Annotated in this window: 52 protein-coding genes and 7 pseudogenes (1 of these 59 cut by a window edge); 26 read left to right on the plus strand and 33 right to left on the minus strand. The window is 49.0% G+C overall.

Features of this window, described 5'->3' with window-relative positions:
• The first annotated feature begins 109 nt into the window (after positions 1-109).
• Complete coding sequence (locus BWI93_RS20865) at positions 110-1,621, plus strand: glycoside hydrolase family 10 protein (RefSeq protein WP_094815054.1); 1,512 nt, start codon at positions 110-112, stop codon at positions 1,619-1,621.
• Positions 1,622-1,679: 58 nt separating this feature from the next.
• On the opposite strand, the gene BWI93_RS20870 is transcribed toward BWI93_RS20865, so the two are convergent.
• Positions 1,680-2,114 carry a MarR family winged helix-turn-helix transcriptional regulator gene (locus tag BWI93_RS20870; RefSeq protein ID WP_094814886.1) on the minus strand — a complete coding sequence of 145 codons (435 nt, stop codon included), beginning with the start codon at positions 2,112-2,114 and terminating at the stop codon, positions 1,680-1,682.
• 363 nt (positions 2,115-2,477) lie between these two features.
• Here BWI93_RS20870 and BWI93_RS20875 point away from each other — a divergent pair, with 363 nt between their 5' ends.
• Genes BWI93_RS20875 through BWI93_RS29045 form a run of 3 tightly spaced genes read left to right on the plus strand, consistent with a single transcriptional unit; the run spans position 2,478 to position 5,245 of the window.
• Positions 2,478-2,933: an RDD family protein gene (locus tag BWI93_RS20875; protein ID WP_141217553.1), complete on the plus strand. Its 456-nt coding sequence runs from the start codon at positions 2,478-2,480 to the stop codon at positions 2,931-2,933.
• A 21-nt stretch (positions 2,934-2,954) separates the two neighbouring features.
• A complete protein-coding gene (locus BWI93_RS29040; RefSeq protein ID WP_255157980.1) occupies positions 2,955-3,887 on the plus strand; it encodes a transglycosylase domain-containing protein in 933 nt (310 codons plus the stop codon).
• A gap of 38 nt (positions 3,888-3,925) precedes the next feature.
• A complete protein-coding gene (locus BWI93_RS29045) occupies positions 3,926-5,245 on the plus strand; it encodes a penicillin-binding transpeptidase domain-containing protein (protein WP_255157981.1) in 1,320 nt (439 codons plus the stop codon).
• A gap of 193 nt (positions 5,246-5,438) precedes the next feature.
• On the opposite strand, the gene BWI93_RS20885 is transcribed toward BWI93_RS29045, so the two are convergent.
• The 7 genes and pseudogenes from BWI93_RS20885 to BWI93_RS20915 all read right to left on the minus strand — a co-directional run bounded on the left by BWI93_RS20885 (position 5,439) and on the right by BWI93_RS20915 (position 10,324).
• Entirely contained in the window at positions 5,439-5,777 is a 339-nt protein-coding gene (locus tag BWI93_RS20885) for a phage holin family protein (protein ID WP_094814890.1), read from the minus strand.
• Between the two features lie 69 nt (positions 5,778-5,846).
• Positions 5,847-6,514: pseudogene (hisIE, locus tag BWI93_RS20890) on the minus strand (bifunctional phosphoribosyl-AMP cyclohydrolase/phosphoribosyl-ATP diphosphatase HisIE).
• A 9-nt stretch (positions 6,515-6,523) separates the two neighbouring features.
• Entirely contained in the window at positions 6,524-7,366 is an 843-nt protein-coding gene (gene hisF / locus BWI93_RS20895; protein WP_094814892.1) for an imidazole glycerol phosphate synthase subunit HisF, read from the minus strand.
• A gap of 6 nt (positions 7,367-7,372) precedes the next feature.
• A pseudogene (gene hisA, locus BWI93_RS20900) lies at positions 7,373-8,094 on the minus strand (1-(5-phosphoribosyl)-5-[(5-phosphoribosylamino)methylideneamino]imidazole-4-carboxamide isomerase).
• A 6-nt stretch (positions 8,095-8,100) separates the two neighbouring features.
• The gene (gene hisH / locus BWI93_RS20905; RefSeq protein ID WP_094814894.1) at positions 8,101-8,685 is read right to left on the minus strand and encodes an imidazole glycerol phosphate synthase subunit HisH; all 585 of its coding nucleotides are present in this window, start codon (positions 8,683-8,685) and stop codon (positions 8,101-8,103) included.
• Positions 8,686-8,910: 225 nt separating this feature from the next.
• A pseudogene (locus BWI93_RS20910) lies at positions 8,911-9,824 on the minus strand (DUF72 domain-containing protein).
• 47 nt (positions 9,825-9,871) lie between these two features.
• Complete coding sequence (locus tag BWI93_RS20915; RefSeq protein WP_094814896.1) at positions 9,872-10,324, minus strand: regulatory protein RecX; 453 nt, start codon at positions 10,322-10,324, stop codon at positions 9,872-9,874.
• A 142-nt stretch (positions 10,325-10,466) separates the two neighbouring features.
• On the opposite strand from BWI93_RS20915, the gene BWI93_RS20920 reads away from it, so the two are divergent.
• Positions 10,467-11,657, plus strand: a complete 1,191-nt coding sequence (locus tag BWI93_RS20920; protein WP_094814898.1) for an MFS transporter — start codon at positions 10,467-10,469, stop codon at positions 11,655-11,657.
• Positions 11,658-11,802: 145 nt separating this feature from the next.
• On the opposite strand, the gene BWI93_RS20925 is transcribed toward BWI93_RS20920, so the two are convergent.
• Positions 11,803-12,273 carry a PA2169 family four-helix-bundle protein gene (locus tag BWI93_RS20925; protein ID WP_094814900.1) on the minus strand — a complete coding sequence of 157 codons (471 nt, stop codon included), beginning with the start codon at positions 12,271-12,273 and terminating at the stop codon, positions 11,803-11,805.
• Between the two features lie 199 nt (positions 12,274-12,472).
• Between BWI93_RS20925 and BWI93_RS20930 the strand changes: the two genes are divergently transcribed.
• On the plus strand, positions 12,473-13,282 hold the full coding sequence (locus tag BWI93_RS20930) for a transglutaminase family protein (protein WP_094815057.1): 810 nt from the start codon (positions 12,473-12,475) through the stop codon (positions 13,280-13,282).
• A gap of 205 nt (positions 13,283-13,487) precedes the next feature.
• Entirely contained in the window at positions 13,488-13,979 is a 492-nt protein-coding gene (locus BWI93_RS20935) for a hypothetical protein (RefSeq protein ID WP_094814902.1), read from the plus strand.
• A gap of 221 nt (positions 13,980-14,200) precedes the next feature.
• Here BWI93_RS20935 and BWI93_RS20940 read toward each other — a convergent pair whose 3' ends face one another.
• Complete coding sequence (locus BWI93_RS20940; RefSeq protein WP_233207910.1) at positions 14,201-14,536, minus strand: response regulator; 336 nt, start codon at positions 14,534-14,536, stop codon at positions 14,201-14,203.
• Positions 14,537-14,980: 444 nt separating this feature from the next.
• Between BWI93_RS20940 and BWI93_RS20945 the strand changes: the two genes are divergently transcribed.
• The 3 genes from BWI93_RS20945 (at position 14,981) to BWI93_RS20955 (ending at position 16,392) form a co-directional block, all read left to right on the plus strand.
• Positions 14,981-15,295: a YtxH domain-containing protein gene (locus tag BWI93_RS20945; RefSeq protein ID WP_176454291.1), complete on the plus strand. Its 315-nt coding sequence runs from the start codon at positions 14,981-14,983 to the stop codon at positions 15,293-15,295.
• Between the two features lie 152 nt (positions 15,296-15,447).
• Positions 15,448-15,819, plus strand: coding sequence for a phage holin family protein (locus tag BWI93_RS20950; RefSeq protein WP_094814908.1), 372 nt, complete (start codon positions 15,448-15,450; stop codon positions 15,817-15,819).
• Between the two features lie 30 nt (positions 15,820-15,849).
• Positions 15,850-16,392 (plus strand): hypothetical protein, encoded by a 543-nt coding sequence (locus BWI93_RS20955; protein WP_141217554.1) that lies wholly within the window; start codon positions 15,850-15,852, stop codon positions 16,390-16,392.
• A 66-nt stretch (positions 16,393-16,458) separates the two neighbouring features.
• On the opposite strand, the gene BWI93_RS20960 is transcribed toward BWI93_RS20955, so the two are convergent.
• Together BWI93_RS20960 and BWI93_RS20965 are read right to left on the minus strand one after the other, a co-directional pair.
• Positions 16,459-16,899: a response regulator gene (locus BWI93_RS20960; protein WP_094814912.1), complete on the minus strand. Its 441-nt coding sequence runs from the start codon at positions 16,897-16,899 to the stop codon at positions 16,459-16,461.
• 66 nt (positions 16,900-16,965) lie between these two features.
• Positions 16,966-18,387 (minus strand): CHASE3 domain-containing protein, encoded by a 1,422-nt coding sequence (locus BWI93_RS20965; RefSeq protein WP_094814914.1) that lies wholly within the window; start codon positions 18,385-18,387, stop codon positions 16,966-16,968.
• 286 nt (positions 18,388-18,673) lie between these two features.
• Here BWI93_RS20965 and BWI93_RS20970 point away from each other — a divergent pair, with 286 nt between their 5' ends.
• From BWI93_RS20970 to BWI93_RS20995, 6 genes are all read left to right on the plus strand, one after another.
• Complete coding sequence (locus tag BWI93_RS20970; RefSeq protein WP_176454292.1) at positions 18,674-19,810, plus strand: RNA polymerase sigma-54 factor; 1,137 nt, start codon at positions 18,674-18,676, stop codon at positions 19,808-19,810.
• A complete protein-coding gene (locus tag BWI93_RS20975) occupies positions 19,807-20,145 on the plus strand; it encodes a hypothetical protein (RefSeq protein WP_094814919.1) in 339 nt (112 codons plus the stop codon). Before BWI93_RS20970 ends, BWI93_RS20975 begins: the two co-directional genes overlap by 4 nt.
• Positions 20,146-20,237: 92 nt before the next feature.
• Entirely contained in the window at positions 20,238-21,725 is a 1,488-nt protein-coding gene (locus tag BWI93_RS20980; RefSeq protein WP_094814921.1) for a sigma-54 dependent transcriptional regulator, read from the plus strand.
• 75 nt (positions 21,726-21,800) lie between these two features.
• Entirely contained in the window at positions 21,801-22,952 is a 1,152-nt protein-coding gene (locus BWI93_RS20985; RefSeq protein WP_094814923.1) for an ATP-binding protein, read from the plus strand.
• A 65-nt stretch (positions 22,953-23,017) separates the two neighbouring features.
• Complete coding sequence (locus tag BWI93_RS20990; protein ID WP_094814925.1) at positions 23,018-23,470, plus strand: response regulator; 453 nt, start codon at positions 23,018-23,020, stop codon at positions 23,468-23,470.
• A gap of 57 nt (positions 23,471-23,527) precedes the next feature.
• Positions 23,528-24,979, plus strand: coding sequence for an ATP-binding protein (locus BWI93_RS20995; protein ID WP_094815059.1), 1,452 nt, complete (start codon positions 23,528-23,530; stop codon positions 24,977-24,979).
• 57 nt (positions 24,980-25,036) lie between these two features.
• Here BWI93_RS20995 and BWI93_RS21000 read toward each other — a convergent pair whose 3' ends face one another.
• Positions 25,037-25,411, minus strand: coding sequence for a helix-turn-helix domain-containing protein (locus BWI93_RS21000; RefSeq protein WP_094814927.1), 375 nt, complete (start codon positions 25,409-25,411; stop codon positions 25,037-25,039).
• 110 nt (positions 25,412-25,521) lie between these two features.
• On the opposite strand from BWI93_RS21000, the gene BWI93_RS21005 reads away from it, so the two are divergent.
• A complete protein-coding gene (locus BWI93_RS21005; RefSeq protein ID WP_094814929.1) occupies positions 25,522-25,917 on the plus strand; it encodes a DoxX family protein in 396 nt (131 codons plus the stop codon).
• Between the two features lie 66 nt (positions 25,918-25,983).
• Here BWI93_RS21005 and BWI93_RS21010 read toward each other — a convergent pair.
• A pseudogene (locus BWI93_RS21010) lies at positions 25,984-27,191 on the minus strand (nucleoside permease).
• Between the two features lie 288 nt (positions 27,192-27,479).
• Between BWI93_RS21010 and BWI93_RS21015 the strand changes: the two are divergent.
• Complete coding sequence (locus BWI93_RS21015) at positions 27,480-29,291, plus strand: glycosyltransferase family 39 protein (RefSeq protein ID WP_094814931.1); 1,812 nt, start codon at positions 27,480-27,482, stop codon at positions 29,289-29,291.
• Between the two features lie 61 nt (positions 29,292-29,352).
• Here BWI93_RS21015 and rpmH read toward each other — a convergent pair whose 3' ends face one another.
• Positions 29,353-29,511 (minus strand): 50S ribosomal protein L34, encoded by a 159-nt coding sequence (gene rpmH, locus BWI93_RS21020; RefSeq protein ID WP_093208143.1) that lies wholly within the window; start codon positions 29,509-29,511, stop codon positions 29,353-29,355.
• Positions 29,512-30,011: 500 nt separating this feature from the next.
• Here rpmH and BWI93_RS21025 point away from each other — a divergent pair, with 500 nt between their 5' ends.
• Entirely contained in the window at positions 30,012-30,470 is a 459-nt protein-coding gene (locus BWI93_RS21025) for an Rrf2 family transcriptional regulator (RefSeq protein WP_094814933.1), read from the plus strand.
• A 33-nt stretch (positions 30,471-30,503) separates the two neighbouring features.
• Here BWI93_RS21025 and BWI93_RS21030 read toward each other — a convergent pair whose 3' ends face one another.
• The 6 genes and pseudogenes from BWI93_RS21030 to BWI93_RS21060 all read right to left on the minus strand — a co-directional run bounded on the left by BWI93_RS21030 (position 30,504) and on the right by BWI93_RS21060 (position 38,752).
• Entirely contained in the window at positions 30,504-31,349 is an 846-nt protein-coding gene (locus BWI93_RS21030; protein WP_094814935.1) for an N-acetylglucosamine kinase, read from the minus strand.
• Between the two features lie 36 nt (positions 31,350-31,385).
• Positions 31,386-32,564 (minus strand): VWA domain-containing protein, encoded by a 1,179-nt coding sequence (locus BWI93_RS21035; RefSeq protein WP_094814937.1) that lies wholly within the window; start codon positions 32,562-32,564, stop codon positions 31,386-31,388.
• Positions 32,565-32,570: 6 nt separating this feature from the next.
• A pseudogene (locus BWI93_RS21040) lies at positions 32,571-34,795 on the minus strand (DUF5682 family protein).
• Complete coding sequence (locus BWI93_RS21050; protein WP_094814943.1) at positions 34,792-35,871, minus strand: AAA family ATPase; 1,080 nt, start codon at positions 35,869-35,871, stop codon at positions 34,792-34,794. Before BWI93_RS21050 ends, BWI93_RS21040 begins: the two are co-directional and overlap by 4 nt.
• Positions 35,872-35,900: 29 nt before the next feature.
• The gene (locus tag BWI93_RS21055; RefSeq protein WP_094814945.1) at positions 35,901-37,406 is read right to left on the minus strand and encodes a DUF5691 domain-containing protein; all 1,506 of its coding nucleotides are present in this window, start codon (positions 37,404-37,406) and stop codon (positions 35,901-35,903) included.
• A gap of 5 nt (positions 37,407-37,411) precedes the next feature.
• Positions 37,412-38,752 carry an SWIM zinc finger domain-containing protein gene (locus BWI93_RS21060; RefSeq protein ID WP_094814947.1) on the minus strand — a complete coding sequence of 447 codons (1,341 nt, stop codon included), beginning with the start codon at positions 38,750-38,752 and terminating at the stop codon, positions 37,412-37,414.
• Positions 38,753-38,996: 244 nt separating this feature from the next.
• On the opposite strand from BWI93_RS21060, the gene BWI93_RS27945 reads away from it, so the two are divergent.
• The 5 genes from BWI93_RS27945 (at position 38,997) to BWI93_RS21085 (ending at position 43,960) form a co-directional block, all read left to right on the plus strand.
• On the plus strand, positions 38,997-39,167 hold the full coding sequence (locus tag BWI93_RS27945) for a hypothetical protein (RefSeq protein WP_158242744.1): 171 nt from the start codon (positions 38,997-38,999) through the stop codon (positions 39,165-39,167).
• Between the two features lie 74 nt (positions 39,168-39,241).
• Positions 39,242-40,480 (plus strand): ornithine--oxo-acid transaminase, encoded by a 1,239-nt coding sequence (gene rocD / locus BWI93_RS21070; RefSeq protein ID WP_094814951.1) that lies wholly within the window; start codon positions 39,242-39,244, stop codon positions 40,478-40,480.
• 189 nt (positions 40,481-40,669) lie between these two features.
• Positions 40,670-42,649, plus strand: coding sequence for a sialate O-acetylesterase (locus BWI93_RS21075; protein WP_094814953.1), 1,980 nt, complete (start codon positions 40,670-40,672; stop codon positions 42,647-42,649).
• A 100-nt stretch (positions 42,650-42,749) separates the two neighbouring features.
• On the plus strand, positions 42,750-43,400 hold the full coding sequence (locus tag BWI93_RS21080; protein ID WP_094814955.1) for a hypothetical protein: 651 nt from the start codon (positions 42,750-42,752) through the stop codon (positions 43,398-43,400).
• Complete coding sequence (locus BWI93_RS21085; RefSeq protein WP_094814957.1) at positions 43,388-43,960, plus strand: hypothetical protein; 573 nt, start codon at positions 43,388-43,390, stop codon at positions 43,958-43,960. The genes BWI93_RS21080 and BWI93_RS21085 overlap by 13 nt, the downstream gene beginning before the upstream one ends.
• A gap of 89 nt (positions 43,961-44,049) precedes the next feature.
• On the opposite strand, the pseudogene BWI93_RS21090 reads toward BWI93_RS21085, so the two are convergent.
• From BWI93_RS21090 to BWI93_RS21135, 10 genes and pseudogenes are all read right to left on the minus strand, one after another.
• Positions 44,050-44,758: pseudogene (locus tag BWI93_RS21090) on the minus strand (glycosyltransferase family 2 protein).
• 287 nt (positions 44,759-45,045) lie between these two features.
• On the minus strand, positions 45,046-46,485 hold the full coding sequence (locus BWI93_RS21095; RefSeq protein WP_094814959.1) for an amino acid permease: 1,440 nt from the start codon (positions 46,483-46,485) through the stop codon (positions 45,046-45,048).
• Between the two features lie 177 nt (positions 46,486-46,662).
• A pseudogene (accC, locus tag BWI93_RS21100) lies at positions 46,663-48,002 on the minus strand (acetyl-CoA carboxylase biotin carboxylase subunit).
• Positions 48,003-48,092: 90 nt separating this feature from the next.
• Positions 48,093-48,566, minus strand: coding sequence for an acetyl-CoA carboxylase biotin carboxyl carrier protein (accB, locus tag BWI93_RS21105; protein ID WP_094814961.1), 474 nt, complete (start codon positions 48,564-48,566; stop codon positions 48,093-48,095).
• Between the two features lie 54 nt (positions 48,567-48,620).
• Entirely contained in the window at positions 48,621-49,184 is a 564-nt protein-coding gene (gene efp / locus BWI93_RS21110; protein ID WP_094814963.1) for an elongation factor P, read from the minus strand.
• A gap of 157 nt (positions 49,185-49,341) precedes the next feature.
• Positions 49,342-50,328, minus strand: coding sequence for a beta-ketoacyl-ACP synthase III (locus BWI93_RS21115; RefSeq protein ID WP_094814965.1), 987 nt, complete (start codon positions 50,326-50,328; stop codon positions 49,342-49,344).
• A gap of 66 nt (positions 50,329-50,394) precedes the next feature.
• Positions 50,395-51,330 carry a phosphate acyltransferase PlsX gene (plsX, locus tag BWI93_RS21120; RefSeq protein ID WP_094814967.1) on the minus strand — a complete coding sequence of 312 codons (936 nt, stop codon included), beginning with the start codon at positions 51,328-51,330 and terminating at the stop codon, positions 50,395-50,397.
• A gap of 155 nt (positions 51,331-51,485) precedes the next feature.
• Positions 51,486-51,680: a 50S ribosomal protein L32 gene (rpmF, locus tag BWI93_RS21125; protein WP_094814969.1), complete on the minus strand. Its 195-nt coding sequence runs from the start codon at positions 51,678-51,680 to the stop codon at positions 51,486-51,488.
• 81 nt (positions 51,681-51,761) lie between these two features.
• A complete protein-coding gene (locus BWI93_RS21130; RefSeq protein WP_094814971.1) occupies positions 51,762-52,325 on the minus strand; it encodes a DUF177 domain-containing protein in 564 nt (187 codons plus the stop codon).
• Between the two features lie 226 nt (positions 52,326-52,551).
• The gene (locus BWI93_RS21135; protein ID WP_141217555.1) at positions 52,552-53,619 is read right to left on the minus strand and encodes a toxin-antitoxin system YwqK family antitoxin; all 1,068 of its coding nucleotides are present in this window, start codon (positions 53,617-53,619) and stop codon (positions 52,552-52,554) included.
• Positions 53,620-53,777: 158 nt separating this feature from the next.
• Between BWI93_RS21135 and BWI93_RS21140 the strand changes: the two genes are divergently transcribed.
• Positions 53,778-54,719: a GDP-L-fucose synthase gene (locus BWI93_RS21140; RefSeq protein ID WP_094815061.1), complete on the plus strand. Its 942-nt coding sequence runs from the start codon at positions 53,778-53,780 to the stop codon at positions 54,717-54,719.
• Between the two features lie 255 nt (positions 54,720-54,974).
• A complete protein-coding gene (locus BWI93_RS21145; RefSeq protein ID WP_094814975.1) occupies positions 54,975-55,610 on the plus strand; it encodes a porin family protein in 636 nt (211 codons plus the stop codon).
• A 109-nt stretch (positions 55,611-55,719) separates the two neighbouring features.
• On the opposite strand, the gene BWI93_RS21150 is transcribed toward BWI93_RS21145, so the two are convergent.
• Together BWI93_RS21150 and BWI93_RS21155 are read right to left on the minus strand one after the other, a co-directional pair.
• The gene (locus BWI93_RS21150) at positions 55,720-57,051 is read right to left on the minus strand and encodes a S41 family peptidase (protein ID WP_094814977.1); all 1,332 of its coding nucleotides are present in this window, start codon (positions 57,049-57,051) and stop codon (positions 55,720-55,722) included.
• 151 nt (positions 57,052-57,202) lie between these two features.
• Positions 57,203-57,671: the end of a DUF349 domain-containing protein gene (locus BWI93_RS21155; RefSeq protein WP_094814979.1), read on the minus strand. Its footprint extends 833 nt past the window's final position; 469 of the gene's 1,302 nt are visible here — the last part of the coding sequence; the start codon falls outside the window, past its right edge; it ends in the stop codon at positions 57,203-57,205.

Consider the following 57,671-nt stretch of genomic DNA (forward strand, 5'->3'; position numbering starts at 1 on the left):
GGGTAGCTTAGACGGTTTTGAGTGATAGACTACCGTTTTCAAACGGATTCTGGTTTCGAAGCCATAGAATCCGTTTATTTTGTGCTTTCAATCCGATGAACTGCCCGTAATGTGTACACGCTTCCTCTTTTTCGTTCTGGTTTTTTGTGGTTGTCAGGCGTTTGCTCAGCAGATTTCGCCCAAGCGGGAGCTTCGGGCCGTATGGATTGCTACCGTCGATAACATCGACTGGCCGCGTCCGGGTGATTACAACCCTGCTTCTCAGCAGCAATCGTTTCGACAAATACTTGATAATCACCGCCAGTCGGGAATGAATGCCATCTTTGTACAGGTTCGCGATGCAGCCGATGCGTACTACGCCAAAGGAGCCATCGAACCCTGGTCGGAATGGTTGACGGGTCGTCAGGGAAGGGCTCCCGAGCCTTTTTATGATCCCCTGGATTTTATGATTGCCGAATCGCACCAGCGGAATCTGGAATTTCACGCCTGGCTTAACTTGAACCGGGCCGTATTCAAAGGACATCCGAACGTAACGCCCGATCACGTAAGTCGCCAGCACCCGGACTGGATGTTAACGTATGACGGGACTAAATTTTTCAATGTCGGTGTCCCCGAAGTTCGGAATTACATTACCACCATCGTCACGAACCTGATCCGAAATTACGACGTAGATGGCATTCACTTTGACGACTATTTTTATCCGTACAAGGTGGTCGGGCAGATTCTGAATGATCAGGTTACGTTTTATAAATACGGAGCGGGTTACGCAAACATCCACGACTGGCGGCGGGACAATATTGACCAGCTCATACACCAGATTTCGGATTCGGTGAAAGCCGTTAAGCCTTACGTAAAATTTGGAATCAGTCCCTTTGGCATCTGGCGAAATCGCAGTTCGCTGGCCCCGGATGGCTCCGAAACCCGTGGTTTGAGTTCCTACGACGATCTGTACGCCGATACGCGGAAGTGGCTGCAAATGGGCTGGATCGATTACATTGCTCCGCAGGTTTATTTTCACCGGGGGCATAAACGGGTACCCTATCAGCCTCTGGTGGACTGGTGGCGGAAAAACTGCTTTGGACGACATCTGTACATCGGCCAGGGAGCCTATCGGATGAATGGCGAAAGTGGCTGGGATAGTCCCGATGAAATGCCCATTCAGATTCGTTTCAATCGGCAGCATCCGGAAATTCAGGGGAGTATCTACTTCAGTTCGCGGTCCTTACTGAACAACTACAAGGGGTTCCAGGATACGCTTCGCCGGGATTTATACCGACTGCCGGCTCTGGTACCCACGATGCCCTGGAAAGATCATACGCCGCCCCTCCCACCCCAGGAATTTGAACTCAAACGTACGCAGACGCAGGTATTGATGCGGTGGCAAATGCCCCCCGCCGCCGTAGATGGTGAAGTACCCCGTCGTTTTGTAGTGTACCGATTCCGGGAAAATGAGCCGATTGTGCTGAATAATACTTCTAAAATTCTGGCGATTCTTCCGGCTCCACAAACGTACTACGCCGATACCCCACCCACGCGGGGCAGTTACCGATACGTCGTCACGGCCCTGGATCGCCTACAGAATGAAAGTTACGGCGTAATGACCGATGTGGAGGTGCAATGAAGAAACGAATCAGATTCATTCGATTCTTCACTCATTCTATCATTCCTTCATTGAACTCCTAGCCCGTGATATTCAGGTAAATCGTATCCAGAATACGAACCAGATCGTCGAAATCCTGATCGGAGAGATTGGCCCAGCCGATTTTGCGTACTTCCGCTACTACCGGGAATGCTACGTGGTACTTGTCCGTACCCGCGGTCGTTAAGTGAAGATTAAACTTGCGACGGTCTTCTTCGGCCATCCGGCGTTCGATGAGTCCTTTTTTCACCAGGATATCTAGGATCCGCGTAACGGTAGGATTGTCTTTGGCCGTTTTCTCGGCCAGAGCATTCTGACTGATACCCGGAAAATGAAAAACGTGGTCGAGCAAAACCCACTGATCTACCGTTAGTTCCATTCCCGCTTCATCCAGGCGTTTCTGAAATACGTAACGGACCTTTTTAATGGTTGTATCAATTTTGAAGAAATAAGCCCGTTGATCAGAAGCCGTCATGTGTACTGGAATGTTAGGAGTCGAACTAATTTTCAAAGATAGACTTCAAACGATAGAATCCTGCTTTTACTAAATACGAGGGATGGAATCTGAACCCGTCACGGTTCCTGAATGCTGAAGAAGCGAGCGAAGCAGATCGTCCGGTAGGTACTGGGCCTACAACTTACCGGCCCAGTACGACCCGAACTAGTGTTGATGAAGTATAAGGAATAATTAGCAAAGCAATTATTCGTATACAAATAGAATACAAGAAAAAAGAAAAGTCAACTCTATACGTATAATTTTATTTCCGGCTGAAATCGTTTTTATACCGTTGACAAGCAAAAGAAGGCCTTACTTTTGCACGTTGATTTTCCTGTTTATATGCAAAAGACCGAAGAGTTGGTGCTGGCCAGTGTAGGGAATCGGTTCCTGGCCCATTTGATTGATTATCTGCTGATTAATATCGCAACCCTGTTGATTGCCTACCTGGTAGGTATACCGATTTTTAAGCTTGACTGGCAGTATCTGAATACCCATCCCGAAGCCTTGTCGGCTCTGTATACGCAGTTATTGATGGTCATTGTACCCACGAGTTTCTTCTACCGATTTTTTCAGGAAAGTTCTCGTTATCAGGCTACTTTCGGCAAGCGTATCCTGAAATTACGTGTTGTGAAAGTAACGGGAGAACCGCTCAGCTATAAGGATGCCTTTATCCGCAATGCCGCCAAGGAACTCAGCGGTTATTTTTATCTGGTGTACATTTTCGGGCTTTTCAGCCGTTTTCACCAGTGTTTACACGACCTGGCGGCTCGTACTTACGTAGTCGATAACGTGTAAGCCTACTGCATTTTGCTGGCTATGCGTGCACGATTCTGGATTTGGGGCGTCTGTATCAGTCTGGGGCTTGGGGTGCTCCTCGATTGCCTGTTTCCTTTCCGGGTACAACCCCGCTATTCTGCCCTGGTTGAAGCCGCAGACGGATCTATGTTGCACGCCTTTCTCAATGAAGAAGACAAGTGGCGACTTTATACCGAGCTGGATGAGATTAGTCCTACCCTCCGCAAAACACTGATTTTCAAAGAAGATCGCTGGTTTTACTGGCACCCCGGCGTAAATCCGGTGGCCGTCGTACGGGCTCTTTTCAACAATACGACTACTGGACGACGTACTTCCGGAGCATCGACCATTACCATGCAGGTGGTTCGTTTGCTGGAGCCCCGTCCGCGAACCTATGCCAATAAGGTAGTGGAGATTCTGCGGGCCTTTCAACTGGAAGCCCATTTTTCCAAGGATGAAATTTTGCAGTTGTACCTCAATCTCGTTCCCTACGGATCGAACATTGAAGGGATCAAGTCGGCTTCCTGGCTGTACTTTCAGAAACCGCCACAAATTCTGAGTCTGGCAGAAGTCACGGCCCTGACGATCATCCCCAACCGTCCGAACAGTTTACAACCTGGCCGTAGCAATGCCTATTTGATACAGGAACGCAACCGCTGGCTTCGGCGATTTCAGGAAGAACACTTGTTTGACCAAGCTATAGTAGCCGATGCCCTTAGCGAACCCCTACAGGCTCGTCGAAGTAACGCCCCGCAGGCGGCTCCGCATCTGGCCCTTCGTCTGAAGAAAGAATTCCCCGGCCAGCCCATTCTTCGAACAACGCTCGTACCGGCCCGACAATCGGCTCTGGAACGGCTGGTTAAAAATTACGTTAGCCGACTGAAAGTCAATCGCATTCAGAATGCCGCCGTATTGGTGATCAACAATCGAACGATGGCCGTAGAAGCTACGTAGGTTCAGCAGATTTTCGGGACGCTTCCGACGGTGGGCAGGTGGATGGCATTCGGGCCGTACGTTCACCGGGCAGTACGCTGAAACCGCTGTTGTACGCCACTGCTTTCGATCAGGGCCTGCTAACGCCCAAATCAGTGGTATATGACGTGCCGAGTAACTTCATGGGCTTTGAACCCGAAAACTTTGACCGTCAGTTTCACGGCAAAGTCACCATTGAATACGCCCTGGCCAATTCCCTGAACGTACCCGCCGTGCAGGTGTTGCAGCAGATGGGAGCTTCTGCGTTGGTTGAAAAACTTAAAAAGGCCCAGTTTCAAACCATTCAGAAACAATCCGGGAAATTAGGTTTATCGATGATTCTGGGCGGCTGTGGCGTTACGCTTGAGGAACTAACTACGCTATTTGCCAGCTTCGCCAATCAGGGGCAGTTTAACAAAGCCTACTTTCTGAAAAATCCGGATTTTCATAATGCCACGGAATTAGTTAGCGAAGAAGCCAGCTTTCTTATTACGCAGATTCTGACGCAGGTGGCCCGCCCGGATTTACCCAATAATTACGCTTATACGTATCGATTGCCGCGAATTGCCTGGAAAACAGGGACTTCCTTTGGGAAGAAAGATGCCTGGAGTATTGGGTACAACGCTCACTATACCGTCGGCGTCTGGGTGGGTAATTTCTCGGGTGAAGGCGTCCCCGAACTCAACGGAGCCAACACGGCTACGCCCCTGCTTTTCGAAATTTTCAATACGATTGATTACAACGCGGCGGCTCAATGGTTCAGTCCACCCGACGGGCTGGCTACGCGGCAGGTCTGTGCCGAAACGGGTCTGTTACCCGATGAATTCTGTACGCATACATTACCGGATTATTACCTGCCCGGCGTATCTTCAACCCGACGCTGTACGCACAAAAAACGCGTATGGCTGGACCTGAAACGGCAAATGAGTTACTGCCCCTACTGCAAGCCTGACGAAGGAAGCGTAGAAACCTGGGTAGCGAATGATCCGCCGGAACTGATTCACTGGTACGAAACCCGACACATTGCGTACGAACGCATCCCGCCGCATAATCCGGCCTGTACGCGGGTGGCGGGAACAACGCATCGGCTAAACATTACGTTTCCGGTGGATGGGGCAAGCTATCGCCTCAGTCGGCAGGAAAAGAACCAGCTATCGCTCAATGTTCAGGTGGGAAATGACGTAAAGAAGGTTTACTGGTATCTGAACGATCAGCTCATTCAAACAGCCGACCCGACGCAGGCCGTGTTCTGTCAGCCCCCCGCCGGAACTGTAAAAATTTCCTGTGTGGATGATCAGGGAAGGCATACGGACATCCGGGTGAAGGTGAGTTACGAGTAAGTCCGGCAGTTGGAACTGCTCTTACTGGTACAAGGTTTGGAAACCTGCACCAGTAAGGGCCAGGAAATCCCTCCCTTCTTCATGAAAAAACCGAGTCCCTCTGCATCAGGCACAGCAGGTACTGTACGAAAATGCGGAGGGACTCGGTTTTTCTTTCACTGGTACAAGCTTTCCAGCTTATCCCGGCGAGGTATTAGTCATCGCTGGCCGCTCCCAGAGCCCCGGAAACGAGCGAAACGATGAAGCTAAATATCAGGGCGATCAGCCAGTTATCAACGGCAAACCCGTCAACGAGGTAATCGGTCATTTTGATAATCAAAACGTTGATTACCAGCAGGAACAAGCCTAGCGTCAGAATCGTAATCGGAAGGCTGAGAATTTGTAAAATCGGCTTGACAAACGTGTTGAGTAAAGCCAGTACTACGGCTACGATCAGAGCCGTGGTGAAACCATCGACCGAAACCCCGGGCAGAAAACTGGCCACCAGGTACACGACAACGGCATTAATCAATAAACGGACAATAAGGCCCATAAGAAGAAGGTGTTAGTACAAGGGCTGAACATGCAAAATTTTGTACCAAAAACCTAAGTCTCCTAGTGATTATTGCCGCTCGCGGTGACGATCTTCGAGAATGGCAATGACCTCGTCAAGATCGATATTACGGTCTTCGAGCAGGATCAGGTAGTGAAACAGCAAATCTGCTGCTTCGTTTTTGAACAGCTGGTCGTCATTGGACATGGCTTCGATGACCAATTCAACGGCTTCTTCACCCACTTTCTGGGCAATTTTATGCGTACCACGGGCGAATAATTTAGCCGTATACGAACCTTCACTGGCGGATTGTTTCCGCTCCCGGATAATAGCTTTTAACTGATCTAAGAATTCAACGGCCATACAGAATGAGCAAGGTTGCCTTTAAAATGGGTAAAGTATGTCGGAAAGAGCCGATGCTCCTACCGGGGATTTTCTTCAAAAAAACAGGTATCCGCTCCCGTATGACACACGGGGCCCACGGGTTCTACCTTAATCAACAGCGTATCCTGATCGCAGTCGATACGGATTTCCCTGACGTGCAGAAAATGGCCGGAGGTTTCGCCCTTGGTCCACAGCCGATTTTTGGTACGGCTGAAAAAGGTTACTATCTGGTCGGACTCCGTTTTGGCGTAGGCTTCTTCGTTCATAAAGCCCAGCATGAGCACTTTATTCGTCTGAACGTCCTGGATGATCGCCGGAATCAGACCGCCGGCTTTTTCAAAATTCAGTTTCATAAGACTTGATTACAGTCGCATCGTGACGCCCTTTTCCTGGAGGTACATTTTCAAAGGCTGAATACCAATTTCCCGGAAGTGGAAAATACTGGCAGCCAGTCCGGCATCGGCTTTTCCGGTCGTGAATACTTCGTGGAAATGTTCCATTAACCCCGCTCCACCCGAAGCAATCACGGGAATACTGAGTTGTCCGGAAACCGCCGCCGTTAGCTCCAGAGCAAACCCGGCTTTGGTACCGTCGGCGTCCATGGAAGTCAGCAGTATTTCACCCGCCCCTCGTTCCTGAGCTTCTTTTGCCCAGGGCAAGGTACGCAGTTCGGTAGGCTTACGGCCCCCGTGCGTGTGTACGACGTGCTCGGTTGTCAGGCGAATTTCGTGGGTACTGACGCGTTCGTTACCAAAACGGCTGGTCGTGGTTTCCTGATGGCTCACCACGTCGCTGGGTACGGAAATCTCCCGCGTATCAATCGCTACGATGATACACTGCGAACCGAACTGCAAAGCCAGTTCGTCGATGAGTTCAGGCCGACGGACGGCCGAAGAATTGATTGAAATTTTATCGGCTCCGGCGTTAAGTAAGGCCGATACATCGGCTACGGAACTGATACCGCCGCCAACGGTAAAAGGAATATTCACGTGACGAGCTACATTACGAACCAGCTCTACGAGTGTTTTCCGATTATCGACGGTTGCCGTAATGTCGAGAAATACCAGTTCGTCGGCTCCCTGTTCGGCGTACAAAGCCCCCAGTTCTACCGGATCTCCGGCATCCCGCAGGTTCACGAAATTCGTTCCTTTGACCGTGCGTCCGTCCTTGATGTCCAGGCACGGAATGATGCGTTTGGTTAACATAGTGGCCTAGTTTTCAACGAAGGTACTTAAATCTTTCAGGGAAACCCGGCCTTCGTAAATGGCCTTCCCGACAATAACGCCATATACGTTCATTTCCGCCAGCTTCTCCAGATCAGCCATTGAACTTACGCCACCCGAGGCAATCACCCGCATGGCTGGCGATTGTTCCTGAAGTTTCTGGTACAGATCAAAGCTGGGGCCTTGTAACAAACCATCTTTGGCGACGTCGGTCGAAATGATGTACTGAATACCTTTTTCTTCCCACTGCTTCACGAAATCATACACCCACAGTTCCGTTCCTTCTTCCCAGCCGCTTACGGCAATGCGTTCGTTCTTGGCATCGGCTCCGAGAATCATTTTCTCACCGCCGTACTGACTCAGCCAGCTGGCAAACAAATCGGGATTTTTACGGCAATACTCCCGCCCGTCACCTGCGTTGCTCCGCTTTCGAAGACGATTTTCAGGTCTTCATCCGATTGCACGCCACCGCCAAAATCAACCTGCAAACGCGTCTGCGTAGTAATGGTTTCGAGTACTTTCCAGTTAATGACCTTCTTGGCTTTTGCTCCATCGAGGTCCACCAGATGCAGACGCGTCAGTCCGGCTCCTTCAAATTCCTTGGCTACTTCCAGCGGATGGGCGTTGTAGACGGTTTTCTGCGAATAATCGCCCTGCGTCAATCGAACGGCTTTGCCTTCAATCAAGTCGATGGCGGGAATAATAAACATAGCTACTTAGAGTTTCAGGAAATTTTCAAGAATGAGCTGCCCTTCTTTTCCGCTGATTTCAGCGTGAAACTGAGCGGCGTAGAAATTGTCTTTGTGCAGCATCGCCGAAAAGGGCACGACGTAATCGCAACTGGCTACCGTGTATTCACATACCGGAGCCGCGTAACTGTGGACAAAGTAAACGTACGGATTAGGCGTCATCCCCTCCATCAGCGGCGACTTCAAATCGTACAGATTATTCCAGCCCACGTGCGGTACCTTGAGTTCACCCGCCGGAAAACGTCTGACGTCCACCGGAAAAATGCCCAGTGCCTGCGTCTGGTTTTCTTCCGAATACTGGCACATCAGCTGCATACCCACGCAGGTGCCCAGTACGGGTTGCTGGAGCGTGGGAATGACACGGTCAAGGCCCTTTTCCCGCAGGTACGCCATCGCGGTTGAGGCTTCGCCAACGCCCGGAAAAATGACTTTATCGGCGGTACGGATCTCGGCCTCATCGTCCGTCCAGAGGTACGATGCCCCGATGCGTTCCAGAGCATATATGACGCTCTGTACATTGCCAGCGTTGTATTTGATAATGACGGTTTTCATAACCTTCAGCGATTACGTTCGATCATAAAAAAACGCCCGATTCGGTGAATCAGGCGTTTGTATCTGTTATTCGGTGTTTGCTAGACCATAAAACCGGAATCACATCAGCCTGTTCAGCGGAGCCATACATGGGAATGATGATGAAATACGGTGCAATTCATACGGCAAAAGTAGAAGAATTTTCCAGAAATCGCATTGCTACGAAAGGGATACATCCGCTTTTCTTTAAAACAGACTCATCTGATCGACTTTCGGTAAAAACTTAGGTAGCTTCAGTGACAAGCCCAGATGCGTATTCAATTCCTGAATCCAGTAGTTGGACAACTCGGGAGCACACTCGCTCTGTCCACAGTGAATAAACGCGTAGAGTTCCTCCAGCCCCTCCTGCTGCCATTTTTTAAGGCGTTGAATCCATTCGTCGGTACGGGTATAATCCGTAGGATGCAGCTCATTGCCTACGAAACGGATCACGGCTTTAGGAACCGTCAGCGTCTGATGCAACACATCCCGGCGACCCGACACATCGGTAATCACCGCCGCGTGCCCCGCCTCCCGCAGGATTTCACAGGTACGGGCCCAGATGCGGGGATTGGCAAACCAGTCCGGATGCCGGAATTCCACGGCAATCGTCATTCCTTCCGGAATGAGTTTCAGGAATTCCACCAAGCCTTTGCCTTTTTGCGGCGTATAAGCGGCCCCAGTTGCAGAAACGGAATGCCTAAATGATCGCCCAGTTTCAGTAACTGCCGACAGAAAAATTGCGTCGCGTCTTCTACACCAAGCAGTTCCTTTTCGTGACTGATGGCTTTAGGAAACTTGGGACAGTATTTGAAACCCGGCGTAGCCTCTTCCAGCCAACGCTCGATGGTTTCGTCGTTGGGCATCTGGTAATGGGTACCGTTGAGTTCGATGGTATTGAACTGTTGGGTGTAGTGAGCCAGTGCTTCTTTATCCTTCATGGCCGAAGGATAGATTTTGCCCAGCCAGCTTTTCTCCATCCAGACGGGGCAACCCACATACGCGGGCAAGGGATGAGCCACCGGCTGGCCCGACAATACCTGCGTATTCAGGGGCGAGTCGGCGGGAAGCGTAAAATTGATGGTATTGATTTGACCGGGTGAAACTTTACCAAAGTCCATGATACGTGCAAATTAGGTGGCATCCGTGATGAAAAAGTCAGGCCACCTTAGTCCCAGTCCTCGCCCAGTACTTTCCATACCAGGCCCGACTCGTAGCCTTTGCTCAGGGCGTACCGAACCAGTTTCTGTTTCCGTACCCGTGGGTCGGTATCTTTCAGGGAAGCGTCTTTCTTCGCCAGTAAGCTTTTCAGCGAGTCGTGGTATTCCGTCTGGTCAATTTCTTCCAGAGCGTTTTTGCGGTCGGTTTCGCCGAGGCCTTTCCGCCGCATTTCCATTTCGATTTTGATTTTTCCCCAGTGGCGGGTTCTGAATTTTCCCCGGGAAAAACTTTTGGCAAAGCGTTCTTCGCTGAGGTACCCGTCCTGAATTAATCGGGCCAGGATGGCTTCCGTATCTTCTTCGGATACATCCCAGGCGTTGAGTTTCTGACGGACTTCCTGCACCGTTCGTTCCTGGTAGGCACAAAACGAAGCGGCCTGTCGTAGGGCATCTGCATTCATGGCAAAAAGGGCTTAATTCTTAAAATTACGAATTTTTTAGCGAATTTGGAAGGCTTCATTCCTTTCTTTCTCGGGAGAAAACAGGGAATGCTTACCTTTGATTTTCTTACACTAGTTTATTCTTCTTCCCCCCACTCTACCCATGATTTTACAACTCTATCGATCCGCCTATAGCGGGCTTTCGCGATCTATATGGTTGCTGGCTCTGGTCATGTTTATCAATCGTTGTGGCACCATGGTCATTCCCTTTTTGGGCGTTTACCTGACGGAGTCGCTGCACCTGAGTATTGACCAGTCTGGCGTAATTATGGCTCTGTTTGGGGTTGGTTCCATTGGCGGCACCCTGCTCGGCGGACGACTTACCGACCGCCTCGGAGCCTACCGGGTTATGTGGGTCTGCCTGGGACTGGGTGGCCTAATGTTCCTGGTAGTAGGCCAGCTTAAAACGTTCGAAAGCTTATGCCTGGGCACCTTTGTACTGGGACTGGTTGCCGAGGGGTTCCGTCCCGCCGTTACGGCCGCAGTAGCCTTGTACAGCACACCCGAAAACCGAACCCGTTCGTACTCGCTGAACCGCCTGGCCCTGAATCTGGGCTGGTCGGTAGGGCCAGCGGTAGGTGGCTGGCTGGCATCCATTGATTACTCGCTACTGTTTTGGGCGGACGGCTGCACCTGTCTGGCCGCGACGCTTCTGCTGGTACTGATTCTACCTCAATCTTCCGTTTCACACGAAAGTCAAACCGTTCAGCAATCCCGTCAGGATTCGGCCTATCGGGATACGCATTTCATGATTTTCATGGTTTTTGTTACTCTATTTGCCATTACTTTTTTTCAGTTGTTCTCAACGGTTCCGCTCTACTACAAGCAGGTGTATCACCTACCCGAAAATCAGATTGGTACACTCATGGCCCTGAATGGCGTGCTGATTGTAGCCGTCGAAATGGTACTGGTACATCAACTGGAAAATCGTTTTGTCCATTTACGGCTCATGGCCATTGGAACCTTACTGGTGGCTATATCTTACCTCATTTTTAATGTATTCTTTGGTGTCATCTGGTTAGTAGTGGCCATGATCCTGGCTACGCTGGCCGAAATGTTAGCCATGCCTTTTATGAACTCGTACGCCATTGCCCGCTCGAAACCTCACAATCGGGGACAGTACACGGCAGCTTATACGGCCTCGTGGTCCATTGCTCAAATTTCAGCTCCCCTGCTCGGTACCCAGTTTATCAGTCGCGTCGGCTTTGCATCGGCCTGGTGGTTGATGATCAGCTTTTCACTAGTGGCTACCATCGGTTTTTTAAGCCTTTCGTACCGTTCTAAAAAAAGTTGAAGTTTTCATAAAAAACTATGAGACTATTTTTCAAGCCTGAAACTTTCAGATAGGGTTCGCCGTTTTACATACAATTGCGACTAAAACGAATAAAAGACCCGACTACTCAATTAGCCGGGTCTTTTGTTTTTCCTTCATTTGTAGCTTACAATTTCAGCTTTAGGTGACTCGCTTCATCCTGGGTCAGCGTCTTCAGTTTTTCAAGCGAGTGTTTTAGCTCGTCCCTATGATGGCTGATCAAGGCCTGCACCCGATCCTCCCCACTTTGGTTATTCTGCCACTCCTGTTGGTACTTCTCCAGATTTGCCTCTTCGGCACAGCACAACGCATCCAGAATAGCCTTGGAATCATGACCGGACAGTTTCGAGCGGAAGTCAATCCATAAATTGTGTAAATCTCCGGAAAGGGTACTTTGCTCTTCCCATTCCAGATTCAATTCCTGCAAGAGTGTTCGGATTTCTTCCATCATCTTTCTGCTTTCCCGTTCTCCATTACCAAACATCTCTTTTAAATGAGATTCGTTCGCTTCTTCCCGAGCGTTCTGGTACTGCTCATGGCGATCACTGCAGACCGCATACAGGAAATTTAATATTTGCCTTTGTTCACTTACATCCATAGCGATTGCTCTTCGAAAGAGTGGTTTATTGCTGAGAAAGAAAGGTCCATCGTTGTATTACCTCGAAAACAACATCCGCTTGAAACCGAAAATGTAGTGCCACTTCCCTAGTCCAGAGAATCTGGCTTATCTTTCGAAAAGTTACCTGATCTGGACTACCTTTTTATTGACTTTTACCGCCCCTTACTACTTTATTCCCATGCTTATTCAAGCCAGTTGTCAGATTGAACTAGAAGCTATAGGACACGTTCCTGCCGTTTTCATGCTTCGCCCCCGCAGTGGAGCCAGCCAGTTTATCGTTAAAGAAGAATACATTGTAGATCCCCTGGTCCAGATCACTGAATACACGGATTCGTACGGCAATCTTTGTCAACGGCTAATGATTCCCCCGGGTCCTTTCCGGCTGGAGTCACGTGTAACCGCTGATTGTGCCGATCAAATTGATGTCCATACGCAGGCAGACTGGGTACCCGTATCGAATGTACCCGATGAAGTCATGCAATTTTTGTTGCAGAGTCGCTATTGTGAAGCCGATAAACTGGGTGGACTCGCCGCAGAAATCATTCAGGGCTATCCTTTGGGATACGCTCAGGTAGAGGCCATTCGACAATGGATTTACAATAACATCCGGTACGAATACGGCGTGACAAATTCTTCTACGTCGGCGATGGACATCACGCTGAATCGCGTGGGCGTCTGTCGTGATTTTGCCCACCTGGGCATTGCCTTGTGTCGCAGTTGTAACATTCCGGCCCGTATGGTAGTTGGGTATCTGTATGAGCTTGATCCGATGGATCTACACGCCTGGTTTGAAGCCTACATTGGGGATCGCTGGTATACATTTGATCCGACCCAGCCACAACCCCGGGGGAACCGCATTGCCGTCGCTTATGGTCGCGATGCTGCTGACGTAGCTTTTGCTTCTTACTTTGGTGGCGTCAACTTCAAAAGTTTACACGTACAAGTAGAAGCTGCTCAACCGCTCCCTATTTCCCCCAGCTTTTCATAAAGTTTGAGAACGAAAACTTTTCTTTAAGGGTATTTTTTTCTACATATTTTCTGCAATTGCTCTACATAAGTAATCGTCTTCGCTACTTACTGTTGTATTACGCCAAGCCATTGGTGTGAAAAGAAGTGGTTTTAAAACTTAGGTACATTTCTTTAATTATTAGCTTGTCTTTAGTTACGTCTCAATACTTAAACAAAAACAAATTATGAAAAAACAAGCTATGTACTGGTTGGGGATGGGCCTGCTGAGTTGCTCACTTTTAATCAATTGTACTGCAAAGGATAAACATAAGGCTGCTGAAGATGCCCAGGAAGCTCAGGATAAGGTAGAGCGTGCAACCGACCGAGCGGCAGACAAGACCAAAAAAGCTTTCGACGATGTAGCTACGGATGTTAAAGACGCGGGTCAGGAAACGAAAGAAGACTGGCAACGCGAGCGTTCGGAATTATCCGTGAAAGTAGAAGACCAGAAACTAGCCTTGCAGAAAGAGATTGACCGGGTAGATGGTAAAATTAAAGTAGCGAAAGACAAAGAAAAGATTCGTTGGCAAGAGCGGAAAGCGAAGCTGGAAGTAAAACGTGATGAACTGGACGCATCCCTGAAAAAGATTCAAAACAACGCTAAAGAAGACTGGAAAGAATTCAAACGGGATCTTAATCGCAAGGTTGACGAAGCTCAAAAGAGTTTACAGGACTAAGTACAAATACCGTGTAGCCCGAAATCCCCCATATTCCTCAAGGTTCTGGACGTCTCCTTCCAGTCGGTTCCCTACTCTATACGTTAGAGGCAATTTGGATCAATCAGTCAAGTCTTCTCTGCTTTTTTAACAAATAATATATCTCCTGTAATTGCTAAAACTAATAAGGCTCCGATCAGTAATGACCGGAGCCTTATTAAGGCAATAAATAAGTTTTTCCCCTAATCCAGAACTGACTCTACCAATCTGAAGCTCAAAGGTTTTTCCAGGAAAGCATCGGCACCGCTGGCGAGAGCTCTTTCACGTAGATTGCTCATCGCACTAATCATTACAATGCGGCTCTCCGGATACAATTGTCGCCAGCTGGGTAAGGCCTCAAGACCAGTACCATCGGGTAAATTATTATCAAGAAAAACAACGTCTGGATTGACATGGTGCAACTGCTCCAAGCCGTTGCGAAGATTATTAGCGTAGCTCACTTCTGCCTTTTTTCTGCGAAGAAAACTTCCTAGCAGCATACATAAATCCTCTTCATCATCTACGATCAAAACCTTCATATTGTCTCCGTATATACTCGGAAGATACGTGGGCATATCTTATACATTTTATAGCCAAGACTTAACAAGTCTATCATAATCTTTTATGTATGAACCAATTAAGTTAAAAAAAGATTGGGCAATCCGGTGGACTTGCCCAATGCCGATCTTCCACCTACTAAACACCTGTACGGTGCGGTATCCAGGGTAATAGTTTTTAAAATAATATACCAAAGCGTTTTTGAGAGTTTTTTTCCCCACTTTGAGTCATCTGTTAATCTTTTCGAAAAAATGGATGATTTTTCATATTTCTTGTTTTTCCCCGAAATTTTAATACCATTTGATAACTTATACTTAATATCTACCAGTATGCGAAAAAATCCCTCTTATTTTTGATTTGCTGGCACGGCTGTTTTTTCAATGTTACCCGAATCAAAAGTTTCACTATTTAAACAGGAGGATGTCATGTCTAATAATGGAAAAATCTTTTTAGGAATTGTTACTGCAGCTGCTGCTGGAGCAGTAATCGGTCTGTTGTTCGCTCCCGACAAAGGAGAGGATACGCGTGGTAAGATGAAAAAGCAAGTGGGTGATCTGGCCGATGAAGTACTGAAAGCGATTCAGAAAGGTAAAATCTCTTTGGAAGATCTGAAGAGCCAGGCTGTATCGAAAGCCGGTGACTTAAAAGATAAAGCACGTTCGAAATTCGAAGACCTGCAGGATCAGGCTGACGAAGCTAAGCAAACTGCGAAGCAAAAAGTGAACGAGCAACTCGGTTAATTTTGATGACTGATTAGTCAAAGATTAGTCGATCATAAACGGGGGGCTCACGTTTGAGTTCCCCGTTTGTTATTAATTACAGGTTAGCATCCTCCAACTGATGTAATTCTTTTGATGTAAATCTACTTTTTTATTCATCGCTCTCAACCCTTATGGAATCAATAAAGGACCTTCGCGAATCAGCCGAAGATTTGTTTGCACGTGTTACCGACTATATAGAGGCCCGCTGGAATATGGCGGTGCTACAAACGGCCGACAAAACGGCTGATATCGTCTCGTCCGTTGTTGCCGCTTTGATTGTTAGTGTATTTGGTGGACTCGTTTTACTGTTTGGCAGTATTGCCCTGGCCTGGTGGATTGGTGAATCGGTTGGTAGTGTGGCGGCAGGATTTGGCTACGTAGCTCTTGGTTATGCCTTACTGACTCTGATTTTATTCCTGATTCGTGATAAATTTATTAAGATCCCGCTCCTTAATACCTTCATCAAACGCTTCTACTACGAAAAAGACGCACCGAAAAAGTAGTCTTTACTTTCGACTTATTTGATCATGACCATGAACAATAGAATAGAAAACTTATCCGATTTACAGGCTGAACGAGCCCGTTTGAAAAATCAGATTGAAACGTCAAGGGTAGGAATCCGGCGGCAGTTTGATGACATCAAAGAAGATATAAATCCCGCCCGGCAGATTGTTCAGACCTTTACTCATTTGATGAGTAAGCCTAAAAATAACGCCCTGCAAATGGGGGTGGTACGAGGCATCGACATGGCGATCTCCTACTCGCCCATTGGTCGAATGGCTTGGCCTTTGCGGTTCATCATTCGTTTTCTTCTGAAACGGGCTACGGCTAATTACTTATCGTCCAATCAAAATCATTTGCTTCAGAAATCGCTAAACTGGGTAAAAGACGTATCCGACGACGACCCACAACCGAAGCTGATTCATATTACGGATGTGAAGCCGAAGAAAAACTGGAAGGAAAAATTCTTCCGCTGGTTGAAAGACGCTACTGCCGAAGATGATATTCCGAGAGCTCATGTCGTAGAGTCGTTACCCCTGGTGCAACCGGAACGACCCATTCGAACACCTCTATAAATTTGTGTATTCAACAAAAAAGCGATTTCTTACGAGAATCGGCTTTTTTGTTGAATACTGGTTATCTTATTTCCAGGGGATGGAAGCAATGCTAAGCCAGAACTGACCAAAACTTTTGACAATCTGTAAAAGCTGATCGAAAGAAATTGGCTTAGTGATGTAACAATTGGCCCCCGACTCGTAAGTACGTAGAATATCCCGTTCGGAATTCGAAGTAGTCAGGACCACTACCGGGATTGCTTTTAATTCAGGGTTTTGCTTGATTTCTGATAAGGCCTCCCAGCCGTCTTTCCGGGGCATATTCAGGTCCAGAAAAATGATACCGGGACGCGGATACTTTTCTGCATCAGCATACGGACCCTGATGGTGAAGAAACTGCATTAGCTCTACTCCATCGGCTACAAAAAATATATCGTTGGTTAATTGGCTGTCCCGAAAAGCGGTTCGGATTAAAAAACGATCATCTTCATCATCATCAGCCACCAAAATGGGAATCTGTGTATTCATACCTGCACCAGGCTCAGGGCCATACGCTATTGCTGTCTAATCGCCCTTAAAGATACGGCTATTTTTTTATTCTGCTGTACTGGCTAAAGTCTGCCTACCGGTTTCAATCGGCAGGTAGATCGTAAAAACCGCTCCTTCCCCCGGTTTACCTTCCGCAAGGATATAACCTTCGTGGTTAGTCACCACACGCCGACAAATGGCCAGTCCAATTCCAGTACCTCCGTAGGCCGACTTAGCGTGTAACCGTTGAAAAATTACAAAAATTTTCTCTGCGTATTCGGGTTCGAACCCGATCCCGTTGTCAATGATCTGTATCCGATGATACGATTGTTCTTTCTTTAGATCCGAATCCAATGTTACAATTTCAGAACCTTCCACTTTCTGGTAGGTGATTTGAATAACTGGAAGGACGTCAGCCCTGGTAAATTTCAGGGCATTACTGAGTAAGTTCAAAAAAAGCTGCCGTATCTGTGAGGGATAGCCCTGAAGAGTAGGCAGGGATTGTACGTCAATCGAAACCTGCCGATCAGCAATCACTTCTGAGAGATCGGATTTTACTTCGTCCACTACTTCATTCAGGCTAACGGTTTGCAGCTTATCAGTACGACTTACCATTCGCGAAAATGTCAACAGGTCATTAATCAGCCCCTGCATGCGTTCAGCCGCGTTGGCGATTTTGTCCAGCATGGCCTGCCCATCTTCCGTCAGTTGCTCACGTTGCCGCATGAGCAGACGGTCTGCAAACGCTCTGATCTTCCGCAAAGGTTCCTGTAAATCGTGGGAAGCGACGTAAGCAAACTGTTCCAATTCAGCATTCGAACGGTTAAGGGCTTCAACTTTCTTCTCCAGATCAATCTGGGTCAGCCGCCGCCGGCGAAGTTCAATGTTGAGTAACGTCGCGGAAATAATCAGCAATCCTCCCGCCAGCAGAGCTAACGTTAGTAAATAGGTGGGAGCCAGATTAAACTCCCGCTGGCGAGCCTTCAACCGACTCGTTAGCAACTTGCTTTCTTCTTTTTTAATTTCATCAATCTGCTTTTGCATGGCATCCATGATGGCTTTGCTCTTGAGAATGGTAGCATCCTGATTCTGCATCTTGTCAATGCCCTTGAGCTGCGTATCCATACTTTCCCATTTATCACGAGCCAGACTTTTGAAGACTGCCAGCCGTCGCAACTGAGGTACATTATCGTTGAGCAGGATCTGCATGCGTTGAGCAGAAGCTTCGTACTCGCTTCGCATCTGTTCATACGATTTGACAAATAGTTTATTGGACGTAAGCAAATACCCACGAATGCCAGATTCCGCTTCTTTGACGTACGAAATCAGTCGTTCACTCTCATTAATAGTTCTATACGTATGCTCGACCCGCTCGCTAAACCATTCCGTAGAGCGTACCTGATCTAAACATAGATAAGTCAGCAATACCAGTATGGCAATGGCGGAGGCAGCAGCGATATTGAGTAGCCAGACGTTCGAAGACTTCATTTACTAATTGGATACCAGACGAGTGGTTATATTTCTACAATTTGGGGAAATAAGAGGAGGCAAAAAAAGGCAGTTTTCCGCCAAAAGAAAAGAGAAGAGGAAAGCAAAAAAATAAACTCGTCGGTATCATTCGTTCAAAAGTGGCTTGATTATCAACAAAAAAACGTGCTAGGTGATCGAAATCATCCTCAATTAGGGAGGATTTGTCTGGATAAGTCTCGCGTGGCTTGACTTTATGAATAGGTACAGTACTTCAGTTACCGCCTTAAATTATCCAAACCACAATATGAGCACTTCAGTTAACCTCTCGCAAACTCAGAAACAAACCCTGCGGGTTGCTCCCCAGCAGATACAGTTTTTAAATTTCTTGCAACTTTCTACCTTAGAGCTTGAGCAGCACTTACGGAATGAATTAGAGGAAAACCCTCTGCTGGAAGAAGGTGCCACTGAAAAGGAGTCGAACGATGAGGGCGAAATGGAAATGTCGTCGGACGAAAGGGATGACCATACGGCCGATTACGAAACGCCAACTAACGTCGAAGACTACCGGGACTGGGACGAATTTTCGAATGATGATATTCCTGAATATAAAACGCGACTAAGTCAGGATCCCAACGCAGAAGATGATTTATACTCTTCTCCGATCGTTGAACAGGAAACCTGGCGGGAAGCAATTAAGGAACAAATTCGCTGGATGAATCTAAAGGATCGTCAGCGGGCTCTGGCCGAATTTATTATTGATTCTCTCGACGATGATGGCTTCCTACGCAGCGATGCGGATGCCCTAGCCGATGATTATTCGTTCGGGCATGGAATTTTTGTAGATGGTTCGGAAGTCGAAGAGGTTATTGCAGCCATTCACGATGAGCTTGAACCCGCCGGTTTGGCAGCTCGTGATTTACGCGAATGTCTGCTCCTCCAGCTTGAAAGTCGCCGGGCTACCGCAGCAACACTGCGAGCCATGGATATTGTCAGCGAATGCTTTACTGAACTTTCCAATCGTAACTTTGAAAAGATCTGTAAGCATTTGAGTATTGATCAGGATGAATTACGAGTGGCTATTGCCGAAATTGGTAAACTCAATCCTAAACCCATCGTTGGAGGTAACAACGATTCAGTAGTCGTAAAACGTGGAATTATTCCCGACTATGTTTTGCACTACGACGATTACGGACGGATTGAAGTAGCACTGAACCGAGGCAACTGGCCTGATATTCGGGTGAATAGCTCGATTATTGGTCTAGTAGATACCAGTCGTGAACGCGGAGCCGCTACGTACCTGAAAAATAAGCTGCAATCGGCTCAATGGTTGGTTGATGCGATTCGTCAGCGGGAAAATACGATGCACCGTGCCATGCGAATGCTGGTGGAATTGCAGCGTGGCTTTTTGAAACAGGTGACGTACGGAATCTCAGACCGATGATTCTCAAAGATGTAGCCGATCGAATTGGTATGGATATTTCCACCATTTCACGGGTTACCTCGGGGAAATACGTACAAACACCGTTTGGCCTGATTCACCTGAAAGACCTGTTTACCGAAGGGATTCGGACGGAAGACGGTCACGAAGTTTCGAACAAAGCGATTCAGCAGGCACTCGTGGAACATATTTCCTGCGAAGATAAACGCAATCCGTTCAATGACTTCGATCTGATGCGATTACTCGCTACGCAAGGATACAAGATTTCACGTCGGACCGTCGCCAAATACCGTGATCAATTAGGTATTCAGTCTGCCCAGTTCCGACGGGGCGTATAACCTTTGAGCAGATAATAATCGTTTGTTGTTAATAAAAGAGCATTTCACACCCATAAGGCTCTGATTCAAGTGAGGGTAATGGTAGATTTTCTATGCAGAAAATATTAGTAATTGACGACGATACGGACATTTGTCTGCTTCTACGGCGATTCTTGGGGCGTAATGGCTTCGAGGTCGCCATTGCTCATAATGGAACTTCAGGTCTTGAAATCCTTACTGATTTCAAGCCCGATTTAGTCATGACAGATTTCCGCCTGGGAGATATGGACGGGGGCGAATTACTGGTTCGTATTAAAGAACAGTTTCCACACGTACCCGTCATTGTCATCACTGGTTATTCAGATATTAAGATCGCTGTAAACGTGATGAAACAGGGTGCGTACGACTACGTAACCAAGCCCCTGTTCCCGGATGAAATCTTAGTAACGATTCGGAAAGCACTGGATCAAAGTGCCGCTCAACCTGCAGCTCCGAGCGTAAATGGTGAAACCGGAACTTCTACTCCGGCTCCTAAACGGCCTACGGGCTCCGAACAGTATATCTTCGGCAATGGTCCGGAATCCAAGTACCTGTATCGTCAGGTGGATCTGGTGGCTCCTACCAATTATAGCGTTATTATTTACGGCGAAAGTGGTTCGGGTAAAGAAGCCGTTGCTCAGGAAATTCACAAACGCAGTAAACGTTCCAGTGGACCTTTTGTCGCTATGGACTGTGGTGCTATTTCCAAGGATCTGGCTGGTTCGGAATTATTCGGGCACGAGAAGGGTGCTTTTACCGGAGCTCTTAATCAGAAAATTGGGCACTTCGAGCAGGCACACGGGGGTACGCTTTTCCTGGATGAAGTAAGTAACCTGCCTTATGATGTACAGGTTTCTCTCCTGCGGGTAGTACAGGAACGAAAGTTACGACGACTGGGCGGTACAAAAGAAACGCCTATTGATGTACGTATCATTGTGGCCTCGAACGAACGTCTGATTGAATCCGCTAAAAAAGGAAAATTCCGGGAAGACCTTTACTACCGTTTTAACGAATTCAGCATTGACGTACCGCCGCTTCGCGAACGTAATGCAGATATTCTGGTATTTGCCGATTATTTCCTGCAGGCAACCAATGGAGAGCTGGGCAAGCAGGTACGTGGCTTCGCAGACGATGTAGTGGATCTGTTCATGCGATATGAATGGCCGGGTAACCTTCGGGAAATGCGTAACGTTATCAAACGGGCTACGCTGCTGACGGATAGCGAAAGCATTCAGTCGCGGGATCTTCCCTTTGAGATTGTGCACTTTAACAAGTTACAATCCATGGAGACGAATACACCACCCGTTACTCCTGTTTACGTACCCGAGATTCCGGTTATTCCTCCGCAAACGTACTACAGTGAACCACCCGTGGGCGTGATAGCTCCCGAAGTTCCCAAAGGTGAAAAGCCTAATCTGCGGTCAGCTGCTCTGGAAGCCGAATATGACATGATTCTAAAGACCCTTAAACAGGTCAATTTTAATAAAAGTAAAGCGGCCCAATTGCTGGGTATTGACCGAAAAACGCTTTACAACAAGATGAAAAACTATCACTTGTCTTAGGTGATTTCCGGGCATGCTCCTGTTTACGTCAGAAGCATGCCCCTTTGATATTGTCGCTTCTTTTAGCTTATCAGTATGTCTCAGCTTTATGATAGTAATGCCTACCTTCGGGAAGCTGAATCTTTGTTACGCTTTGGCACATTCGACTGGTCGAGTACTACAAAAGAATTCTACTGGTCAGAGGGTTTATTCCGTGTTCTGAGCTTTCCGGCTGAACTTCGTACGCCACCCACAGTGGATTGGTTCTATGAGCAGATCGTGGAGGTAGATCGGGAACATGTGCTTGAATCTGTTCAAAAAGCTCTTGAACACAAGCTTCCTTTCCAGATTCAGTATCGTATTCTGGACTATACGGGCAACGAACTCGTTTTGATGAGTCGTGGGAACGTACTTTCGATTCCTGAAACCAACGATGTGCGATTGGTAGGCATTACGGCCGACCTGACCGCTCATTATCTTTTTGAACAGGAATTAAAGGCAAAAATGGAAGCCCTGGACCGGTCAAATTTTGAGCTGGAACAGTTTGCCTACATTGCTTCGCACGACTTACAGGAGCCGCTTCGCAAGATTACGTCATTTGGCGAACGACTGACGAGCCGCTACCAGGAAAACTTAGGTGAAGAAGGCAAGCATTACCTTTCCCGGATGCTCGGAGCAACGCAGCGGATGAAATTGCTCATCGAAAGTCTGCTGAGCTATTCCAGAATTTCGCGTCCGGAGGAACCTTTCACCCCTGTCAACCTAAACGAAGTTGCCAGAAATGTACTCAGTGATTTTGAATTACGGCTCACGGAAACGGAAGCGACAGTAGAGGTAGGTACGTTACCGACCATCTCTTCCCTACCCACGCAGATGCACCAGTTATTTCAGAATTTACTGAGCAATGCCCTGAAATTTACCAGCTCCGACCGTAAACCGCACTTGACGATTACCTCAAGCCTGTTAACGCGGCAGGAAATGGCTGAACATCGCCTGTTACCGGGTACGCTGTACCACAAGATCGCCCTGAGCGACAACGGGATTGGCTTTGAACCGGGGCAGTCGGAACAGATTTTTACTTTGTTCAAACGATTACACGGACGCTCTGAATACGAAGGAGCAGGCATGGGATTAGCGATTTGTAAGCGAATTGTTGAAAACCATGGTGGCATTATCTACGCTCAGAGTAAGCCTGGTGAGGGTGCAACCTTCGTACTGATCTTTCCTGAACAACAGAAAGTAAAATGAGGTAGGAACCTAAGCGTAGACCACAAACACCGCAAGCCCTCCCTCCTACGTTTTATAGGAGCGTCATGAAACACATTCTCAAGAAACCGGTAGTGTTACTCATTGCCGACGATGATGAAGAGGACCGGAAAATGACCCGGGAGGCTTTCGAGGAAAATTTCGTTTTGCACGAAATCCATTTGGTGGTTGATGGTCTGGAACTGATCGACTATCTGTTTCGCCGGGGAGTTTATGCCGATCCCGAACGGAGTCCAAGACCCGGTTTGATTTTACTGGACCTGAATATGCCCCGCATGGACGGTCGCCAGGCCTTGGAGCAAATCAAATCGAATCCTGACTTACGGAGTATTCCGGTTGTAATCTTAACGACTTCACACGCAGAAGAAGACATTATCAGGAGTTACAATCTGGGCGTGAATTGCTTCATCAATAAACCCGTAACTTTTAAAGATTTTATCGAAGTCACACAATCCCTTGGGCGATACTGGTTTGAAGTAGTTCAGCTACCTTCGCCCTAGGATTAACCTATACCTTCGTTTCACCTTTAAATGCTCTCTGGCGAGCAGGGAGGAATTATGAATAATGTTACGAGAGTCTTAATCGTGGATGACGATGAGGACGATTACCTGCTCACAAGCGACTACCTGCGAGACATTCCAGGAAGTCAGTTTGCGTTAGAGTGGGCCAACAGCTACTCCAGTGCTCTGGAAAAGCTCAAAACCAGCAATCCCCAAATTGCATTCGTCGACTTCTTTCTCGGAGCCAAAACGGGCCTTGACCTCATCGAGGAAGTTCACGCCATTGGTCTGTCAACACCTATGGTATTACTGACGGGTCGCGGTGACCGCAAGGTAGATGAGGAAGCTACCAAACGGGGAGCCGTCGACTACCTGGTCAAACGGGATTTGAACGCTGAAAAACTCGAACGCTGTATCCGTTACGCCCTCGAACGGGCTGCTACGCTTAACACTTTACGCGAGAGTGAACGCCGATACCGGAGTTTGTTCAATCAGCTACGGGAAATGATTTTTCTGGCGAGTCCTTCGGGAGAGTTTTTGTACGTCAATCCGAATGGTAGTGAATTACTGGGCTATACTCCGGATGAATTCACCCAGAAGCGAATGCCCGAATTGTTTGAGAGCACGGATCGCTACGCCATTTTCTCATCCATACTGGAGCAATTCGGTGAAATCGAAGATTTCGAAGTAGCCTTACAAACCAGTCAGGGCGAAAAACGGTACTGTACGATTTACGCCAGTGTCCAGAATGACGGTTTCGGTAGCCGACAGATTCAGGGGATTGTTCACGATATCACAGCTCGAAAGAAAGCCGAACGGGACACTCTGCTTACGGAAAAGCTCGCGGCTACCGCCCGTCTGGTGCGTACGCTGGCCCATGAAGTGCGTAATCCGCTCACAAACATCAATTTGTCAGCGGACGAATTGCTCACGGGAATGGAAGACGATACGCTATTGATGTATCCCCAGATCATCAAACGCAATTCTCAGCGAATTAATGATCTGATTTCGGAGCTTCTTAATTCCTCCCGGCAGGCGGAAATCAATCTGGCTGATTTCTCGATCCACCAGATTCTCGACGAGACGCTGGCTCTGGCAATGGATCGGGTTCAATTGAAGAACATTACGTTACAGAAAGATTACGGCGAAGATTGCTTTGTAAAAGTTGATAAAGAGAAAATCAAAATTGCGATTCTCAATATCATTGTCAATGCCATTGAAGCCATGGAACCCGAAGTGGGTATTCTTCACGTGCAAAATCACGTAGCCGGTGATTTTTGCTACGTAGCCATTGAAGACAACGGATCGGGCATTCCGGCTGAGAATCTGGGCCGTTTGTTTGAGCCTTATTTTACATCCAAGAACAATGGAATTGGACTGGGTCTGGCGGCTACGCTGAGTATCGTGCAGTCGCACAAAGCCCGTATTGATGTCGAATCAGAGGTGGGTGTAGGTACGGCCTTTACGATTTCATTTCCGCTGGCCGGAACCGAATCCGAAGATTTTTAATACCGATAGATACTAGTACATAGAAAGCCCTCGCTTGTGCCTAAACGAGGGCTTTTTTTATTCGCTCATAGGTAAACGCATGATTCTTTCTCGGTGCATTTCGCCCCATCTGCTCAGGGATTCCAGCACATCCTGAAGCGTACCGCTGTATTCCGTCAGTTCGTATTCAATAACCACGGGCGTTTCCGTATGCACCACCCGCTTTACGAATCCATTGATTTCCAGCTCTTTTAGTTCGTGGGAAAGTACCCGGGCCGAGATCCCTTCTACCGCTCGTTGAATCTCATTAAATCGTTTGTTTCCTTCCTGCAGGGCAATGATGATTCGCAGTTTCCACTTTCCACCAATGACGTACAAGGCATCGCCAATGGCTCCCAGCTTGTTAGTACACGCCTGAGCAGACAACGGAAGCTTTTCTTGTAGCTGAAACATAACAACTGATTTTTAAGTCCTTGCACTAACCCAAAGGTTACCACTAACCTTTTGTATACTGCTAACTTTTAGTAAGCGAAAGTACATACGTTTGTTTCAAAAACACAACAATGAAAGCAACGAACCTTATTTACTGGATAACCACTGGATTAGTAGCGGTGATGATGAGCTTTTCGGCCTATTTATACCTGACTAATCCAGAGATGGAAAAGGCTTTCCAGCACCTAGGCTTCCCTGCGTATTTTCGCGTGGAGCTGGCCATTGCTAAAGTACTGGGTGTTGTGGGTCTGGTAGTTCCTTTTACGGGCCGGTTGAAAGAATGGGTCTACGCTGGCTTTACGATTAATTTCATTTCCGCATTCATTGCTCACATGGCTGCTGGCGATCCCCTTTCGGGTAGCGTGGCTCCGCTGATTTTTCTGGCACTGCTCCTAACCTCGTACGTAACGTATCATAAACGCCAAAAACATACAGCTCCAGCGTCGGCATTTACCGCTTTAGCCTAGTTTTAAGTCCATAAAAAAGCCGTATCGAACGCTCGATACGGCTTTTTTTATGGAAAATGCATTCCCTTACTGTAACACTTTTTCCGGTGAAGCCGTCGATTGTTTCTCCCGGAATACGGCAATAAACAGCAGGAGAATGATGCCCGCGATGCCCGCCGGTACCATCCAGTACCCACTCCAGTTCACCCCCGCTTCCGTCGTAAAGGTATCTTTCAGAACGCCCGAAATGTACGAGCCGATGCCCATTCCTACCCCATAGGTAGCAAACGTAATCAGACTTTGAGCCTGCGTTTTGATGCGTTCACCGGCTTTGTTATCGGTATAGATTTGTCCGGTTACGAAGAAAAAGTCGTAGCAAACGCCGTGCAGAATGATTGCCATGTACAGAATCCACTCGCCGGAACCCGCATCGCCGAAACCAAAGCACAGAAAACGCACAATCCAGGCAATCAATGCGACAATGAACGTCCACTTCACACCCAGTTTGCTATACGATAGCGGTAACAGCAACATAAAAATCACTTCGGAAGCCTGTCCCAGCGACATTTTGTTTTCTACGTTCGTCATACCGGAATCCGTCAGCGAAGGGTTCGCCATGGCGTAGTAAAACGAAAGCGGAATACAGATCAGAATCGAAGACAGGAAGAAAATAGCGAAAGACCGATCTTTGAACAGTACAAAGGCATCGGTTCCGAGAATCTGGGAAGCTTTAGCCGGACCCGTTGCCTTGGGCGGCGTATCGGGTAAGAAAAACGAAAAGACGCCCAGAATCAACGAAGCAACCATGGCAAACTGGAAGATCGTTACCTGATCCCCTACGCCCAGATAACCCACAATGTTCGCCACCACAATCCACGCAATCGTTCCGGCGACACGGATGTTGGGGAATTCCTTTTCCGGACTCGCCATCTGGTTCATGGCAATGCTCGTCGCCAGAGCCAGCGTTGGCGTAAAGGTGAGACAGTACGCCAGAATCAGCCAGAAAAACTGATCGGGATTCGTTGCCTGCGTTAGAAAATACAGAACGGCAGCCCCCAGCAGGTTCAGTACACCCAGTACTTTCTGAGCTGAGAAATAACGGTCTGCAATCATCCCCACGAAAAGGGGGCAATCAGCATCGCAATCGAAAACGTCGAAAAGGCAGCACCTTGTTGTTCACCCGTAGCTCCCAGTGTCGTTCCCAGGTACTTGGTTACTTGACCATACCACGATCCCCAGCAGAAAAACTGGAGAAACATCATGAGCATGAGTTGAATCCGAACGGTAGACTTCATTAGCAATGTAAAAGTTAGAATAGAGTAAAACAGACGAGAGATCGTACGTAAAAAGAATCAACGTACTTGCATAGAGCCACGCGGTCGGAGTTTTCTAATGCGAGTATACCCATTTTTTTGCGATTCTGTCCCGCTCTAGCGACGAGTTTCGCCAGCATTTCGGCAAAATCCGCCGGATTGCGTTCATTTGTCTACGGCTATGTCAGGGATACATAACGGGTTCGAGGCAGAAGCTTCCCGTTGTCTGTAATTCAATTGTATCTTTGAGCCGTTTGAAAGCTGCATGGAATGAAAAACAAAAACCTCACGACTGAACCGCCCTCTGTTGCGACTGCTGGAACTTCCCGAATCCTCCTTTATGTATACGCTGCTTTATTAGCTTTGATTGGATGGTTTGTTTTTCAGTACATCTTCGACAAAAAACTTTCACTAACCGGCGACGCTACGGATTACTACATTTTAGGTAAAGCCATTGCTCAGGGGGATGGCTACGTGGGCATCACGGGTCCTGAACGCGTACCGGCCAATCACTTTCCGCCAGGGTACCCCTTTGTGATTGCGATGATCATGCGGTTGTTTTCGGACAAAACGACGACCATTCAGGCCTTCAACGGCTTTTTCCTGGTGATATCCCTGATACTACTATTCGACATTTTTCGCCGGATGGGCCGGAATATTCATCTGGCTTTTGTCGGGGCATTACTGGTGGCTCTCAACTTTCACATTTTACAGTACGCAACCATGATGATGAGTGAAATGACGTATTTCTTCATTTCGCTGCTGGCCCTGTGGTTTTTCGTAAAGTCAGACTTCAAACGTCCAGCCTGGAAAGATCCCTACTTCTGGGGCTTTGCTCTGGGTGTAGTGGCTTCGTACTACGTGCGGCAAACGGGACTGATGATGCTGGGCGGAGCCGGACTCTATCTGCTGGTTCGGAAGAAGTGGCTGCACATCGTTTTCATGGGCGTGATTTTCGTACTAGGCGTGCTGCCCTGGCAAATCCGGGCTTCGAAGCTGGGCGGCGACAGTCACTTAAGAGATATGCAACGCATCAATCCGCTTCGGCCTGAAGAAGGGGTAGTCCAAGGCTTTGGGGGCTGGGTAGAGCGTTTCTGGCACAATACGGAACGCTATATCACTCGCGAGATTCCCAGTGCTACCCTGAGTACGAACGTGGAAGATTACGCTTCGCCCGTTTCTTCGGGCGAATGGCTGGCTGGACTCGCTCTCTTGGCTCTGATTACGTTAGGCTGGTTCCATTTACGACAATACCGCTTGCTCATTGCCGGGTACGCACTCGCTACCTTCGCTCTGTTATTGATTTACCCGGAAGTATGGACGGGGAACCGACTGATGTTACACCTGGTCCCCTTCTTCCTGTTTTGCGGACTGTACGGCTTGTATTATCTGATTGGATTAGGACTGGAAAAAGTACGGGTGAACAGTCCACTGATTCGGCGGGTAGCGGTTCCCTTTCTCTTCCTGTTGTTAGTACCCAGTTTTATTGGGCAAACGGCTACCGAGACACGTCCCGGCGATGGCATTAAGTTTCTGCGGCAGATGGCCCGGATTCCCAGCTACGACCCGGCTCACGAAAACTATTTCCAGGCTGCGGCGTGGATTAAGGAATACGCCCCCAAGAACTCCATGGTGGTGTGCCGCAAACCCAGTTTGTTCGTGGTTTTCTCGAACAGCTACGTAACCACGTATCCCTACACGGAGAACCAAAAGGACTTTCGGGAGTATCTGACCAAACGCAAAACCAATTTTGTGGTCATTGACGCTTTAGGCTACTCTTCGACGCCCCGCTACCTGATTCCCTACGTGCAGGCCAACCCCGATCAGTTTGAGATTGTCCTGCAATTGCAGAATCCGGACACGTTTCTCTGTCGTTTCCATCCCGAATTGGGTTGGCACGGTCCCTATAATGAAAAAGGAATGCCGGCTGGGAAAGGCGAGTATCGCTTCGGTGATGGTCGCAAGTTCGTGGGTACGTTCAGCGACGGTCGCATGCTGTCACTAACGGGCGAAGGTACCTTCTACGATCCGCAGGGTAAGGTCCTGGGTCCAGTTACGTTTGTAAACGGTCAGCAAAAGTAAAGGGCAAAAAAAGAGAGCAACGGTTGCCGCTGCTCTCTTTTCCTCAATTGGGAAGATAATCCTATTGCTTGTGACGTTTTTCGTCAGAAACGGTCAGTTTCCAGCGACCACGTGCCCGACGGGCAGCTAGTACACGACGTCCATTAGGAGTGCTCATCCGCTCGCGGAAGCCATGCTTGTTGCGACGCTTGCGATTTGATGGTTGGAAAGTTCTTTTCATTGCCTTATCTATTTATTTGGTTATCTGTTATCCGTACAGGCCGTTGAGCTTGAGAACTGACAACGGATAACTCATTTTTCCAGAATCGAGCGGCAAAATTAGCCATAAAATTCTGTTTCACAAGACGTCCTCTTAAAAAAAGGATTTTTTTCTATGTTTTTGGTGTTAGAAAATGAAAATGGGTCAAAATGAGGGGGTTTCAGTGGTATAGAATGGACTTATTTACAGCCTAATTGAGGTAGAATTTCAGGAGTATGGTGCCCGCGGATTGGTTTCTGACCAGGCTGTATCTAACCAGCTACGGATCGATTGATTCTCATTTTAGTCTGGAAAATATCATTGCATATTGCTGCAAAAACCCTTCTCTTTGCGGTTCTTTTTCGACAGAAAATACCGTAGAGCGTTGCCTTTCAGCCCAGGTAACGGATAGATGTGGTAAACTTTTTGTAGATTCAAAGCAAAATTGAACAAGCCTTTACCCGGCTTACTTCATCGTTAATATGATTTCAAAAAAAGCCAAATATGCTCTCAAAGCCCTGAAAGTGTTGGGTCAGGAGTTTGGGAACCAAAAACCAGTACTGATTTCCTACATTGCCGAGCAGGAGAAAATCCCCAAGAAATTTCTGGAAGCCATTTTGCTCGATTTGCGGAATCACGGCATTCTGCAAAGCCAGAAAGGAAAAGGTGGTGGTTATATGTTACGGATCCCACCGGCCGAAGTAAACTTTGCCAAAGTACTTCGAATTATCGACGGTCCGATTTCACCCACGCTTTGCGTTTCGCTGTATTTCTACGGAAAGTGCGACGATTGTGCCGATGAGCATACCTGTACCTTACGGAATGTCATGCGGGACTGGCGGGATGCTAACCTCCACGTACTCGAGCAAACGACGATTGCCGACTTACTGGAAAACAAAGCGGCCGTGAATCTCGAAACACCCCAAACGAATATCGAGTAATGAAAAAAGGCTGGTTGAACCAGCCTTTTTTCATTACTCGGGTTGATGGTATAGCGTCAGTCCCGCAATGGGTGTTTCCATAATCACACCGATGGTTACGCCTTTTTCCCGGGCTACTCTTCGGATAATATCGGAGTAATAAAACGCGACCGATCCGGTCAGATGCACGCGGTAATTCGCGTAATCGGGGTATTTGAGAATGTATTTGTCGAAGAACAGTCGAAAGGCATCAGCGGCCAGTTGATAGGCAAAGGGATGCGTACGATTATCGAATAGAAACTTGGAGAAACCCGCGAAATAGCGATTCGGAAAAGGTTTTTGATACGCATGTTCCAGTACCGTATCCCGATTGATTGTAGGGTACCGCTTCTCGAATTTGAGCTTCAGGTCTTCCGGTAATTCCCGGTGCAGATAGGCCTGTACCAGCGTTTTGCCCAGGTATCCCCCACTCCCTTCATCGCCCAGCCAGAAACCCAGCGTATCGACTTTATATTGAATATCTCCGTTGGCGACCTGACAGGTATTAGAACCCGTTCCCAGGATACACGCAATCCCCGCCTCGCGTCCGCATAGGGCCCGGGCCGCTCCCAGCATATCGGAATGAGCTTCGATGTGCGTAGCCTCGGAAAACACCGCCGACAGCCCCGCCTGGATGATTGCCGCCTTTTCCGGCCCGCTCACGCCCGCTCCGTAAAAGAAAATTTCCGTAATGGGTTCCGTCACTTTTGGTTTCAGACTCAGCGACAGCTCTTTCGCAATCTCTTCCGAGGTCTGGTAAAAGGGATTGAATCCCACCGTACGGGCCTGCGACACGCTTCCATCGGCGGCCAGCATACGCCAGTCGGTTTTCGTTGATCCACTATCTGCAATCAGTTGCACGTTCGTTTCGTTTAGACGTGATTCCCAGCGATGGGGTTAGCCTTTCAGAGCAATTTCCCGATCACCCGCCCACTGTTTCAAATCCTGCTTGTTAATGGCAGCGGCCATGACTTCCGGGAACATATCGGGCGTACAGGCAAAAACGGGAATCCCCAGATCACCCAGAAACTTGGCATTTCCGTGATCGTAATACGGGGCTCCTTCATCGTTCAGGGCCAGCAGACAAATCAGCTGAACGCCCGAAGCTACAATTTCCTGTACGCGTAGCCGCATCTGAGCCAGATTTCCACCTTCGTACAAATCCGTAATCAGGACCAGAATCGTATCGTTGGGTTTCTGAATGACCTGCTGGCAATAACCCAGGGCCCGGTTAATGTCCGTACCGCCGCCGAGTTGTACGCCAAAGAGCAAATCAACCGGGTCGCGTAGGTCTTCCGTCAGATCGACCACTTCGGTATCAAACACGATCATTTGCGTTTTGATGGCCGGAATGGATGCCATGACTGAGCCGAAAATTCCGGAATAGACGACGGAACTCCCCATCGAACCCGACTGATCCAGGCACAGCACCACGTCTTTTAGTGAACGTCGCGTCTTTCGCCCAAAGCCAATCAGGTCCTCGGGAATAATCGTCTGATACGTCGGCTGGTAATGCTTCAGGTTTTTACGGATGGTACTCGGCCAGTCCATTTCACTCAACCGCGGACGCCGATTGCGAACGCCCCGATTTAGAGCTCCAGTAATCGACTGAATGGTATTCTGAGCCAGTTTTTCCAGTAACTCATCGACTACCTGCTGTACAACCCGCCGGGCCGTATCGCGGGTTTTCGAGGGAATCAGCTTACCCAATTCCATCAGCGTAGCCACCAGATGTACATCGGGCGTAGCTTGCTCCAGAATCTCCGGTTCAAAAAGTAATTTCTTTTGTAATTCCGGCTTTTGCAGGGCGTCCTGCTGCATCACCTGTACCACCGACGCCGGAAAGTACGTGCGAATATCGCCCAGCCAGCGGGCTACGTTCGGTTGCGAAGCTCCCGACCCACCCGCCCGTTCGGGGCTGTACTCAAATTTGCCGCGTATTTCAAAGTCGTACAGGGCCGACAGAGCCTTGTCAATCTGGGCTTCCGTAGGGTCGAGAGCCACGCCTGTGCCATCGGCCTGATCGCCTCCCAGCAGCAATCGCCAGCGTTTGAGCGTTTCTTCGTGTATCGCCATGTGTGCTTAATTCAGTCCCAGTAATGCTTTCATCGGTGATAAACTGGCTTCCGCTCGTTCCCAATCGAATTCGCCACCTTCCCAACTCGTTTGTACGGCCGTTTCCAGCGTTACGGGCGGTTGTTTGGCTTTTTCACCCAGCTTGCGGCGTTCGGCTACTTCAAAAGTCGCGAAGGTCCGACGCAAAACGGGTAATAATTCCATGAAGGTTCCCGCTTCCAGCTCGGCCACCCATGTATACAGTAATTTCCAGAGAGCCGGGTCGTACAGTAAAATGAGCCCACTACCGCTTAAGAAGCCTTCCAGCCAGGCCGCCGACTCGCTCGGTTCGTTGCCTTTCGACAAAGCTCGTTCAAACCGTTGCGTCATCAATTCCTCTTCCAGTACTTTGCTGTCAAAGAGCAGTCGCGTACTCCCGCCGGTAATGAGAGCGGGCAAATGTTCTTTCGTTGCCAGAATCCATAAGGTATCCCGCCAGGCCTGCACCAGCGATTCGCGTTCGAGCAGACGGACAGATTCGTCCACCTGACGAATGAGTCCGAGCATCCGGCGGGCGTTTTCGTCGTCCAGTCCATAGCAGGCGGTAGGTAAACCAATGCAGATTCGCGTCAGCAGCCCTTCCACGACCTGCATGAGTGTGGGTAAGTCCGTTTTCCGAACGCTTCCGTACCGACTCACCGTGACCAGCGGTTGCAGGGCCATCATCAGTTCCTGCATATCCGCCGACACCGTCGCCAGTTCACTGATTTTATGAATCAGGCCGTCGAGTACGCCAAACAATTCCGCCGGAATGGCTGCTTCCAGTTTTTGAGCCAGTTCGGTAATGGAGGTACTCCGTTGGGTCTGGTCGAGCAGGTACTGCGTGGCCGCGTCTTCAATCCGGTTCCCCCAGATGGCTTTTTCAATAAGCTGAAGAATCGCCTCCGGGCTCCATCGCAGTTGCCAGCCTTCCTTGAACGTTCCTTTGCCGGAAATACCCGTCAGACTCCCCCAGGGCACGTCCAGCACCCGCAGGCGATGGAGAAAGATACTCCGGGAAAGATCCAGGTCTTTGCGAAGATCCAGCTCCAGAAACTTGGTCTCTTCCCGAATTTCAAGGCGTAGCTTTTTGGCAATCGTTTCAAAATCGGTTTGGATGGGCAACTTCGGTAGTTCGTCGGGCACCTGTCCCATACGGTGAGCCACGATTAGCTCTTTTTCTACCAGTCGCATCAGAATGCCGTCTCCCATGCACATCACCGACTGCGTAGCCTCATTCAGCTCGTTCAGACCCGGACGCGGAAGGTTTCGCAAGGTCGCCAGCGAATCCGCCAGTCGGAAAGCTTCGATAATATGAGCCGTGGACACGTCCATCTTCTGGCGACGAAAGAGCCGGGCAACGCGGGTGAGCCATTGTTCGCCCCGGTCTTCGGGTTGATACCAGCGGTGCTCGTACCAGCCCGGCGAGTGAATCCCGGCCCCGTACCCACTCCACCAGCTCATGCGGGTGTTCGTCCAGGGAATCCAGGTCAGGCGTACTTTAGCTTTGGGTAAGCCTTTGACGAGCGGCGTATCCTCCTTTTTGGTCGTTTTCAGATCGGTCAGAGCTGGCACGTGCCAGGCTCCGCAAACGACGGCGATGTTCGTAAAACCCTCTTTCTGAGCTTCGCGAATATGCTGCCGCATGAAGGCCTCCCGAATCGCATCCTGTTCCGGCGTCGGATGGGTCGAAGCGGCCCGAGCCGTTTCCATGGTTAGCTGTACCGCCTCGAAATACGCCGCCGAATCCCCGATGCGGGGGTCCTGTTCAAACCGTTCCTCCCACCAATCGTGATACGTTTCGTAGCCCGCCAGTTCAGCAAGGGTATGCAGCGGCGAAATTTCCCGTTCGGGAGCCTCCTCTTTTGCAGGGAGTCGATTTTGGCGGCTTCCTCCTTCGCCAGCGAATGCAGTAAAGGCGTGTCGGTCATGCGTACGCTCACCGCGTGCTGGTGAGCGTATTGCACGGCCACCCATTCAGGCGAGTACTCGACAAAGGGGTAAAATACGGCTTTCTGCGGTTCCTCGGCGTCGTAAGCGAGCACGGCTACGGGCGGCTGTAAATCTTTGTGAGCCGTCCAGTGCAGGATTTCCGTCAGTTCGGGTGGCCCTTCTACCAGAATCAAATCGGGCTGAATTTCCGTAAGCCGTTCCTGCACCCGCCGGGCCGAACCTACGCCGTGGTGGCGAATGCCCAACAAATGAATCATCATAGCGTCAGTTCCTTGCAGGCCCGGTACAAATCGCGGTAGTTTTCGCGGGTTTTCAGTACCGTTTCCAGGTATTCATTCCAGACTACTTTATCCTGAACCGGATCTTTCACCACGGCTCCGATCAGACCCGCGGCCAGGTCTTCCGCCGTTACGCGGCCATCGCCAAAGTGAGCGGCCAGGGCCATGCCATTGTTCATCACCGAAATGGCTTCGGCGGTACTCATCGTACCCGAGGGCGTTTTCAGCTTGGCTTTGCCGTCCTGCGTAGCTCCCGAGCGTAATTCGCGGAAGATGGTCACCAGTCGCTGGATTTCAGTCAGGTGGGGAAGCTCCGCTGGTAGTTCCAAGGCTTTGGAAAGACTACTCACCCGGCGTTGTACGATGCTGACTTCTTCGTCCATACTTTCGGGTACGGGCAAAATAACCGTATTGAAACGTCGCTTTAAAGCACTCGATAATTCATTGACGCCCTTGTCGCGGTTGTTGGCCGTGGCAATCACGTTGAATCCTTTGGTGGCCTGTACTTCCGAATTCAGCTCAGGAATGGGCAGAGTTTTCTCCGAAAGAATGGTAATCAGCGTATCCTGTACGTCGGCGGCAATCCGCGTTAATTCTTCGATGCGGGCAATTTTCCCGTCCTGCATGGCCCGCATCATGGGCGTTACGACGAGGGCATTTGGGGAAGGACCCTCGGCCAACAGGCGGGCGTAATTCCAGCCGTAGCGAATCGCTTCTTCGCCCGTACCCGCCGTGCCCTGAATCAGCAGCGTAGAATTGCCCGATACCGCAGCAGCCAGGTGCTCGGCTACCCAGGATTTGGCCGTACCCGGCAAACCGTACAGTAACAGAGCCCGGTCAGTAGTCAGGGTTGCGACGGCGATTTCCATCAGGCGGCGACTGCCAATGTATTTAGGACTTACTTCGAATCCATTTTTCAGCGTACCGCCCATCAGGTACGTTACGACCGATTGCGGCGTCAGGACCCAGTTGGGGGGCCGCTGACCGCTATCCTGTTTCCGCAGTTCTTCTAATTCTTCGGCAAATTGCTCTTCGGCGTGTTGGCGTAAAGCGTTCATTTTTTCGTGAAAAGTAGGTTAGAAAACAGTTATAAGGCTTCGATGCGTTGACGAAGCTGAAGGATTTCTTTCAACAGAATGATGAGTTTTTCTTCGCCCGACTGGTAATACGAAGGCGTATCCGAGGGCCGAAGGGCATCCATCTCCGCGTCGCTTAGCGGGTACCAGTACGCACTGGCCTGGCGAACAAATTCCAGGTAGACGTGCGAGTTTCTGACCAGCTCGAACGATTCCCGCAATAGATGTTTGCTCAATTTCGCCGACCAGGGAGCGGTTAGTAATTCGGAGCGTTGCATACTCAGCTCCCGGAACGGAACGATGGTAAAGATCTTCTCCCATTCTTCCATCGTGAAGGAAGTAAGGCCGGGATACGGAATATGTGCTTTCGCCAGTATGGCAAAGAGTTCAGGTACGCGAAAACGAACGGACGCCTCCATCAACGATACGTAGCGGGCGTACGAGCGGTCCGCTTTGGCTTTTTCTACGGTGAAAAAAGTAACTACGCCGGGCCAGTCCGTTTTGAGTTCTTCTTTCCATACTCGCGGATCGACCAGTACCAGGGCTTCGGTAAACCAGTATTCGATCAGCGATTGGTACTGATAGGAATCCGTAGGTTGGGCCGCAAAGCCCCAGTGCTGGTGAAAGCGTTCCATCGAAAAGAATGCATCTTCGGTTTCGGGCAGTACCAGTTTGGGATCGGAAGAAACCAGTCCCAATAGTTTTTTTTCGCGAACGACATACTTCCGCATTTCCTGCTGCACCAGCCGCCGTTCGGGCGAATCGGGTAAGGTGGCCAGCAGACGGATGAGCAGTTGACGGGTTTCCTGCTGAATGGGTTTGTTGCCCTTCAATTCCTGCTGCACCTGCCGGAGAAAAGGCTCGTCGGCGGGAGATAAATCCAGAAAGAGTACGTCCAGAAAATCCTTGCGTTCGCGGGCGTTGAGTTCGGGCCAGGCTTGTTCGAGTCGCTCGCGGGCGGCGGTAGGGTTTTGCTTTCGCAGGGTCGTTAGTACCTGCTTTCGTTCACTGATCTTGCCTTCCTCCCAGCTCGCTTCCGAAGCTTTGGCTTTCCAGGGTTCGTAAAAATTCCGTAACCACTCGCCCCGTTTGCCTTGCACGGGAATCAGGGCTTCCTGTACGGAATCAAGTCCGATGTTCAGTAGTGATACCAGCCAGGCGGGCGGTACAATCCAGTCCTTCTGAGCTATTTTTTGTAACAGTAAACCCAGTAAAACCGGATTCAGCGGCTGCTGATCCAGCAGGGTTTTAAGGATGCGAACGGCTTCCGTTGGGGCAACGGCTTTTTCTTCGGCTTCGGCAAGGGGTACGCCCGGAGATTCCAGTACGGGAGCCTGACGACCCGCCCGTTCGTACTGATGGGTAAGAGCGGCGGCCTGTAAGAAAAAACCTTCGCGGTCCTGCGGATTGGTCTGAGCCAGTGCCTGCTGAATGGATTCGGGCAAGGTTTCGAGGGAAAACCTGCCTTTCTCCGTTCCCAGCAATGCCACTTGTACGAGTTCATTCCAGGTATTCATGCGGCTTAGGAAGGTAAGAGTTGATACTGATCATCCAGCCAGATGCCGAGCGGATAGACCGTACCATCGCTGTAGCGTACTGATAAGGTCAGGGGGTTTCCGCCACCGAGAGCCAGCAGATGGAAAATTTTCATTTCGTAAAATTCTTCCGAGAGCGGTACAACCCGATTTTCGGTATCCCGTAGTAACCACTGATCGCCTACCCGTACCAGCGACACGGTCTGTATCCATAACGGAATCTGGTCGGCCCAGGGTTGAGCCAGCCAGATTTGGTTCAGGAACGCTTCCGCTTTCAGCCAGTTAGCAAATGCCGGAGGCGGTGTATCTAAGTTGGAATAGCCGGAATGATTACCAACGATCGCCCGAAAAGGAAAAGCCGAGGGAAAGAAGCGTAACTCCGCCCGGGAACTCGTGCCCGGTACCAGGGGCGTTTCGATGCCCGCATTCTGATACGCGAAATTCAGTACCAGTGCGATACGATTCGTCTGATGACCCCAGAGCCAGTTTTGCTGCACGGTAATCCGCTCTTCTTCCCGCGTCAGGCGACCCAGTACCAGCCAGTCATCCGTAACGACTTCGCCTTCGGAATCCAGGTCTTTGGCCGAGCGGCTCCAACCGAGGGCCGTTTTAATATCTTCCTGTACGGGTATGGGCAAGGAATCCAGATTTTTGAACGCCTCCGTCCAGACAAACAGCTTGGTACACTGTTCCAGCACCTGACTCTGCCAGTCGGAGCCCGCGTACGGGATAGTATTGAAAGCTTTCACGGCATTCGCCAGTCCGGTAGCCTGAGCATCGACCATTCGGGCGGCAGTCTGATCAAAATGCCGGTAGCCGCGTTCGGGTACGTTTAGGGTTCCCGTTCGCACCATATCCCGCAGCCACTGGCCCAGTTCCGTAACGCCGCCCTGTACTTTTCGGAGGCGTTCCTGTTGCCGTTTTTGCCGATCCTTTTCTTTCTGCTCGTCCGTTGCGGGCGAGGCCACGACGGGTTCGGCGGCTTTTTCGGCTTTGGTCTGACGTTTATCCATCCACTCACTCACCCAGGCGGGTTCTTCGGGCGGAGACTGAAAGGCGGGCGATGGTTTGGCAAAGAGTAACAACAGGCCCAGGCCGTGTTTGCAGGGAAATTTCCGGCTGGGGCAACTGCATTTAGAGGCCATTTGCCCCAGGTCTATCTGGGTGCGGTAGGGATCCTTGCCGCTCCCCTGCACCTCGCCCCACAGGACGCGGTCGTTGAATGCCAGCGTCAGCCATTTATTCTCAACGGATAAGGCTTTGCCTGCTTTGAGCGAAGCAGCATCGGGAGCTAATGAAACGACTTGTTCTTCCGTTATTGAATTCACGTGGTTCGCTTAATACAACATCCTTCAAGGGGGTAAAGAAAAACAATGATCCGGAAAATGCTCGTATTAGTCAGCCAGGACAAACCGCAAGTTTCTCCTCATCTGACAGAAAATCAAAGACTTAGTTCCGTCATTTTTTTTCCAGGATTATTCCCTTTTCCCCATGAAAGCTACGTTGTTGTTCAGGTGACCCGCCCCAAATCCGGGCTTTTTTTCGTAGCTTAGGCCATCTAACATTTCTAGTATGGCCGATTTATTTCACAAACAAACCCGCTTTTTTCTATGCCCGAGCAAAGCCCGGCGGACGGCTACGGCGGGTACGTTGTACGGTCATTTCTGTAAGCTTCACCGCATCCGTACCTCTTCCGATCAGCTGCTCTACGTCATGGCCACGGCGGGCGAAATCCCGCAGTAGTACTGCTTTCCTGGTTTATATAAACGAAGGGCCGCCGCCTTTCGGTTTTCTCCCCTTTTTACCTTTAGATAGCGATGTACACGACGTTTGAATCCCCTACCCAGCGAGCAATTGCCCTCGAAGAGCGATACGGTGCTCACAATTACCATCCCCTCCCCGTAGTCCTGAGCCGAGGCCAGGGCGTATACGTCTGGGATGTGGAAAATAAACAGTATCTCGATTTTCTTTCCGCGTATTCAGCGGTGAATCAGGGACATTGCCACCCCGCGATCATTGCTGCGTTGACCGAGCAGGCCCAGCGACTGACGCTTACCTCCCGTGCATTTTACTCCGATAAACTCGGCGAATGCGAAAAGTATCTGGCCGAATATTTCGGTTACGACAAGGCCCTGATGATGAATTCGGGCGTGGAAGGTGGCGAAACCGCTCTCAAGCTTACCCGAAAATGGGCGTATAAAGTCAAAGGAATTGCCGCCGATCAGGCGAAAACGGTGTTCGCCGCCGGAAACTTCTGGGGTCGTACCCTGGCCGCCATCTCGGCCTCGACGGATCCCGACAGCCGGAACGAGTACGGACCTTTCCTGCCTGGGTATGTCATCATTCCGTACAATGACCTGGCCGCTCTGGAAGAAACCCTGGCCGCTGATCCCACCATTGCCGGATTCATGGTGGAACCCATTCAGGGTGAAGCGGGCGTGGTAGTACCTGACGAAGGGTATCTGCGGGGCGTTCGTGACCTCTGTACGAAATACAACGTTCTCTTCATTGCCGACGAAGTGCAGACGGGTCTGGGCCGTACGGGCAAACGACTGGCCTGCGATCACGAAGGCGTCCGTCCGGACATTCTCGTACTAGGCAAAGCTTTGTCGGGGGGCGTTTATCCCGTTTCCTGCGTACTGGCCGATGATGACATCATGCTGACCATTCGTCCCGGCGAACACGGTAGTACCTACGGCGGAAATCCGCTGGCGTGTGCCGTTACCATGGCTGCTCTGGATGTAATTCGGCAGGAAAAACTCGCCGAAAACGCCGAGCGGATGGGTAAGCTGTTTCGCCGTCGTATGACCGAACTTAGTCAGAAAACCAGCCTTGTTGGGAAAGTTCGCGGAAAAGGTTTACTCAATGCCGTGGTTATTAACGATACTGAAACGAGTACTACCGCCTGGCAACTGTGTCTGACGCTAAAAGACATGGGCCTGCTGGCGAAACCTACGCACGGCAATAAAATTCGCTTTGCTCCACCGCTGGTCATTACCGAAGCTCAGATGGAGGATGCCTGTGCGATTATTGAACGGGCGGTGCTTCAGTTCTAACTCATTTTTAATAGCTACCTACGGCTTTATTCATTCAGGATTTCCTTCTTTAACCGGAAAGAAATCCTGAATTTTTTATTCGGCCTCCGTTTCAGGAATTTACTGCTGTAATTTTGAACACTAACTGAATTCGCTTATTCGCAGAAACGCTTTCTTTGCAAACGTTAATTGACTAAGCCCCCGTTCTCAATGAAATACCTTTTACCTGCTTTAAACGTACGAGTCCTAAGTCTGTTGCTGTGCCTGTTGGGTTCACTTTCCGCAACGTCCCAACAGATTGGCTGGGTTACCTTCGATCAGCTTCCTCGCGATAAACAACTGTACGCCCGCGACGATAACAATACAGCCGTCGTACCCATTTCGGGCCGAACGACGGGTTCGGATTGGGAATATATGTCCGTGATTACGTACCGCGGCAAGGAGAAGTATTCCTACCATAAAGCAGCTTTTACCTTTACCCCCAATACTAACCGGGCCACCTTTCAGTTATCACCTGCCATCAAAGCCGAACTTGCCGAATATTCCTTTCAGATTTACTGCTGCCGCAAGCAGGATTCGGTCCTGATGGCCACCCGAAGTGAAGTCGTTGCGGGTGATTTTTTCGTCATTCAGGGACAATCCAATGCCAACGCCATCAAACCCTACAACTATTACAACGAATACGCCCGTACCTTTTCGAGTACGCCCGCTCAGAGTCCGAACGGTGTTTCTCAGGCGGATACGAACTGGATTGCAGCGGGTTGGGCCGTTTCTCCAGTGGGTTACTGGGGTCAGGAATTACAGAAGCAAATTATTGAAACCTATAAAATTCCCGTTTGTGTCATCAACGGAGCTTTTCCGGGCACAAAAATTGACCAGCAATTAGCCGGGATCTACGACCATTTGCTGTACCGGATTCAGAAGTCCCGCATCAGCCGCATCCGGGCTTATTTCTATTACCAGGGTGAAGATGATATTCTGGGCTTTACGGAAAATTATCCGGCTCAGTTCGACCAGCTGCAGAAGAAGTGGCAAAAGGACATGCCCATGGTAGACCGCTTCGTCATTATGCAGCTGAATCTGCTCTTTTCCAAAAACTATACGGCCGGAGCCATTCGGGAATTGCAGCGAAAAAGCCCGACCCTGTATCCGAAAAATGATCACTTCGCTACCGTAGGCCTACCGTCTTATGACGGCATTCATTATGAAGTACCGGGTTATCAGGAACTCGCCGAACGGCTTTTCCGCTTTCTTTCGCCCAAACTTTATAAATCCACCGATACCCTGCAGATTCGTACCCCCAACATCCAGAAGGTATTTTACGGAAACGCCGAAAAAACGAGTATTGTGCTGGATTTCGACACCAACCAGACGATGGTATGGCCTGCGGACACTACGGTCGTGGATAATACGGGAAAGTCCGTTACGCTTAGCTTAAAGAATTTCTTCTATCTGGACGGCAGTGAAGCCACTTCTGCTCCCGTAATTGCCGGTCAGGCCAGTGGAAACCGGGTTGTGCTTACGCTACGGAACCCCGTATCCGCCACTAAGCTCAACTACCTGCCGTCGTATAACATGCTTACGAATCTGCCCTACTTTATGGGGCCGTTTCTGTCGAATACGCGGGGCCTGGAAGCCTTCACGTTCCATGAATTCCCGATTGCGACGGCCATTGAATTATCCCTGAAAGCCCAACTCAACCGAAGTGTCATTTCCCTGACCTGGCCCACTGTACCCAATGTCCAGCGTTACCGCCTGGAACGGAAGACGGCTTCAACCAACACCTATGAATTACTAGCCGAACTGAAGGGCGACGCTACTTCTTACGAAGACCGAAATACGGAGCCCAGTCAGACCTATACCTATCGCTTAAAAGCCATTAGTGCAGTTTCTGAATCCCCGTACGCTTCCACTGAAATTCAAAGCCCGGCTTTATCGGAAGAATACTTAACGGCGAATTGGCAGGTTAAGCCTAACCCAGCCACAACGAAAGCCTATCTGACGTTTGGAGCAACGCTGAAAGGAACCTTAATGCTGTATAGTTTACAGGGCACGTTACTGGCTCAACGGGAAATTTCCGAAGAAAAATCAACGGACTTGAACGTGCAAACGCTTAAACCCGGTATCTATGTACTGACGCTGGTGACCGATACGGGCCTGAAAGTAAGTAAACGATTGATGAAGTATTAAACCGTCGAAAGTCTATTCGAATTCGGCTGATGTATGCAGGGGCTATCCGCAGGGATGCCCTTTGCTGGTTTTCCCCAGTACCTGAATCCTTCTTCCTATCATGACGCAAACGTCTCCTTCCCGCACGACTCGACCCCTCATTGCCTCGCTGGTTTTTCTGGTGATATACGCTTTGATTTTTGTGTATAAACGCTTTTTCAGCGAAGCCCTGTATCAGGATGAAATTCACTTTCTGCAAACCGCCATTCAGTTCAGTAAAGAACCAATTCCTTCGCTGAAGTTACTCGAAACGTACGGAGAGCTGAATACGCCCCTGCCTTTTATACTCGGTGGCTGGATCATTCGGTTATTTGGCGAAGACATTTTTTACCTGCGGATGCTGAATTTCGTTTTGAGCTATGGCATTCTTCTCCTGTTTATCTGGACCCCGCCCCGGCCTACGGCTCGTCTGTGGGTAAGCCTGATCGGCATTTTCCTGTTTCCCAGTTATTACCTCTGCAGCATTTACTACTACACGGACATTATTGCCATGATTTGCGTGCTGCTGGGTTTTGTGTATTACCTGCGGAATTCACACGTGGTAGCCAGTCTGTTTTTTATCGCAGCGGTTTGTTCACGGCAGTACATGATTGCCTTTCCAGCCGCGATCCTCATGCATCTGGCCTGGCAATCCTATCGGCGAAATGGTTGGGGGTTTATCGCGGTTTTTTCAAGCAAACGCCCTGGCTTGCTTACCTGTTGGCCGTACTGAGTCTGGTACCCTGGGTTTTACTGTGGAAAGGAGCGGCTCCAGCGGCCGAAATGGCCCGTCAATATTACGAGACGGGTAAGATTTATAATCTGGGTTTTGTCCTCTACGCCAGTTCCTGTATCAGCGTCTATTTTGTCATTCCCGAAGCCCTGATGACCCGCCGCTGGGGTCACTATCTGGCTTATCCCCGGAAGAATCCCCTTCTCTTTAGTGGCCTGGTTATTGTGGTCCTGGTTATTGCTGTATTCTTCCCGGCTCAGCAAACGAATAACAAGTATTTTGACTGGCCGTATCTGGGCTATGTTGATCAGGGATTGACCCTAATCGGAATTTCGGGCCTTGTCAAACAATTGCTGTACGCCGCTCTGATGCTCCTGCTGTTGATGCGATTCATTACACCCGAGCTTTCGCTGGGTAGCTGGGTACTACTGATTAATCTGCTAATGCTCGGAAAAGCTCAACTTTCCTGGGATAAGTATTCGCTGCCAACCGTACTCATCCTATGGTATTTGACCTTGTTTAACGCGTATTGGCCCCTACAGAAGAAAACAGAAGACTAAACGTAGCTAAATCGCACCATCCTAAAAGAAAACGTTCCGAAACTGAGCTTCGGAACGTTTTCTTTTTGAATCGTAGACTTTGTATGTACCTATCCGCCCAGACCGTACTTAATGATACAGTAAATGGCCCGGAAGCCGTCTTTCCAGTTGATTTTTTGCCTTCCTCGTAGGTGCGACCGTAATATGAAACACCTACTTCATAAATCCGGATGCCCTTAATCCGGGAAATTTTGGCCGTTACTTCGGGTTCAAAGCCGAACCGTTTTTCTTCTAAAGTCAGTCCTTTCAGCAGATCGGCCCGAAAAAGTTTGTAACACGTTTCCATATCCGTCAGGTTGAGATTGGTAAACATGTTACTGGCGAAAGTCAGCATTTTGTTGCCGATGGAATGCCAGAAGAACAAAATCCGGTGCGGACGACCGCCCATGAACCGGGAACCGTACACCACGTCGCATAGCCATTGATGATCGGTTTCAACAGTAAGTTAAATTCCTCGGGATCGTACTCCAGATCTGCATCCTGTACAATAATATAATCTCCTTTGGCTGCTTTAAAACCGGTATGTAAAGCGGCTCCCTTTCCCTGATTTACTTCGTGTTTCAAGTACGTTAAATCCAGGTGGGGATGCAGACTTTGAAATTCCTTAACGGCCCGTTCCGTCTGATCTTTTGAGCAGTCGTTGATGACAATAATTTCTTTCTGAAAAGGCTGAAGGAGTTGAATAGATTCCAATCGCGAAAGAACTCTTTGGATCGTCTTTTCTTCGTTGTATGCTGGAACAATAACAGATAGTAACATGTAAACGCGATAGGGTAAGATCGAAAGTTCGGGAAGTAGCTTTAAAAAAGCCTGAAAAGATAGGCAGAAAATTCCATAGGAGCGGAATAAGCACCAGGATCAGTTACCAGACTTACAGCGGTTTGCGAACACGTTCCTGCTCTTATCATACCTAAATAAACCACTGAACTACAGCCACTTGTAGCAAAAAATTATTATAACAACGCGTATACGTACCTATTTATCTGCTCTTTTAAAAAAATAGAAGGCAGGTATTCAGAATTCAAATCAATCAGGCCTTTTTAAACTTATTCTTCCCGCAGTTTGCTTTGTTTTTTCCCATACAGAAAATAAATCGCGAAGCCAATCAGCAACCATACGATTAGGCGGATCCAGGTATCTACGGGCAGGGAAAACATCATGAGCAAACACGTGAGGATCCCTAAAATAGGCACTACGGGTACCCAGGGCGTACGGAATGGACGAGGCGTCTCGGGTTGACGTTTTCGGAGGACAATCACGCCCAGACAAACCATTACAAAAGCCAGTAATGTACCGATACTAACCATTTCACCTACGATATGAATGGGCATGAACCCGGCAAATAAACTAATGAAAACGCACAATAAAACGTTGGATTTATGCGGTGTCTGAAAACGCGGATGCAGGCTGGAAAAGACTCTGGGCAGCAGGCCGTCTTTACTCATGGTATAGAATACCCGGGACTGTCCCAGCAAGTCCACCATGATTACGGAGGTATACCCAATCAGAATTCCCAGGATGATCAGTTGCTGTAGCCACTGATACGGTGTTTTTTCGATCGCGACGGCGATGGGAGCCGCACTATTTTTGAATTCCGTATAGTGAGCCATACCCGTAAGGACAAAGCCAAAGACCACGAATAATACCGTACAGATGGCCAAAGACCCAATAATGCCAATGGGCATGGTTCGTTGGGGATTGCGGGCTTCCTGAGCCATCGCCGCTACAATGTCGAAACCAATGAATACGAAGAAAATCACACCGGCTCCGCGAAGGATTCCACTCGCTCCGAATTCGCCGAAAGTACCCGTGTTTTCAGGAATGAACGGATGATAGTTCTCCGGTTTGATGTACTGAATACCCAACGCAATAAACACGATTACTACGGCCACTTTGATCGCCACAATGATGCCATTCACCCAGGCCGATCCCTTCGTACCGCGAATGATAATGGCGGTGATGATCCAGAGAATAAGCAGGGCCGGCAAATTCATAATTCCGCTGACTGTACTACCATCCGCCAGCGTTACGGCTTCAAAAGGACCGCGTACCCACTGCGGTGGCAGGTGAATCCCGTAGGAAGACAGAAATTTAATCAGGTATTGCGACCAGCTAATCGAAACGGTTGCTGCTCCTACAGAGTATTCGAGGATTAAATCCCAGCCGATGATCCAGGCGAAAAGTTCGCCCATGGTGGCGTAGGCATACGTATAGGCACTACCCGCTACGGGCACCATGGAAGCAAATTCGGCGTAACATAAGGCACTGAATGCACAACCAACAGCGGCCAGCAAAAAGGATAGCACGACGGCCGGACCCGTATTGTTGGCTGCCGCAATGCCCGTCAGCGAAAACAAGCCGGCTCCAATGATTACGCCAATGCCAATGGCAATTAGATTCCAGGAACTCAGGCTTCGTTTCAGGGTATTACTGCCTTGTTCGGCAGCTTCGGTTTGCAGCGAAGCAATGGACTTAATCCGGCTCATTAATCTATCTTTTTGGTAGGGAATTTTGTAAATATAATTTGCGAAGGGCGATCCCGCTATCGTTGACCCTGAAAATAGGATCATCTGGAACGAAAGTGCGGCAAGTTTCCGGACTTTCAAGCCATAAAAAAAGGCTGGATCGCTCCAGCCTTTTTCAGTATCAACAGCAGTTGACTCTTAAAGTCCACTGAAATCGAAGTCATTGAGGAACTGCGTCGTGAACTGTCCGCTTTGGAAAGACGGATCGTCCATGAGTCGCAAATGGAAAGGAATCGTCGTTTTTACGCCTTCGATGACGAATTCCGACAGAGCCCGTTTCATCCGCGTAATCACTTCTTCCCGACTCTGACCCGTTACGATTACCTTGGCAATCATGGAATCATAATTCGGCGGAATGGTGTAACCCGCGTATACGTGGCTGTCAATCCGTACGCCGTGACCACCGGGCAGGTGCAGCGTCGTGATTTTACCGGGAGCCGGACGGAAATTATGTCCTGGATCTTCGGCATTGATGCGACATTCCATCGAGTACAGTTTCGGACTGTAGCTCTGACCTGAAATGGGTACACCGGCGGCCACTTTGATTTGTTCTTTGATCAAATCGAAATCGGTTACTTCTTCCGTAATCGGGTGTTCTACCTGAATACGGGTATTCATTTCCATGAAGTAGAAGTTACCGTGTTTGTCGACCAGGAACTCAATGGTACCCGCTCCTTCGTAACCGATGGCGGATGCTCCTTTGATGGCGGCCTCACCCATTTTCGCCCGTAACTCCGGCGTAATGATGGGAGAAGGCGTTTCTTCGACCAGTTTCTGGTGACGACGCTGGATGGAGCAATCGCGTTCGGACAGGTGGCACACCCGACCAAACTGATCCCCAACGATCTGAATTTCGATGTGACGGGGCTCTTCCACGAATTTCTCCATGTACAGACCGTCATTACCAAACGCCGCCGCCGATTCCGTACGAGCGTCGTGCCAGGCTTTTTCGAATTCTTCTTCGCTGCGAATGACCCGCATACCGCGTCCACCTCCACCGGCCGTAGCCTTGATGATGACGGGGTAAATGCCACGGGCCAACTCGATTCCCTGCTCCAGGGATTCCAGCAAACCGTCAGAACCGGGGATAACCGGTACGCCAGCGGCTTTCATGGTTGCCTTGGCCGTAGCCTTGTCACCCATGGAATTGATTTGCTCGGGAGTAGCTCCAATGAACTTGATTCCGTATTCGCGGCAGATTTGCGAAAACTCGGCATTTTCCGAAAGGATCCATAACCGGGGTGAATGGCATCGGCACCGGTTACTTCAGCCGCTGAAATCAAGTTGGGGATACTTAAATAAGACTGGCGACTTGGCGGAGGCCCGATACATACTGCCTCATCCGCAAAACGTACGTGCAGACTTTCGCGATCGGCAGTCGAGTATACAGCCACCGTTTTAATACCCATTTCCCGACAGGTACGGATGATCCGCAGGGCAATCTCGCCACGGTTGGCAATTAATATCTTTTTAAACATCTTTTCAGTTTGCAGTTTTCGGTTTTCCGTATTCACTAAAATTAACGTCCGCTCCTACTGAAAACGGACGTCTGAAAACAGAAAACTAACTTACACAGGTTCAACTAAGAACAGCGGCTGGTCGTATTCTACCGGCGTGGCATTTTCAACCAGTACTTTCACGATACGGCCAGATACTTCTGACTCGATTTCGTTGAAAAGTTTCATGGCTTCGACCACACAAACTACTTTACCGGGTTTGATTTCCGTACCTACTTCCACGAATGCCGGAGCATCGGGGCTACCCGCCCGGTAGAACGTACCGATCATGGGTGACTTAACCGTAATCAGGTTGGAAGCTTCCGCCGCCGCTGCTGGCTGGGCCGGAGCCGCCGGAGCACTCGGGGTAACTACCGGAGCCGGAGCGGCTACGGGGGCTGCTACCGGAGCTGGAGCCGCCACGGGAGCTGCTACACCCGCGTAACGCTTCACGCTGATTTTCAGGTCAGTTGTTTCAATGTTTACTTCGTCCAATCCAGACTGGGCGATGAAATCAAGTAGATGTTGTATGTCTTTGGTTTCCATTGTGAATGAATTTTCGGTCTTGAAGAGTCGACGCGTACAGGCCGACTGGCGGTATTACTTTACGCGTTCTACGTAATCGTAGGTACGGGTATCGATCCGGATTTTTTCACCTTGCTCGATAAACAGAGGTACCATGATTTTAGCACCCGTTTCTACTTCTACGGGTTTCTTGGGGGAGTTAGCCGTATCCCCGCGGATGCCGGGTTCAGCGTAGGTTACTTCCAGTTCAACGAAGGGAGGTAATTCCATCGTTAAGGGAGCTTCCGTTTCCGTATTGATCAGAATTTCAACGTTCTGTCCTTCTTTCATCAGATCAGCACCTTCCACGAGTTTTTCGTCCAGCGTAATCTGATCGAACGTTTCGTTATCCATGAAGTTGTAACCCGTTTCGTCTTTGTAAAGAAACTGGAACGTACGACGTTCTACCCGTACTGGATAAATTGCTACGCCAGAGTTGAACGTGTTATCAATAACCCGACCCGTGGTGAGGTTCCGCAATTTCGTACGTACGAAAGCGGGGCCTTTACCGGGTTTCACGTGTAAGAATTCAACAATTTGGAACAGGTCGTTATTGTAATTAATGACCAGGCCGTTTTTGATGTCTGCGGTCGTTGCCATGAAGGAGAATTTTTGAATGCTTGAGTTGCTGGATTCCAAACGGATATTTCGTGAACCGGAACCAGGGTATTTGATAATAAAAGTAGCCAGGATTTGTGCTGGCTACTTTCTTCGTATTCAAAGCCTGATGAACATCAGGAAAGATGCGTACAGAAAGTTAGATCGCCCACTTTACCAAAGCGGCACCCCAGGTAAACCCACCGCCAAAGGCAGCCAGTACCAGATTGTCGCCTTTCTTGAGTTGGCTTTCGTAATCCCACAAACACAGTGGAATCGTAGCTGCGGTGGTATTACCGTACTTGTGAATATTGAGCATTACCTTTTCGGGCCCAATGCCCATGCGTTGAGCCGTCGCATCAATGATGCGTTTGTTGGCTTGGTGAGGCACCAGCCAGGCAATCTCTTCGCTGGTCAATTGATTTCGCTCCATGATTTCGGCGGCGACTTCGGCCATTCGTACCACGGCGAATTTGAATACCGCCTGACCTTCCTGACGGGCAAAGTGCTCGCGGTTCTGTACCGTTTCCAGCGTGGGTGGATACTTGCTCCCGCCCGCCTTCTGGTACAAATGTTGCACTCCAGCTCCATCCGAATAAACTTTCGAATCTATAATACCGTATCCATCGGCATTGGGTTCGAGCAAAACAGCTCCGGCTCCGTCACCAAACAGCACACACGTCGTCCGATCCTGATAATCAACGATCGACGACATTTTATCAGCTCCTACCACAATGACTTTACGGTATTTCCCGGTTTCGATAAACTGAGATCCGATGGTCAGTGCATAGACAAAGCCCGAGCAGGCCGCTCCTAGATCGAAGCTGGGTACGTGACCCAGACCACAAGCCGTTGCAATCAGATTGGCCGTTGAAGGAAATACGTAGTCGGGAGTAACCGTTGCACACAGCAATAAATCTATTTCTTCCGGCTTCGTATTCGTTTTGGCCAGTAAGCCCTTCACTGCTTCAATGCCCATGACCGAAGTCCCTTGTCCTTCGCCTTTGAGAATATGACGCTCCTTGATGCCCGTACGACTCGTAATCCATTCGTCTGAAGTATCTACCATTGTCGAAAGTTCTTCATTCGTCAATATGTAGTCAGGCACGTATCCGTGAACGCCCGTGATCGCTGCAGTGATTTTCATAGTGTATTCTAAAGCAAAAAAGCACGAAGCCACTGCCCATACGTCGGCGGATTCGTGCTCACTTTGCTAACTTAACGCTTGCTTGATCTTCGTATATACGTCTGATTCGACTTGCCGTTTGGCTAATAGAATCATACTCTTAATCGCTAGCGGGGAAGAAATACCGTGAGCAATAATGACGTTTCCATTCACGCCTAGAATAGGGCTTCCACCCGCGGCTTCGTAATTCATGTGGTTGACAAATTCGTCGTCCACACCCCGGCTTTTAAGAATATCATAAATGGATTCGCCCATTTTTAAAATGACGTTTCCAGTAAATCCATCACAAACAATCACGTCGGCTTTATCCGTAAACAGCTCTTTACCTTCGAGGTTACCGATAAAGTTGTATTTCTTGGTGGCTTTCATTAACTGATGAGCCGCCTGAGCTACGAGTGATCCTTTCTGTTCTTCTTCACCAATATTCACCAGTGCTACGCGGGGATTATCGACGCCATGCGTATACTGAGCATACAGGGAACCGATTTCACCGAATTGTTCAAGCATTTCGGGCTTACAGTCGGCATTGGCACCAATATCCAGCAAAACGGCCATTTTACCCGAAACCTGCGGAGCAAAACCCACGATAGCGGGCCGAATGAGTCCTTCAACCGCTTTCACGCTAAAGAGAGCCCCTACGTGCATCGCTCCCGTATTGCCAGCCGAGCAGAAAGCATCTACGACTCGCTCTTTCAAAAGTTTAAACCCAACTCCAATGCTGGAATTGGGCTTCTGAGAAAGGGCCTTGGTAGGATGCTCGCCCATGGCAATCACTTCGGTGGTATGTACAATTTCGATCGTAGCAGGTAACGTTCGTTCACCTAAAACTTCCTGAATATCCGCCTGATTTCCAATCAATACGATTCGAACTTGCTCGGTTAATTCATTAGCAGCCAGCAATGCTCCTTCTACAATCGCTTTTGGGGCAAAATCACCCCCCATAACATCAACAGCAATCTTCATCCAGGTAACCAATTTTGGTGGCGGGCAAAATTAAGGGATTCGCCAAAAAAATAAATGGTTAATTGCCGATAGTTCACCGGTAGAAGCTGACCGGAGTGGTCAAACCTCTCATCTCCAATGAATACCCAGCAATTAACCATTCCGAACGCCTGTACTTAGGCGTTGGCTTTGTAGTTCTCAACTACCACTTTACCGCGGTAGTACAGATTTCCTTCGTGTACGTGAGCCCGGTGATACAGGTGTACTTCGCCCGTAGTAGCATCCGTTGCCAGTTGTTTTACGGTCAGATTATCATGAGTCCGGCGTTTGTCACGACGGGTGCTGGAGTGACGGCGTTTAGGGTGTGCCATGTTGTTCTTAATTATGAGCCGCTACAGGCGGCCGTTTGTTAGCTATTGATCGATATGAATACGCGTTAACCAGGGCTGAAATCAGGATCCTTTCGAACCGTTTTTCAACTTTTTCAGGGCTTCCCAGCGGGGATCTACCTCGGGTTCGGCGTTTTCGTCGGGCTTAGCCGATGAGTACACCAGAATTTCGGCGGTAGCTTCTTCGTCCTCTTCATCGCTCTCCGCCGTACGAAACCGGGGATGTAGCTTTTTCATGGGGACGGTTAAGCCGATGAAATCAAACAGGAAGCGGGCGATATTTACGGTAGCCGTTTCCCAGGGAATGATTTCGATTTCATCCGAGAGTTGCTCTGCCTTATCTCCAAACTTCAGAATCTGCTTCTCTTTGGTCTGAAATGGTTCCTCGAAAGGATCCAGACTGCGATCGCAGATGAGTTCGTAGCTACCGGCAATGTCAAAACTCAGTTGCAGCATCGTGGACGACTTGTCCAGACCTACTTTCGCTTTAAAGGCTCCTTTTGAAATCAGATTCTGATCCAGAGCAGCGAAAAATTCGTTACCTCCCTCGAAATGAAAGTCGTAATGCTTGTTTTCGAGCTGGAGAATATCAATATCGTATTGGCGTAATTCCTTTGGATTACTCATCTCTGTCAAAAAGGCTCGCAAAGTTAGGCCAATCTGCTGATTTTTACAACGGTAGAAAAATCATTTTTTCCAGAACAGCCTACTTTCGTGAATATTTAAGGGTTTCTATGCGTAAAATCAGGCTTTGTTCAGGGCTTCCCGCTCTCCCACGAGTTAATTTTTAGCCTCAGAACCGTATCCTCTTCTGTTCATTCAGGGCTAAATTGGCGTACCACCCAGAGCTGTTTTAGAAACGGTCTCCTTCCACTTCCTCCTCTTTTTTGCCCTTGTTTTTGTTTTCGTACACCAATTTGCCCCGGTTGTCATACTCCCGCAGCACCGTGCCTTCCATGGCTTCGTACTTGTCTTTTCCGTACTGAATATCCCGTTTGGTACGTCCACCCGAACCAAACTGATGGTATTCCCGCCAAAGTTTCACGCGTACGGAATCATCCATCGTTCCCTCTTCCTTGAGCTGTCCACCCTCATAAAACGAGCGGTAGAGCCCCGTATACTTCCCGTGCATCTTGGGAATTACTTCCTTGATTTTAGTTTGATTCGCATCGTAATACGTAATAACCGATTCGTTGGGAAAGCCTTTCTCATAGATCTGTTTATCCGTCAGTCCTTCATCTCCGTCCACATCCTTCCCGTACTTTTCCCAGCGACCGTGTTTGGTGCCCATGTAGTAATACCCCTCTTCTTCCAGGTGTTCACCCCGGAATCGTCGATAGGGTCCGTGCAGAATCTGGGCGTATTCTTTGTCCTTGATCAGAGTCGTCAGAATCCGGTGTGCCCGGTAATCAAACCAGTGAATATCGCGAACGTATACGCTGGGAGTCTGGTAGGTTTTAAGTACAAAAAACTCTTCAATGGTCACTCGTTCGCCCGAACCCAGTCGATTGGTAATATGGGTAATGGGAATGCCCTCGTACTCGCTAGCCGCGAATTTGTTGATTTTCTTTTTCCCGCTTTTCTTCGTTCGGTGCGATACTTTCAATCCCAGATCGGCCGGTAATCCGTCACTGTTGAGTTCCCCGAGTGGAGAGTTCACACCTGCACTAGCCGATACCCCTTCCAGAGCGGCCTTTTTCAAATTTTCCTTACTGCTGAAAGCCTCCTTGATTTTATTCTTTTTTTCGCTCAGTTCGTCCAGAATCGTTTTGCGGCCGCTTTTCTCGATGAGGGGCTTCTTAGCCGTCGTAAAGATGGAATCATTCTGGGCGAAAGTCGTCTGACTTAGACACACGCATAATCCGGCAACAAACCAGAAGCTGGAGATTTTAGTTATCGTTGTATCAAGGCTCATACGCATAGATTCTACTGGGGTTGGAACGCAGACGTCCGGGAATTATTTTCTTAACGTGCTGATTATCTAATACAAAAATGCGAAAGAATTACGCAGAGATAGGAAAGTTTTCGTTTTTTGCAGAAAAATGTAACTCTTCCCGCCAATTATAATCGTTGACTATCGTGGAAAAAAACGCAAAAATCTATATTGCTGGCCATCGGGGCATGGTTGGCTCGGCAATCCTCCGCAAACTCCAGCAGGAGGGCTTCACTAATTTCGCCCTCCGCGGCTCGAAAGAGCTGGATCTGCGTAACCAAGAGGCCGTTCAGCAGTTTTTTGAAGAAGAACGTCCCGAGTACGTCTTTCTAGCCGCCGCCAAGGTGGGTGGCATCGTGGCGAACAACACCTACCGAGCTGATTTTCTCTACGAAAATCTGATGATTCAGAATAACGTTATTCATTCGGCTCACTTAACGGACGTCAAGAAATTAATGTTCCTGGGTTCGTCCTGTATTTATCCAAAAATGGCTCCTCAGCCTTTGAAAGAGGAATACCTGCTCACCAGCGAACTTGAACCTACCAACGAACCCTACGCCATTGCCAAAATCGCGGGCATTAAAATGTGTGAATCGTATCGTCGTCAGTACGGCCGCAACTTTATCTCGGTTATGCCGACCAACCTGTACGGTCCCAACGATAACTACGATTTACAGAACTCGCACGTATTACCCGCTTTGATCCGGAAATTCCACGAAGCCAAAGTGAATGGTTCACCCACGGTGGAAGTCTGGGGTACGGGCTCGCCCTTACGCGAATTTTTGTACTCGGATGACCTGGCCGATGCCTGCTATTTCCTCATGCAACACTATGACGGGGAAGAGTTTGTTAACGTGGGTACGGGTGAAGACTTGTCGATTAAAGCCCTGGCTGAACTGGTGAAGGAAACCGTAGGCTTTGAAGGCGAGCTGGTTTGGAATACATCGAAACCCGACGGTACGCCGCGGAAGCTCATGGATGTAAGCAAACTGCATGGTTTAGGCTGGAAGCACCGGGTGGATCTGCCCGAAGGCATTCGCAAAGTATATGAGAAGTTTGTCGAGCACGAAGAAATTCGCGTCCTGTAGGCCGCTTTTCCTTTCTCATTCTGACCAGGGAGCCATCAACCGATGGACTCCCTTTCTTTTTTAGGTTTTTTTCAAAGTTTCCTTTCGCTTATGGCCTCAGGTTCAGAACTCCCCTTTTTTCTTAACATTTTTTCAGAAATGGCTTAACACTCTTTAACGCAGGAAATTCTTGAAATATTCAAATCAAAGCCACTTTTGAATCGTCTAACGGACCTTGCAACGAAAACAATAAAACGGGTATTTCCCTGATAAGCCATGAAAAAATTATTCTTCACTTCAGCCTTTGTTCTTTCTATCATTGTAACCTATGCCCAGTCCTATCGCTACCGCCCGACGACCGAGCCCGAGGGCGTTCGCTTTGGAATTAAAGGCGGGGTGAACCTGGCAAATGTCATCGTCTCGCCCCGGCCGGGTAACCTGGTCAATGGACGTACGGACTTCCACGCGGGTCTGTTTGCGGACATTCCCGTGGCCGAGAAATTCAGTATTCAGCCGGAGTTATTGTACTCACGTCAGGGCTTTCGGGTCCTGAATGGAATTGGTTCCGTGACGATGAACACGATCAGCGTACCCGTATTAGCGAAGATTCACGTGACGCCTAATGTATCGATTGTGGCCGGTCCGCAGGTAAGTTACCTGGCCAATGCCCGGATTGGCTTAAACAGCTGGTTTGCCATTAACTACAATAACGCCTTCCAGAAAGTAGGGGTTGATGGCGTAGCCGGACTGGAATTTGAAGCGGGTAATTTCGTCGTAGGTGGTCGCTATAATTATGGCTTCAATAACCTGAATAAAGACTTTAAATTCAGTAAGAACTCGGACATGTCCTTCAACGACTTGGTTCAACTACGCAATTCGACGGTACAACTCTCCGTAGGTTATAAATTTTAAGCATTTCCCCCACTCGTCCTTTTATTTTCAGTACAACAGATAACTTTCAGGTTAATAAAAAAACCTCCGGGCGTTGCCTGGAGGTTTTCTATTTAAACGTGGCTACCGATTATAGCTTCGGCGTATCGGGCTTTCGCATAAGTACGCCGGGCAAATCCACTACCTGATGTGCCCGAATGGCATACGGCTTGAAATTAGCTAGCCGTCCGCTCGAAGCCGGGAATTGTCCCGTCGTAATGAAACTCAACGCGTCTTTAACACATAGCTCCTGCGGATCGCCCCAGTTGCGGGTCACATCATCCGCCTGTTGCCGATCTACCGGAAGGCCCTCGTAATAGTCACCGTAATTACTGGCATTCACCTGCTTTACTGCTAGCGGGAATGTGTAATAATTCATAACTAAAAACGGGTAATAACCCGCTGGTTTTCCGTAGGTAGTCTCTCCTACTACCTTCACCGTCATGTAAGGCTTGAGTACGTTAATCAGTAATTCACTAGCGGAAGCTGTCTCTCCCGTAGCAATGAAGACGACCTGACTTAGGTTCAGGTTACTCGCAGGTAAGGTCTTATCAAAGTTTACTGTCTCATTCCAACTCGTGTACTTTTGATTATGCGTATCCTTGTACATAAGCTTGCCTGCAGCGGAACGAGGGGCAATCAGGTTGGCTATTTTTTCGGCTAGCTCAACCTCTCCCCCGCCGTTGTACCGCTCGTCAAAAATCAGATCGGTTACGTTATTGCTTTTAAAATAAGCAAAGGCCTCGTCTAATTCCGCGGCAGCAGTAGCTCCCAGGAAAGTACCAAAGGCGATGTAGCCTATTTTTTTACCATTCTGACTGATAATGCTACGCGTCAATACCGGATTGGTTTGATACGAAGCTACCTTGAGCGATAAGGTTTGAGAGGTACCATCCGGTTTTTTAAAGGTGATTTGCATGGACTCTTTAAAAAGGGCTTTCGAGAGGGCATCCGCATTACTAGTGGTAGCAGCAATACCGTCGACCAATGTCACCTGCCAGCCGCGTTGAACCCCTTGTTTACCAGGGTCGGAATTTTTGTACACAAAAGCTACCCGTAAGTCATTCGCGGCTATGAATCCGAAACTCATGCCTAAGTCGCCACTTGCTCCAGAAGCTACATTATCCCAGTTTTTCTTAGTTGTGGCGAAACTCCAGCGGTCTAAATTTTTGCCATTGGTACCCAGCGGACTGAAGGTACGTACCTTTTCCATGACTGCTTCCGGAGTCTGATAACTCGTAGGATTGAAAGTTGCCTTGGACGGTAGTCGGTCACGCCATAAATACATTTCCTGACTATACCAGTAAACGCTGTCTCGTACATCTGCCGTGGCGGTAGATACATCGTTCTCATTGTCTTTTTTACACGACGAAGCCAGTGTTCCCAGTAAAAAGATCGTTATGGCGTATTGAAGTGCTCTCATTCAGAATATAGTGTTTTGGAATAAGGATTGGTCTCAAAAGCTATAGATAACTGAAATTCAACCCATAATATTTCATTTTAAGGACTTTTTAAAACAAAAAAGCCAGTCTTTCGAAAGACTGGCTTTTAGAAAAAAATAATATGCCGGATCGTTAGAGTACCGTTTCCAGATCGCGTTTGAATTCAACCAGTAGCATTTCCTTCACGGCTACTTTCCGCTTTTGCGTATTCACCTTCTGGAAAAGGGCTTTGTCAGCAGCTACGTAAGCCCGGATTCGGCCATCAAACTCCAGATATTGTTCCAGATCGCCCTTCTCCTTGCGTACCAGATATTCCATCTGATAAATCTGAATTTTCAGCTGATCACGTTTCGGCTTCTCGTCGAAATCCGGGTAGCGATACCCAATCACGCGACGCAGGTAGTTCAACTCAAATACTTTATCGCAGGCTAAGCGGAATTTCTCGGCCACGTTCCGGTCCAGCGTTTTCACCTTCGGAGCGAGGTCTTTCCACTTCACCAGCAATTCCTTGGCCCGGTCAGAGGCTTTGGAAATAATATCCTGATGTACAGATGCGGTGAGCGTTTCTGCTTCGGCCGCAATATTTTGCAGCTCCTGTAAA

This window comes from Siphonobacter sp. BAB-5385 (assembly GCF_002261125.1).
Classification (GTDB): domain Bacteria; phylum Bacteroidota; class Bacteroidia; order Cytophagales; family Spirosomataceae; genus Siphonobacter.

Excerpts from the sequence above, each read along its gene's own strand:
- BWI93_RS20865 (WP_094815054.1), top strand. The coding sequence starts at position 110 with ATGTGTACACGCTTCCTCTTTTTCGTTCTGGTTTTTTGTGGTTGTCAG.
- BWI93_RS20870 (WP_094814886.1), bottom strand. The coding sequence starts at position 2,114 with ATGACGGCTTCTGATCAACGGGCTTATTTCTTCAAAATTGATACAACC.
- BWI93_RS20875 (WP_141217553.1), top strand. The coding sequence starts at position 2,478 with ATGCAAAAGACCGAAGAGTTGGTGCTGGCCAGTGTAGGGAATCGGTTC.
- BWI93_RS29040 (WP_255157980.1), top strand. The coding sequence starts at position 2,955 with ATGCGTGCACGATTCTGGATTTGGGGCGTCTGTATCAGTCTGGGGCTT.
- BWI93_RS20885 (WP_094814890.1), bottom strand. The coding sequence starts at position 5,777 with ATGGGCCTTATTGTCCGTTTATTGATTAATGCCGTTGTCGTGTACCTG.
- hisF (WP_094814892.1), bottom strand. The coding sequence starts at position 7,366 with ATGTTAACCAAACGCATCATTCCGTGCCTGGACATCAAGGACGGACGC.
- hisH (WP_094814894.1), bottom strand. The coding sequence starts at position 8,685 with ATGAAAACCGTCATTATCAAATACAACGCTGGCAATGTACAGAGCGTC.
- BWI93_RS20915 (WP_094814896.1), bottom strand. The coding sequence starts at position 10,324 with ATGAATGCAGATGCCCTACGACAGGCCGCTTCGTTTTGTGCCTACCAG.
- BWI93_RS20920 (WP_094814898.1), top strand. The coding sequence starts at position 10,467 with ATGATTTTACAACTCTATCGATCCGCCTATAGCGGGCTTTCGCGATCT.
- BWI93_RS20925 (WP_094814900.1), bottom strand. The coding sequence starts at position 12,273 with ATGGATGTAAGTGAACAAAGGCAAATATTAAATTTCCTGTATGCGGTC.
- BWI93_RS20930 (WP_094815057.1), top strand. The coding sequence starts at position 12,473 with ATGCTTATTCAAGCCAGTTGTCAGATTGAACTAGAAGCTATAGGACAC.
- BWI93_RS20935 (WP_094814902.1), top strand. The coding sequence starts at position 13,488 with ATGAAAAAACAAGCTATGTACTGGTTGGGGATGGGCCTGCTGAGTTGC.
- BWI93_RS20940 (WP_233207910.1), bottom strand. The coding sequence starts at position 14,536 with ATGAAGGTTTTGATCGTAGATGATGAAGAGGATTTATGTATGCTGCTA.
- BWI93_RS20945 (WP_176454291.1), top strand. The coding sequence starts at position 14,981 with ATGTCTAATAATGGAAAAATCTTTTTAGGAATTGTTACTGCAGCTGCT.
- BWI93_RS20950 (WP_094814908.1), top strand. The coding sequence starts at position 15,448 with ATGGAATCAATAAAGGACCTTCGCGAATCAGCCGAAGATTTGTTTGCA.
- BWI93_RS20955 (WP_141217554.1), top strand. The coding sequence starts at position 15,850 with ATGAACAATAGAATAGAAAACTTATCCGATTTACAGGCTGAACGAGCC.
- BWI93_RS20960 (WP_094814912.1), bottom strand. The coding sequence starts at position 16,899 with ATGAATACACAGATTCCCATTTTGGTGGCTGATGATGATGAAGATGAT.
- BWI93_RS20965 (WP_094814914.1), bottom strand. The coding sequence starts at position 18,387 with ATGAAGTCTTCGAACGTCTGGCTACTCAATATCGCTGCTGCCTCCGCC.
- BWI93_RS20970 (WP_176454292.1), top strand. The coding sequence starts at position 18,674 with ATGAGCACTTCAGTTAACCTCTCGCAAACTCAGAAACAAACCCTGCGG.
- BWI93_RS20975 (WP_094814919.1), top strand. The coding sequence starts at position 19,807 with ATGATTCTCAAAGATGTAGCCGATCGAATTGGTATGGATATTTCCACC.
- BWI93_RS20980 (WP_094814921.1), top strand. The coding sequence starts at position 20,238 with ATGCAGAAAATATTAGTAATTGACGACGATACGGACATTTGTCTGCTT.
- BWI93_RS20985 (WP_094814923.1), top strand. The coding sequence starts at position 21,801 with ATGTCTCAGCTTTATGATAGTAATGCCTACCTTCGGGAAGCTGAATCT.
- BWI93_RS20990 (WP_094814925.1), top strand. The coding sequence starts at position 23,018 with ATGAAACACATTCTCAAGAAACCGGTAGTGTTACTCATTGCCGACGAT.
- BWI93_RS20995 (WP_094815059.1), top strand. The coding sequence starts at position 23,528 with ATGAATAATGTTACGAGAGTCTTAATCGTGGATGACGATGAGGACGAT.
- BWI93_RS21000 (WP_094814927.1), bottom strand. The coding sequence starts at position 25,411 with ATGTTTCAGCTACAAGAAAAGCTTCCGTTGTCTGCTCAGGCGTGTACT.
- BWI93_RS21005 (WP_094814929.1), top strand. The coding sequence starts at position 25,522 with ATGAAAGCAACGAACCTTATTTACTGGATAACCACTGGATTAGTAGCG.
- BWI93_RS21015 (WP_094814931.1), top strand. The coding sequence starts at position 27,480 with ATGAAAAACAAAAACCTCACGACTGAACCGCCCTCTGTTGCGACTGCT.
- rpmH (WP_093208143.1), bottom strand. The coding sequence starts at position 29,511 with ATGAAAAGAACTTTCCAACCATCAAATCGCAAGCGTCGCAACAAGCAT.
- BWI93_RS21025 (WP_094814933.1), top strand. The coding sequence starts at position 30,012 with ATGATTTCAAAAAAAGCCAAATATGCTCTCAAAGCCCTGAAAGTGTTG.
- BWI93_RS21035 (WP_094814937.1), bottom strand. The coding sequence starts at position 32,564 with ATGGCGATACACGAAGAAACGCTCAAACGCTGGCGATTGCTGCTGGGA.
- BWI93_RS21050 (WP_094814943.1), bottom strand. The coding sequence starts at position 35,871 with ATGAACGCTTTACGCCAACACGCCGAAGAGCAATTTGCCGAAGAATTA.
- BWI93_RS21055 (WP_094814945.1), bottom strand. The coding sequence starts at position 37,406 with ATGAATACCTGGAATGAACTCGTACAAGTGGCATTGCTGGGAACGGAG.
- BWI93_RS27945 (WP_158242744.1), top strand. The coding sequence starts at position 38,997 with ATGGCCGATTTATTTCACAAACAAACCCGCTTTTTTCTATGCCCGAGC.
- rocD (WP_094814951.1), top strand. The coding sequence starts at position 39,242 with ATGTACACGACGTTTGAATCCCCTACCCAGCGAGCAATTGCCCTCGAA.
- BWI93_RS21075 (WP_094814953.1), top strand. The coding sequence starts at position 40,670 with ATGAAATACCTTTTACCTGCTTTAAACGTACGAGTCCTAAGTCTGTTG.
- BWI93_RS21080 (WP_094814955.1), top strand. The coding sequence starts at position 42,750 with ATGACGCAAACGTCTCCTTCCCGCACGACTCGACCCCTCATTGCCTCG.
- BWI93_RS21095 (WP_094814959.1), bottom strand. The coding sequence starts at position 46,485 with ATGAGCCGGATTAAGTCCATTGCTTCGCTGCAAACCGAAGCTGCCGAA.
- accB (WP_094814961.1), bottom strand. The coding sequence starts at position 48,566 with ATGGAAACCAAAGACATACAACATCTACTTGATTTCATCGCCCAGTCT.
- efp (WP_094814963.1), bottom strand. The coding sequence starts at position 49,184 with ATGGCAACGACCGCAGACATCAAAAACGGCCTGGTCATTAATTACAAT.
- BWI93_RS21115 (WP_094814965.1), bottom strand. The coding sequence starts at position 50,328 with ATGAAAATCACTGCAGCGATCACGGGCGTTCACGGATACGTGCCTGAC.
- plsX (WP_094814967.1), bottom strand. The coding sequence starts at position 51,330 with ATGAAGATTGCTGTTGATGTTATGGGGGGTGATTTTGCCCCAAAAGCG.
- rpmF (WP_094814969.1), bottom strand. The coding sequence starts at position 51,680 with ATGGCACACCCTAAACGCCGTCACTCCAGCACCCGTCGTGACAAACGC.
- BWI93_RS21130 (WP_094814971.1), bottom strand. The coding sequence starts at position 52,325 with ATGAGTAATCCAAAGGAATTACGCCAATACGATATTGATATTCTCCAG.
- BWI93_RS21135 (WP_141217555.1), bottom strand. The coding sequence starts at position 53,619 with ATGCGTATGAGCCTTGATACAACGATAACTAAAATCTCCAGCTTCTGG.
- BWI93_RS21145 (WP_094814975.1), top strand. The coding sequence starts at position 54,975 with ATGAAAAAATTATTCTTCACTTCAGCCTTTGTTCTTTCTATCATTGTA.
- BWI93_RS21150 (WP_094814977.1), bottom strand. The coding sequence starts at position 57,051 with ATGAGAGCACTTCAATACGCCATAACGATCTTTTTACTGGGAACACTG.